Here is a 54,956-nt window from a genome sequence, read left to right on the forward strand (position 1 = left end):
TCTTGACTCCATTGGAGAGAGCCTCGGCGGTGGCCCGGCGGTTATTGTCGAAGACGGCCTGCTCGTCGTCTGCCTGAGGGTTGACCCAGACGGCGCAAATGATGGCGAACTCGTCGACGGTTTCTGACGGGATATCACCGGCGGCGACAGCATCCGCTACGCCTCCGGCGACACCGGCTTGCGCGGCGCCCCAAATGAGGTTTCCGTGCAGGTCGCTTGCAGCGGCAGCCTTGGTGACGAAAAGCGTCATGGGCTTGACCGGAAGCGACGGTTGAAGAACGACAACGAAGGGGACGTGTCCCTGAGAAGGAGTGGCAAGGGCCGAAGCCCAGGCCACCCCCGCTGGCCCATCACGGTGGCCGTACACAGTGTTGATATGTGCAGCATTGACACCCGAACCAATGAATGATTCGCCAATGTGAAAGGTCATCTCAGTTTTCCTTACGTCGTTTGTTGGTGCGGTTAGTGCTGGTACTGCGGGTCGTGCAGTTAGCCCTTTATCAAGCCCTGCTCGACGAGGAAGGTCCGGGCGATATCGGCAGGGTCGTCTCCGTCGACATCAGCCTTGGCGTTCAGTGTTTGCATGACCTGATCGGTCAGCAAAACCGTCAACTTGTTGAGGATGCCCGCAGTTGCCGGGTACTTATCAAGAGTTGCCTGCATGAGAGTGAAAGCACCTTGGTACACGGGGAAATACGCCTTGTCGTCAGCCATGACGGTGAGATCAAGAGCCTTGATGCGGCCATCTGTTGCGAAGACTTCACCGAAGTTGCAGTCCTTGCCATCAGCGGTCACCGAGTAGATTGCACCGGTGTCGAGCGTGATGGTTGTTGCGCCAGGCATGCCGTAGGTGGTTTTTACTCCAGCCCAACCATCAGGGCGCGCAGCAAATTCGCTTTCGACACAGAAGGTCTGGTCGGCAACAGGCAGCTTGGCAACGTCGGAGAGAGTCTTGACACCGAGCGCTTTTGCTTTGTCGCTTTTAATGGCAAAGGCATACGTGTTGTTGAAGGGTGCTCCGTCAAGCCAAGCGACACCTTGAGTGGCATCGATTTCTTTCACGGCGTCATACTGTGCTTTAACACCGACTACGGGAGCATCCTTTTTGTTGTATGCCAGCCACGATGTTCCTGTGTATTCCCAATATCCGATGAATTCACCGGACGTCAAAGCAGTACGCACGTTGGCAGAACCCACGATGGTCTTGTAGTCAGTTTTGGCACCATTGTCGTTGAGAAGAATGCTGACCATGTTTCCCAGGATGTACTGCTCTGAGAAATCCTTTGCGCCTACGGTTCCTGTCAATCCGGTGAGGGGGGCATCTTTGCCCGCGTTCTGATCGGTTCCTGTCGCAGGGGCGCACCCTGCAAGTGCGAGGCTACCGACGAGAATCGTCGAAGCCACAACGGTCTTCATGCTGCGTTTCATTAGAGCTCCTTAGTTGATGTAATTACCGTTCTTGCTTGCTGAATCTCAAAAACCCCGGATTCAGACACCTTTTGGTCGGAGGTGATCCTCCGCCAGTCCTGCGAGCCAGTCCATTAAGAGCGCGATGCACGAGACCACGATTGCGCCTGTAACGAGGACGGCTGGTCGGCTTAGCTTGAGCCCGACAATGATGACTTCGCCAAGCCCGCCAGCGTTGATGAAGGTCGCAATGGTGGCGACGCCGACGCTGAAAACAAGGGCCGTTCGAAATCCGGCCAGAATGACGGGAACTGCGAGGGGTAGCTCCACCCGACGCAGAATCTGCATCGTTGTCATGCCCATTCCGCGTGCTGACTCAATGACCGACGCATCAATTTGGGATATTCCCACCATGGTATTTCGCAGAACGGGTAAGAGCGCGTAGATCACGAGGGCCGCAATCGCGGTCGGAATCCCAATACCGAAGATCAACGCGAACAAAATAATGACGCCCACCGCGGGGGTCGCTTGGCCCATGTTTGCAATGCCCAGAACAAAGCCTCGCACCCAGCGGTTGTGGGTGTGGCTCAAGATGATCCCGGCGGGAATGGCAATGATTGCGACTAAGAGGGTCGCTGAGACGGCCAAGACGGTGTGCTCCCAGACCCGGGCCAACATGTAGGGCCAGTTGAGGGCGAAAGCTTCAATTTTGTCAGGCTCCCCGCGTGCGGCCAGGAAAATCAGGAGGCCGCCGAGTGCCACGACGATAAGGAGAGGCGTCAGGAAACGCTTCGCAGTGAAGAAACGCTTCTGAGACGGCGCGGTTTGGACGCTCAAGAGTTGGGTCTGGGTTTGCGCCAGATTCGTCACGGAGAATCACACAGCCTTTTCTGGGCTCAAATTCCGAACATCCGCTCCGAGGGCGTCAGAAATTTCTTCAATTCCAATGGCGCCAACAACACGCTCTGCCTCGTCGAGCACCGCAACGGGATGTCCTCCCGCCAAAACAACGCGATCCAGCGCGGTTCGCAAGTTGTCAAAAGTTGCCACGGAGTGGGGCGAAGATGTTGCTGCGGAAGCCGGAAGCAATTTCGCCTGAGCGACATCAATCAGGGCCAGGCTCTTGAGCGCTGCGCCTTGCCCTATGAAAGAGGAGACATACTCGTTTGCAGGATTGGACAAGATGTTGGCGGGCGTATCAAATTGCACAATCTGAGAACCGGCGCTGAGGACGGCGATGCGATCCCCCAACTTCAAAGCTTCATCGAAGTCGTGCGTGACGAAAACGATTGTCTTGTGCATGGACTCCTGCAAGCGCAGGAACTCCAACTGAAGCTTCTCGCGGGTGATGGGGTCCGTAGCACCGAAGGGCTCATCCATCAGCATGACGGGAGGATCTGCGGCAAGGGCGCGGGCAACACCGACGCGCTGTTGCTGGCCACCGGAGAGTTCTTTAGGGTACCGGCGCGCAAAACTTCCGCCGTCGAGCTCAACGAGCGCCAACAATTCTTCGACGCGGTCTGCTGTCTTGTCTTTCGACCATCCCAAGAGATTGGGGACAACCGAGATGTTCTCGGCAATGGTCATGTGGGGAAATAGGCCAATTTGCTGGATGACATACCCGATGTTGCGCCGCAAGAAGCTCGGGTTAAGCGAGAGCACGTCTTGACCGTCGATGATGATTTTGCCCGAGGTGGGCTCGATGATGCGATTGATCATTTTCATGGTGGTTGTTTTTCCGCAACCGGAAGGACCGACCAGCATGATGAACTCACCAGGATTGATGTTCATCGAAAAATTATCCACGGCTGCAGGAGCGCTGGAGTTATAGGACTTTGAAACGTTCTCCAGCGTTATACCGACGCCACTGGTGGAAGTTGTCTTAATCACGGAGGCCCCTTGAGGTTGTTATGCGGGTGATGAGAATAAAGAATGCGTCCAGGACAAGCGCAATGAGAATGACGCAAATGGTGCCGGTAAGAGCAAAGTTGAGCGCGTTCTTGGCGCCCAGCATCGAGAGTCCCTTAAAGATGTAGGTTCCCATTCCAGGACCGGCGACGTAGGCGGCAATCGCGGCAATGCCCACGGCCAGCTGGGTAGCGACACGAAGTCCGGTAAGAATGACGGGCCACGCGATGGGGATTTGCACCGCGAACATTACTTTGAGGGGAGTCATTCCCATGGCGGCCGCAGATTCGAGAACAGCTGGCGAAACTTCTCTCAGCCCCACGATGGTGTTTCGCACAATCGGCAACAGAGAGTACAAACTCAGCGCCACAACCGTGGGGACCCACCCCAACCCCAGAGAGGGAATCATGAGGGCCAGCATTGCCATGGACGGAATCGTCAAAATCACGCCGGCCACAGCAATCACGAAGCCGCGTCCGGTGGGTTTGTTCCACACCAGGATGCCCGCTCCGACGCCCATCACAGCCGCTATGAGAACAGAAATGATCACGACGACGATATGTTGCCCCGTCAGCTCAAGAATTTCCTCGGATTTATTGGCGAGAAACGCCCAAATAAGGCCAAGGTCGTAGCCTTTGCCGCTCATGTATTCCTCTGTCTTCTCGTCTTTGAGAGCCTTTCGGCAAAAAGTGGGGTGTTTCTTCCAGCTGGCTAAACATAAGCCAAGGTTGCTCAGGTCACAACGAGAGTTGCTAATATGTCAACAAGAATTGGTAACGATTGGGTACAAGGAGAAGTTTCATGGTGCAAACGCCGTCACGCACACCGCGCCTCAACACGTCGGGGTTGCGTCGTGATTTGGAATTGCTCGAGGTTCTTGCCACTCCGGAAGCCCTGCGATTAGGAGGTCTCGGTGTTTCGCGAGTCGCTGAAATTACTGGGCGTGACAAGGGACAGATTTCTCGAACTTTGGCAACGCTAGCTGAGACGGGCTTCGTTAGCCGAGATCCGGAGAACGCGAAATATGTTTTGGGCTTCCAGCTCTACGCGCTCGCTGCTCGCACCAGGGAGGCTCGTCTCGTCGAACAAGCCGGTCAGTTCCTTCGCAGGGTTGCGAACCGAACCCATGAGACCGCGCACCTTTGCGTACTGCGCGGCGGTAACGTTCTGACACTCAAAAGCGAGATGTCCAACCAAGCATTTCGCGGAATTGGGTGGGAAGGCGTGAGCGTTCCTGCTTTGCGCACATCCAGTGGCCGAGCACTGATCAGCGACTGGACCAAGGAGGAGCTCCGCGATTGGTACAACGAGCACAGTGCAGATGCCCTTGTCACAAAGAGGGAGCTTCTCAATGGAATCCAGGGAGAGAACGAAGCACTCGGAGCTCTGCCAGATGCCAAACGCTCGAAGATCAACACTTTCGACGACCTCCTCCAAGAAATCACAAATATACGTCGCCAGGGTTATGCCGTTGTTGATGAAGAGTTTGAGATGGGCCTCGTAGGGGCTTCAGCCCCCATCAGAGATTCGTCGAATCGCATTGTGGGTGTCATTAATCTGAGCGCGCCGAAGACAAGGATTGCACCGGTATTGGATCAAGTTGGGATTGTCGTCAGGGAAGTCAGCGAAGAATTTTCGCGGCACTTGGGCGCGACAGCTTCGCTAAAAGCCGCATCGAGCCCTGCTGGGCAATCGCGGAGCCCACAACAATGAGCAGAGCTCCTATGGGGAGGTTCCACGTGAAGGGCTCACCGAGAACGAGCCATCCGATGACCAATGAGACGATGAGTGTGGGATACGTCACCGAGCTTGCGACGGCGCTGCCGGCGCGCTGAACAACGTTGAAATTCCAGACATAGGCAAAGCCGGATGCGACGATTCCCAACAAAGCAAAGCCGATAACGGCACCCAAGGACGGAAGCGCTGTCATCAGGTTGCCCGACGCAAGATAGATAGGCAGGAGGGTGACGGCGGCGAGGATGAGCTGCCAAGTTGCCAGTTTCGAGGCATTGTGGCCCCGCGTGAGGGCGTGCTTGCGGGCGTAGGGGAACGCGAAGGCGTAACACGTGATCGCCCCGAATATGGCGATGACTCCGAGGGGGTCGTTCTGGCCAAAACCGCCCTCACCGACGCCCAATGCCACAAGAGCGCCCCCCAATCCAATGAAAACACCCAGTACTTGACGGTGGGTGGCCCGTTCGCCGCGGAACAACGCGACCATCACCACAAGCGTCATTATCGGGGTCGCAGTATTAACAATGCTGGCAACGACGGTACTGACGCGTTCCTGCGCAAAAGCAAAAAGTAGGCCCGGCACAACGTTGAGCAGTAGCGCCACTACCCACAGGTGCAGAAGTGTTCCTCGATCGATTCGAAAGCTCGTGCGGCCCATGAGCAGTAGTCCAGACAGCGTCAGGGCACCAAGAAGGGAGCGCCAGAAAGTCACCCCGGAGGGGTTCAGAAAAGTGAGCCCCGCGTCAATGAGGAAGAAAGAACTTCCCCAGATCAGCCCCAGAAGAAGGTATTGACCCTTCCAACCATGTTCGTGGGCGGGAGTATCCCCGGGGGTTGTCGTCATGCGCACAGACTACACAGAGCACGATGAAATCAAGTTCGCTGTCGCCACTATTTGATCTGAAGGGGCTCATTCTCACCTCAGTAGCCTGAGACTAAATTTGCCTACTGAAGAGAACGAGACGTTAACATAGCCGACCCAGAACCGTGCCCTCATTGCAGCCGAGCGCGTCGACGGTTTCTGCACGCGCTCGCCGGGTTGCACGCAGGAACCCAATCTGCGAGAATTACTATCCGAACGTCCGGTCATTTATTCGGATGAATTGGGACACGTTCCAGAGACATCGTTGTCGGGAGAAAACATGGCTGAAGCCTACCTCGTTGGAGGAACACGCACCGCTGTCGGGCGTTACGCCGGGGCACTGGCCATGGTTCGGCCTGATGATTTGGCGGCCATCGTTGTTCGGGAAGCCGTGCGCCGTGCCGGGATTGACCCGCAACTCATCGAAGAAGTCATCCTTGGCGCCGCCAATCAGGCCGGTGAAGACAACCGCAACGTTGCACGTATGGCCGTGCTCTTGGCGGGTCTCCCCGACACCGTTCCCGGAATCACTGTCAACCGGTTGTGCGCCTCGGGAATGTCAGCCATCACCATGGCCGCCCAGGCCATTCGCGCGGGCGACGCCGACCTGATCGTTGCTGGCGGTGTTGAATCAATGACCCGGGCCCCCTGGGTTCAGTCCAAGCCGGAACGTGCGTTTGCGAAGCCGGGTGCTCAATTCGATACCTCGATCGGGTGGCGCTTCGCGAACCCCGTTTTGGTGGCCCGCGACAAAGCCACCTTCTCGATGCCCGAGACAGCAGAGGAAGTCGCCCGCCATGAGGGCATCAGCCGCGAGGCGGCAGATGATTTCGCCTATGCTAGCCATCAGCGTGCGATCGCGGCCATCGACGCCGGACACTTTGTCGACGAGATCGTGGCCGTGCCCACCGCTAAGGGTGACGTTCTGGTGGACGAAGGTCCCCGCAGGGAAACCACACGCGACGGCTTGGCCGCCCTCCGAACGGTTGTCCCTGGCGGCAACGTGGTGACGGCTGGCAACTCCAGTTCCTTGAATGACGGCGCCTCGGCGATTCTCGTGGCCAGCGGCGAGGCCGTGGAGCGGTACGGTTTGACCCCCCGCGCGCGCATCGTCACCGGTGCAAGTGTGGGACTCGCCCCCGAGATCATGGGTCTTGGGCCAGTAGGTGCCACGCAGAGGGCTCTCACCCGGAGCGGCCTGTCTATCGAGGACCTCGGGGCCGTGGAGATCAACGAAGCTTTTGCGACTCAGTCGCTGGCCAGCATCCGTCTTCTGGGTCTCGATCCTGAAAAAGTTAACCGTCTGGGCGGGGCAATTGCGTTGGGTCACCCGCTCGGCTCCAGTGGATCACGCCTTATCGTGACGTTGCTTGGTCGCCTCGAACGCGAAAATGAGCGCTACGGCCTCGCCACCATGTGCGTGGGGGTTGGCCAAGGTTCCGCCCTCATTATTGAGCGCGTCTAGTGGGTGCTCTGCAACTGGAGTGGCGTGAGGATCGTGTCATCGCCACGCTTAATCGCCCGGAGACTCGAAACGCCATCGACCAGTCTCTCGTCGATGAGCTGCATGCGCTGTGTGGCGAACTCGAAGACGCCCCCAAGATCCTGATCATCACGGGTTCCGGTGGCGTTTTTGCCTCCGGTGCGGACATCGCCCAGTTGCGGGAACGGCGTGCGGCGGATGCCCTACAAGGCATCAACTCCACCATCTTCGTGCGCATTGCCGCATTGAAGATGCCGGTTATTGCCGCACTGGACGGCTACACCCTCGGCGGTGGTGCCGAGCTTGCGTACGCTGCCGACTTTCGTGTGGGCACGCCCACGCTCAAAATTGGCAACCCCGAAACGGGGCTCGGAATTCTGGCTGCCGCCGGAGCATCCTGGCGTTTGAACGAACTCGTGGGCGAACCGCTCGCAAAAGAAATCTTGATGGCCGGGCGAATCCTCAACGCCGACGAAGCTCTCGCCGTTCGCTTGATAACGGAGATCCATCCGCCAGAGACCCTTCTCGCCGGCGCCCACGCTCTGGCCGACCGCATTGCGAGTCAGGATGCGCTGGCCGTGCAAATCACCAAGGAAGTCTTTCACCTTCCCCGCGAACGACATCCGCAAGCCGACAACGAGGCTCAAGCCGTGTTGTTCGAGTCTCCGGAAAAGTTTCGTCGAATGACTGCTTTCCTCGAGAGGAAAAAACGATGACCGAAAACGTGAGTAACGCGAAAGTCCCGAACCGGGTCGGAGTTCTCGGCGGGGGACGGATGGGTGCGGGCATCGCCCACGCATTTTTGCTGGCGGGAGCCCGCGTCACCGTTGTGGAGCGCAACAATGAAGAGGCGCAAGCGGCCAAGGGGCGGGTTGTTCGGGCTATCGAGGCGAGCATCACTCGCGGGGTCACCGTTGAAACCTTGGAGGCGCTGACGGAGCGTCTCGCCGTCGGTCACGATGTTGCGCTGTTTGCGGGTAGCGATCTCGTCGTAGAGGCCGTGCCAGAAGTATGGAACCTCAAGATCGACGCTCTGACCGGAATCGAAGCCCAGCTCGCCGCCACCGCCGCACTTGCGTCGAACACTTCGTCCATTTCGATCAATGACCTCGCCGCTCAGCTGAAGCGCCCGGAACGATTTCTTGGACTCCACTTCTTTAACCCGGTTCCCGCCTCCGACCTCGTGGAAATCGTGGTCGGCTCAGTAACTCCCGCGGAGCTGACCGCTGAGGCCCAATGCTGGGTTCGCGCACTGGGTAAGACTCCCATCACGGTGAATGATGCTCCAGGATTCGCTTCGTCTCGCCTCGGCGTCGCGATCGGCTTGGAAGCCATACGCATGCTCGAGGAGGGCGTTGCTTCCGCCGAGGATATTGATGCTGCGATGACGCTTGGGTACAAGCATCCGGTTGGCCCATTGAAACTCACCGACATGGTGGGTCTCGACGTGCGCCTCGGCATTGCCGAATACCTGCATGAACGTTTGGGCGCTCGATTCGAGCCGCCAGCGCTCCTGCGCACCCTCGTCGCCGAAGGAAAGCTTGGGCGCAAAACCGGCCAAGGCTTTTACTCGTGGGACAAAGACTGACCTAGCGCCGCCACATCACCCCTCTGCGTCGCCCGAACCCCCTTCAAAGGAGAATCTCCCATGAACAACATTTTGCCTAGTTACGTCAATGATGCGTGGTGGACCCCAGCCGACACGAGCACGGCTGTGGCTGTTCGTGATGCGTCCACCGGTGCCATCGTCGCGAACGTCAGCACCGCCGGTCTCGATCTAGCAGGCGCTCTGGATTACGCCCGCACCGTTGGCCAAGCTTCACTCGGTGAGCTGACTTTTCACCAGCGCGCATTGTTGCTCAAGGAGATGGCGCTCGTTCTCACCGAGCGCAAGAGGGAGCTTTACGCTCTTTCGAGCTGCACCGGGGCAACCAAGATCGACTCCATGGTCGACATCGACGGCGGTATCGGGGTGCTCTTCACGTATTCGTCGAAGGGTCGCCGCGAACTTCCCAACGCTCAGATCTATGCGGACGGCGCTGTCGAGCCGCTGTCGAAGGATGGCTCGTTCCTCGGCCGCCACATCTTCACGAGACTGCCCGGAGTCGCCGTGCAGATTAACGCTTTTAACTTCCCCGTCTGGGGTTCGCTGGAGAAATTTGCGCCAGCCTTCCTCGCCGGTATGCCCACCGTAGTGAAACCCGCCACCCCAACTGGGTATGTCGCGGAGGCTTTCGTGCGCATCCTCGTTGAGTCTGGTCTTCTCCCGGCTGGCTCGCTTCAGTTGGTCTCTGGCAGTGTTCACGACCTGTTTGACCACCTCAAGCTCGGCGACCTCGTTGCCTTTACGGGTTCGGCTTCTACGGCTGAGAAGTTGCGCTCGCACGCCAACGTGCAGGTTGGTGGTGTTCGTTTCACGAGCGAAACCGACTCGATTAATGCCTCCATCTTGGGCACGGATGCCACCCCAGACACCCCGGAGTTCGGGGCCTTCATCAAGCAGGTTGTCACGGAAATCACGGTCAAGGCCGGCCAGAAATGTACCGCTATTCGTCGCGTTATCGTGCCAAATGCGCTCGTGGATTCCGTGGTAGCAGCGGTTACCGAACGCATCGCGGAGCGCATTGTGCTCGGCGATCCTCGCGCTGAGAGTGTCACCATGGGGCCTTTGGCTTCACTGGAGCAGCGCGATGAGGTGCTGCGTCAGGTGCAAAACTTGCGGGCCGCCGGCGGCGAAATCGTGATGGGTTCCACCGATATTCCTGTGGTGCGCGGTCTGGACGGTTCCGTGTTGAATGCGGCTGCCGGTGCCTTCCTCGAACCGATGCTCTTGCGCTTCACCGATGCCCAGGCTGATGCCGTGCACGAGATTGAAGCCTTTGGTCCGGTAGCCAGCGTCATTGGGTACGACACCGTGGCTCAAGCCGTCGACTTGGTTCGCCGCGGCGGTGGATCGCTGGTCACCAGTGTGGCCACCCACGACCCCAAACTGGCCATGGCCTTCATGGAGGGGATTGCCGCCTTCAACGGCCGCGTGCTTTTACTCGACCGCGATGACGCCCGCAGCTCCACCGGTCACGGGTCTCCCGTGCCGCAGCTTGTTCATGGCGGGCCCGGCCGTGCCGGGGGCGGCGAAGAATTGGGGGGCATCCGTGCGGTATTCCACCACATGCAGCGCACGGCAATTCAGGGTTCCCCCGACATGCTCACCGCCATCACCGGTATTTGGCACGCGGGGGCTGCAGTGCAGCATGGTGACCGCCATCCGTTCCGCAAGACCGTGGCTGAACTCTGTCTTGGAGACCAGATTGATTCGGCGGCACGCACCATTACGCTGGCCGACATTGAAGCGTTCGCACACACCACCGGTGACACGTTCTATGCCCACATGGACGAGAAAGCTGCCGCCGCGAATCCCTTCTTCCCGGGGCGCGTGGCGCACGGTTACCTGCTGATCGCGTGGGCCGCCGGCCTTTTTGTTGACCCTGCACCGGGCCCGGTTCTGGCTAACTATGGCTTGGAAAACTTGCGCTTTATCACGCCAGTTTCCCCCGGCGACAGCATTCGGGTGACCCTCACGGCCAAGCAAATCACGCCCCGCGAGACCGATGAGTACGGTGAGGTTCGCTGGGATGCCGTGCTGACCAACCAAAAAGAAGAGATTGTCGCGAACTACGACGTGCTGACCCTGGTGGAGAAAGACTAGGGCAGCTCAGCGCGATTGCAATCCGTTCAAAGCAACGTTGAGCACGTCGTCAGCAAGCTGCAGGGCATCTTCATGCCCAGTGGGCCGGTACCACTCGGCAAGGGAGTTCACCATGCCGAACAGCAGGCGGGTGACAACGCCGGGGTCGATATCGTCGCGCAGAGAACCTTCGTCGCGAGCCGCTGTGACCAGCGCCGTGACGGCGCGGTCAAAGTTACGGCGACGCTCCAGGGCGGCCCGTTCGATGAGCGAGTTGCCGCGAACCCGCAAGAGCAATGTGACATACGGGAGGCGGTCGGTGAGCACGAAGACGGCTCCGCGAAGCACGTGAGAGAGGCGATCAATGGCGCGCCCTTGGAGGGCGCCGTCTTCGAGCAAAACACCTTCGAGGCCGTCGAGGGCTTCGTCCAAAGCCAACTGCAGCAGTTCCTCCTTGGAGGAAACATGGTGATAGATCGCGGCCTTTGACAAGTTAAGCCGGGCCGCCAACACTCCCATGGAGGTCGCGTCATAGCCGAAGTCGTTGAACGCGGCCACCGCCCCTTCGAGGACGGCACGTTGGTCGTAACCGGGGCGGCCGCGCTTGGGCGAAGGACTCTCAGACATCGTGCCTATTATCCCACGCAGGGGACCTACTGTGGCGGCCATGTTCTAGCGCAAGTCGTAGACCCGGCGAAGTTTGCCTTCGCTGCGTGCAAGTTCTCCGGGTTCCAAAATGGTCACCGCGATGCTTGAGCCAATGAGGTCCTTTACCTTCTTGACGAGTACGGTGCAGGCGAGCGTCGAATCCGCCGAACTGGAGCTTTCGTGACGTTCGATGCGCACCGTGAGTTGGTCCATGCGTTCTGGACGGGTGAGCTCAATGACGAAGTGGGGGGAAAGATGGGTGATTCCCAAAACGATCTCTTCAATTTGAGTCGGAAAAAGGTTCACTCCGCGCAGGATGATCATGTCGTCGTTGCGTCCGGTAATTTTTTCCATGCGACGCATTCCGGGCCGACCACTGCCTGGCAGAAGTCGCGTGAGGTCACGGGTGCGGTAGCGAATGACGGGGAAAGCCTGCTTGGTGAGGGAGGTGAAGACAAGTTCGCCAGTCTCGCCATCATTGAGGGGCGCGAGGGTTGCCGAGTCGAGGACCTCAGGAAGGAAGTGGTCTTCCCACAAGTGCGGCCCGTCCTTGGATTCGATGCATTCGCTTCCCACACCGGGCCCCATGACTTCACTGAGGCCGTAAATGTCGAGGGCATCAAAGTCGAGACGATTCTCCAGCTCAAGGCGCATCTGATTGGTCCAGGGTTCGGCACCGAGGACGCCCACCTTGAGGCTGGAGCGACGGGGGTCCATGCCAACTTTCGCCATGGCATCCGAAATGGTAAGCAGGTAGCTGGGGGTGCTCATGATGACGTCGGGTTCGAAATCCCGAATCATTTGCACCTGCTTCGAGGTTTGCCCACCCGACATGGGGATGGCCGTTGCGCCGAGGGCTTCGATGCCAGCGTGGGCACCGAGTCCGCCAGTGAAGAGCCCGTAACCGTAGGCATTGTGCACCTTCATGCCGGGGCGAACGCCAGCGGCACGCAAGCTGCGGGCGACGAGGCCAGCCCACATGCGCAGGTCTTCCTTGGTGTAGCCGACGACGGTGGGGAGACCGGTCGTTCCCGATGAGGTGTGGATGCGGGCGACCTGATCCATGGGGACGGCAAACATCCCGAAGGGGTACGAAACGCGCAGGTCATCCTTGGTGGTGAAGGGTAACTTCGTGACGTCATCAAGCGTCCGGATGTCGTCGGGGTGCACGCCAGCCTCGTCAAACTTGCGCGTATATAGAGGAACGTTAGCGTAGGCGTGGCGTACGGTTTGTTGCAGGCGGGTCAGCTGAAGGGAGCAAATCTCATCGCGCGACATGCGCTCTTCGGGATCGAGCTCGGCAAGGGCCGGTGCGTGAAGTCGAGTCTTGGTCAACGATGACATGTTTGTCCTAACGGTACGGGGGCTTTATTTACCGGCTGAACCGGGAAGAGGAAGGGTGGTTTTGCGGCTGCGCCCGCGGAATTCGGCGATCACGAGGTTGTCTTGGTTCGTGACGGAGACGTCATAGATACCGGAGCGGCCGGCCTGGGTTCTCAGAGCGGCGGTGGCCCGGAGGGTGTCGCCTACGAAGGTCGGCTTGAGAAAAGCAATGTCTGCGCCAGCGGCAAGAGTGATCTGGTCGTCATCGTTGCAGGCATAAGCGAAGGCCGTATCGGCCAGCGAGAAAATAACGCCACCGTGCGTGACGTCAAAACCGTTCAGCATGTCATCGCGAACCGCCATGGAGATAACGGTCAGTCCGGGTTCGTCTCGAGTGACCACGAAACCCAAGTGGTCCGCTACACGATCGCGACGCATCAGCACCCTATTGTCGGGCGGGCGGACATCCGTCATTGTGGTTCTCCTCATTGAGCGAACGGCGTCTCACGTCTCGCACGGGAAAATGTTGCCGACCCGTAAGAGACACTATATACTAACTGGACGTTCGGTTGGTAATAAGTGTGAAAGACAGAGGAGTCGATGATGACAAGCCCCCGGGTTCCCCACCCTATCCGCAGTGCGCTCGGTGCAGGAAATAACGCGAGCCCCACTCCCGAGGAAGAGCAATTCAACGCCTTGATAGAAGCTGACTCTCGCATTGAGCCCCGTGACTGGATGCCGGATGGGTACCGCAAGACACTGATTCGCCAGATTTCGCAGCATGCCAATTCCGAAATCATCGGGATGCAGCCTGAGTCCAACTGGATTACCCGCGCCCCCAGCCTCAAGCGCAAAGCAGTACTCATCGCCAAGGTTCAAGATGAAGCCGGCCACGGTCTCTACCTTTACTCTGCTGCCCAGACTTTGGGAATCTCGCGCGAAGAAATGACGGACCAGCTCATCGCCGGCAAGGCCCGTTACTCGTCGATCTTTAACTATGAAACCCCTACCTGGGCCGATATGGGTTCCGTTGGCTGGCTCGTTGATGGCGCGGCAATCTGCAACCAGGTGCCGTTGTGCCGAGCATCCTATGGCCCGTATGGACGCGCCATGGTGCGCATATGTAAAGAAGAGTCCTTTCACCAGCGTCAAGGATTCGAAATTCTCCTCGAACTCATGAACGGCACCCCCGCTCAACGCGCGATGGCCCAAGAATCTGTGAATCGTTGGTACTGGCCCGCCCTCATGATGTTTGGCCCCCCCGACGACGATTCGCCCAACTCGGCGCAATCCACTGCTTGGAAGATCAAGCGTTTCTCCAACGACGAACTGCGCCAGCGCTTTGTCAACATGCTCGTTCCTCAAGCCGCGGTCCTCGGGCTCACCCTTCCGGACCCTGACCTCAAGTGGAACGACGAGACCGGAATGTACGATCTGGGAGAAATTGATTGGACCGAGTTTCACGAGATTCTCGCTGGCCGCGGTCCCGCAAACGGTCGTCGCCTTCAGCGTCGTCGCGAAGCTCACGAAGACGGACGCTGGGTGCGCGATGCAGCGGCAGCCTATTCCCGTAAGCAAACTCAGGAAATGGCGGTTGCTTCATGACTTCTCCCGGCAACGACGAAAAAGAAATCTGGCCCCTCTGGGAGGTTTTCGTGCGCGCGAGCCGCGGAATCAGCCACACCCACGTGGGGTCCCTGCACGCACCCGACTCGATCTTGGCCGTGCGCAACGCTCGCGACCTTTACACCCGTCGTAACGAGGGAATTTCGGTGTGGGTCGTTCCGGCCGATGCCATCACCACCAGCGATCCGGATGCGAAGGGTGCCTTCTTCGAATCTCCCGCGGGCAAAAACTATCGCCACGCCAGTTATTACACCAAGAGCGAAGGCGTGAAGCACCTGTGAGTGCCAGTAATCTTGGACACGAAGCAGGCATCGACGAACACGGTCTAGACCAACATGGTCACGTAGCCGTGGATGACGTCGTGTTGTCGGCCGAACTGATCGTGGGCGCCTCGGTAGCCACCGCGGACATCGCCGAATACGCGCTCTGGTTGGGGGATGATTCCCTCATGCTGTCCCAGTCTCTGGGCTGGTGGGTTTCACGGGCTCCCGAGCTCGAAGAAGACGTTGCACTCGGCAACATCGCCCTTGACCTGATCGGGCACGCGCGTTCACTCCTGCACTTCGCTGGTTCGGCATCCGGCCGGAGTGAAGACGACTTGGCCTATTGGCGTAACGAACCCGAGTTTTTCTCGGCGCACCTGTTTGAGCAACCCAACGGTGATTTCGCCCACACCATCGTGCGCCAATTCATTGCCTCGCACTACCACTTTGAGCTCTACCGCCGGTTGCAGTCTTCGGGGGATTCCACGCTGGCGGCTATCACGGCCAAGGCTTTCAAAGAGGTCGACTATCACCGCGAACACGCCGACCTATGGATGCTGCGCCTCGCGCTCGGCACCGAGGAATCTCGTGAGCGGCTCATTATCGCGCTGACCGATATCTGGCCGTATGTCGATGAGATCTTCACCGATGAGCCCCTCATCGACCGGTTGGACGGCATTGCCGTTCGTCCGTCGACACTGCGCGACGTCGTCGAAGCAGGCATGCTCACCGTTCTCGCGGAGTGCGAGCTCAAGGAACCCCGCGGCTTCATTTCCTCCGGTGGGGGACGTCGCGGAAAGCACTCCGAGAACCTCGGTTTCATGTTGGCAGAGATGCAGGTACTCGCCCGGGCTCACCCGGGAGCGACATGGTAAACTTCGCCACAATCGCGCGGCCGTTTCCCCACGATGCGGCATCCCGCGAAGCGTGGAACGTTGCCGCGCTTGTCACCGATCCAGAGATTCCCGTTCTCACCATTGAGGATCTCGGGGTCTTGCGGTCGGTTCAGGTGACGGCTGCGGGAACATCCGTGACTCTCACGCCCACCTATAGCGGCTGCCCCGCCATGGATGCCATGAAAACGGATGTGCACACGGCCCTCACGTCAGCCGGTTACAAGAATGTTGCGGTCACGATTGTGCTGAGCCCCGCGTGGACCACCGACTGGATCAGTGACGACGGCAAGGCGAAGCTGGAAACCTATGGGATTGCTGCCCCCAACGGTCACGCAACGGCCCGCCAGCCCGGCGTTGTGCGGTTGCAGATGGCTGTTAAATGCCCGCAGTGCTCGTCGCTGAACACCACGGAGTTGTCCCGGTTTGGGTCTACCTCCTGCAAGGCCCTCTACGAATGCCGCGATTGCCTCGAACCATTCGATTACTTCAAGGTGCTGTAAAACATGGTCATAGAAACACAGGTCACAAAAACACTGATCGCTCCCAAAAACCGGGCGCGGTTCAACTCCCTCATGGTCGAGAGTGTTCGCCCACTTACCGCCGACAGCGTGGAAGTGACGTTCGCGGTGCCCGAGGCGCTTCACGGGCAATACAACTACGCGCCGGGGCAATACCTCGCGTTGCGCTCGACCCTGAACGGTCGTGAATTGCGCCGAAGCTACTCCATTTGCCGGCCCCCCACGGTGGGCTCGGTGAGTGTCGCCATCAAGCGGGATCTTGGGGGCGTTTTCTCCACGTGGGCCAACAGTGAGTTGCTCGCGGGGATGGCCATGGACGTCATGACGCCTCAGGGAACGTTCACGACAGGCCTTGACGATCTCGACAACCGCCGAATCGTAGGCATCGCGGCAGGCTCGGGAATCACTCCATTGATGTCGTTGGCGCGCACGGTGCTGGAGAAATCATCCACGTCACATTTCGTCTTGGTGTACACAAACCGCACCGCGCTGGATGTCATGTTCCTCGACGAACTGGCAGACCTTAAAGATAAGTTCCCCGCCCGTTTTGAGCTGTATCACGTGCTCTCGCGCCAGCAGCGATCGTCTCCTCTTCTCTCGGGACGCATCGACGAAGAGAAGCTGCGTCTCATGTTTGCCACCATCATTCGGCCGAGCACGGTGGACGAATGGTTCCTGTGCGGACCATTCGAGTTGGTGCAGCTATGCCGCGACACGTTGGCCGACGTGCACGTTCCCGCCTCGGACATTCGCTTTGAGCTCTTCTCGACCGGTGAACCCTACAAGCCCGAGGATGGCAACCAGCGCCCCGTGGTCGTTTTGAGTGGCGACAAGACCTTTGAGATTAACTTCACGCTGGATGGCGAGAGTGCCACCGTCACCACACCGGTCAATGCCAACGAGAGTATTCTCACCGCGGCCTTGCGCGTGCGGCCCGACGTGCCCTTTGCGTGTGCCGGTGGCGTGTGCGGTACGTGTCGCGCTCGCGTTGTCAGCGGTGACGTCAAAATGACCGAGAACTACGCACTGGAACCCGACGAACTAGCGCGTGGTTACGTACTGACCTGTCAGTCGCATCCCGTGAGCGACACCGTCGTCGTCGACTACGACGTCTAAAGGAGACTGCCCGCATGATTGATCTCACCATTGAGGACAACATCGCTCGCGTTGTGCTCAACGCTCCTCACAAGATGAACGCGCTCGACGAAGCGGGCATTTCTGAGTTGAGCAAGGCCTACGAGGACGCGGCGGCGGCCGGCGTTCGTGCTCTCATCTTGAGTGGTGAAGGCCGGGCGTTCTGTGCCGGGCGTGACATTTCTGCCGTCAATCCAGCAACGGATGATGTGCTCGCCTACCTCGGGGATCTCGTCACCCCTTTACTGCAGAAGATGAGTGCCTTTCCGGCACCGACCTTTGCGGCCGCCCACGGCGCATGTCTTGGAGTTGGCCTCGGACTGTTGATTGCCACCGACGTCGTGTACGTCGCCGACACCGCCAAAATCGGCTCCCCTTTTGCCAACCTCGGCGCCACGCTGGACTCGGGTGGCCACGCCCTCTTCGTGGAACGGCTCGGGGCGCACCGCACGCTTGACCTCATCTACTCGGGGGGTCTTATGACGGGCGTAGAGGCTGTCACGGCAGGACTGTTCAGCCAAGTTTTCCCTGCCGATGACCTGCAAAATGCCACGATGAAGGCTGCCACACATGCCGCTCAAGGCGCCACTCAAGCGTTCTTGGCCAGCAAAGAGTTGGTGCATTCTCTGCGCGACGACCGCCTTGGTCTCTGGCAGAGCATGGCGAATGAGAATGTGGCTCAGGCTGCCCTGTGTGCTACGGATGACTATCTCGAGGGCTTCGCAGCTTTCCAGGAGAAGCGCCCCGCCGTCTTTATTGGCTAGTTTTACCGCGACGTACTATACGAAAAGTCGGCACCAACCCTCACAGGTTAGTGCCGACTTTTCTGTGGCGCAGAGTCAGTGCTCCGAAACTCCGAGCGGGATGCCCTTGGTCTCTTTCACAAGACTGACCGCAATGAACGAGATGACGGCGAGACCCATGATGTACAGACCAATGGAGGGTGCCCATCCGGTCTGATCAAGCAACAACTGGGCAATCAGCGGCGCGAAAGCGCCACCAAGGATTGCTCCTAGGGCGTAGCCAATCGATACACCGGAGTACCGGACTTCGGCCGGGAACATCTCTGCATAGAGTGCAGCCTGTGGCCCGTAAGAGAAGCCTAAAGCGCTCGCCAAGATAACGAGCGCGAGAGCAAACAAGACAATGTTTCCGGTCCCGATGAGCAGGAACATGGGGATTGCCCAGACGAAGAGCAAAAGGTAGCCCAGCTGGAACGTGCGAATACGACCAATCTTGTCTGACAGGATTCCGCCAGCCATCGTGGAGGCCAACCAGAATACGGCGGCAATTGTACTCGCCAGAAGGACTGGTGAGCGCTCCATGCCAAGGCCGCCGGCTGCAACCGGCTTGGTGGCGAAGGAGGAGAAGAAGGCAATCAAAAGGTAACCGGCAGCGTTGTTCGCAATGAAGATGAGTGCGGTCAGTACTACCTGACGCCAGTGCTTCGTGAAGAGCTGCTTCAGGGGAGCAGCAGACTCCTTCTTGCGAGCTCGCATCTCAGTGAAAACGGGGCTTTCATCGACCGAGCGACGGATGATGAATCCGACGATGATAAGGATCACGGAGACGAGGAACGGAATTCGCCAGCCCCAGGCAAGGAAACTTGCGGAGCTCATGGAGGTGGTCACTAACAGCATGACGCCAGCAGCAAGGATGAGTCCTGCGGGAACGCCGATTTGTGGGTAGGCCCCGAAGAATCCCCGTTTGTTCGTGGGTGCGTGCTCCACGCTGAGCAATGCAGCACCGCCCCATTCCCCACCGGCAGAGAATCCCTGAAGGATTCGCAACACGATCAACAGGACTGGTGCCAAGACGCCGATTTGGTCAAAGGTCGGCAGCAAACCAATCAGTGCGGTTGCGGCACCCATGACGACGAGCGTGAAAACAAGCATTGCTTTGCGGCCGATTCGGTCACCGAGGTGGCCGGCCACGATAGCGCCGAGTGGACGGAACAGGAAGCTAATACCCAGAGAAGCCCAAGCAATGAGCTGTGCCAACGGAGCGTTGTTGCTTGCGAGGGGGGCGAAGTAAAGCCCAGCCAGAACAAGCCCAGCGGCTTGAGCATAAATAAAGAAGTCGTACCACTCGATGGTTGTCCCCACCATGGTGCCGACCAAGACTCGACGTTGTTCGCGACGGGTGACGCTCGTCGGCGGGGCGGCTTCAATTGTTGCTGTCATGGAATACTCCTTTGTATTTCAATATGGTTGCTTCCGTGCGCGCACAAAAGCGCGAACAATTCCCTATCTCAGTATAAGTAACCGAACAGTCGGTCACTTAATAGGAACGCTTTATGTTAGCCGCGAGGGGGCGCTCGCGCAACACGCCCGAGTCGAGTCGTGCAATACAAGGCGAAGCGGGGGTGCTCGCCCGTACTAACTAGGGAACGCGGGTGAGCCACTCCTGTGTACCGAACTTCTCAGTCACCAAAACCTCCGCCTGCGCGTACTCGTCTTCGGTGATCTCACCGGGTACGGCTCCATAAAGGCCGGCGAAGGTGGCCTTCATCCGTTCGATAATTTCGGCACGGGAGAGACCGGTCTGGCTGCGCAAAGGGTCGACACGCTTGGCGGCACTCTTGGTGCCCTTGTCGCTCATCTTTTCGCGGCCGATGCGCAGCACCTGCACCATCTTCTCGCCGTCCATGTCGTAACTCATGGTGACGTGGTGAAGTACGGCGCCGTTGCCAAGACGCTTTTGGGCGGCCCCGCCAATCTTGCCGGTGGGGCTCGTGATGTCGTTCAGCGGCATGTAGGTGGCGTCGATACCGAGGGACTTCAGGGCAGTGATGACCCACTCATCTAAGAAGGCGTAGGAGTCAGCAAAGCTCATGCCCTGCACGAGATCACCGGGAACATAGATGGAATAGGTGACGACCGAGCCGGCCTCCATGAACATGGCGCCGCCACCCGAGACGCGGCGCACGACCTCAAAACCGTGGGCCGCAGCCTGTTCGGGGTCGACCTCGTTTTTGAGGCTCTGAAAGCTGCCAATAACGACGGCGGGTTGATTCCATTCCCAAATGCGCAGGGTGGGCTGGCGGCGACCGGCGCCGACCTCGTTGGCCAGCACCTCATCCAGCGCCATGTGCATAACGGGCGAGACTGCCTTCGAATGGATGATCGCCCACTCGTAATCCCGCCACGCCGTTGCTTTGGCTAGGGAGCGTCGGACCGCAATGGCCACCGCCTCCGGCGTGAACCCGAGCAGGGTCGCGCCCTCGGGGAGTGCGGCACGAACGGCGGCCGCGATGGTGGTCGCGTCGCTTGTCTCAGGCAAGCCGTTGACCGCGGCATTGATCAGCGGCAAGGCTTCGTCGGGCTCCAAGAAGAAGTCTCCGGCAAGGCGGAAGTCTGTAATGCGGCCATCGGTCGTGTCGAGATCGACAACCACGAGTTTGCCGCCGGGAACCTTATATTCACCGTGCATGGGGGATGCTCCTTAGGGGAGTTTCGGCAAGAGGTTCGAGAACGCGAACCGCAACGCCGCGTGCTCCAGCCTACGCCCGGCGGGAGTCCCGTTCACGGCCGGCTCAAGGCTTACTCATAGCTCATGGTCTTATCGTGGAGGCATGCCTACTCGTCGCACCCGCAAGCGCGCCATTCTCGGCGGCGTTTCTGTGTTTGCCCTCGTCGTTTTAGCAGCGGGCGTCGCCGCGTGGGCTGACGGGCATCTTGCGGGCACGAATTCGACATTCGAGGCGGCCCAGGTTGCCGCATCACCTGCAGCTACGGTCAACCCTTCCGCCACAGTTGATCTCACTCCGTTGGATGACCCCGCTCCTATCGTGGATCCGGCCAGCAGCTCGGCGCTGAACGTGGTGGCCATCGGGGACTCGATCATGGCGGGTAGTGGGCTTAATGACGATGAATCGTGGCTCGCCATTGTTGCTGAGTCTCACGGATGGAAACTCACCAACCTTGCCAGCGACGGATCGGGATTTGTGACGGTCGGAGACGACGGCGATACCTTCTCTGATCAAACAATTGTGGCGCTTAGCCTGCATCCGGATGTCATCATTTTGAGTGGCAGTAGCAACGATCTTGGGGTGAGCCAGGCTGTTTTAGCCAATGCAACGACAGCCCTCATCGAACGGATTCACCTCGTGCTTCCTCAAACAATCATTCTGACGGTGGATGCCATCTGGGGCGACACCGATTTTCCTGGCCAATTGAGCGAAATGGATGCTTCGGTCAAGCTAGCCTCGGCCAGAGCCAGCGGTGCCTACCTCGATATCGGGCAGCCCCTCTCGGGCATACCAAACCTGATGCAAGCGGATGGCGTTCACCCCAACGTTGCGGGCCAAGCTGCGTTGGCTCAGGCCTTCGACGCAGCTCTTGAGGCGAGTGGCCTCAACCTGTAAAAGCTCGCGCGCACTCTAGACTCGGGCCATATCCCCCTTGACTTCTTCGCCCTTGATTCCCGGCACGTCCTACCGCGGACTGATCGCGGCCGTTACGCTGCTGGTGGCATCCGTCATTGTGGTCGCCACAGGAATCCTGCCGTGGAACGAATTCGTGACGTTGAAAGACCGGGTTATTCCTGTCCTCGGATTCGTTGTGGCAATAACGGTCGTCACCGAACTCGCGGCGGCCGCCGGGGTCTTCGCAGCACTCGTTGAACGGCTCGCTCAGTGGGGCTTCGCGAAACGCTGGATCCTGTGGCTGTTCGTATTGGGGTTGGCCACCGTAAGTACCATCTTCTTGTCGCTGGACACAACCGCGGTCCTCGTCACCCCCGTTGTGGTGCTGCTCGCAATTCACGTCGGCATGCCTCCGATGCCCTTTGCCCTCGCCACAATCTGGCTTGCAAACACGGCTTCCCTACTGTTACCGGTCTCAAATCTCACGAACCTCCTCGCTGAAACGAAGATGGCAATGGATGGGCCTGTCGGCTTCGCGGCGCTCGTCTGGGCCCCGGCACTCGTCGGGATCCTTGTTCCCGTGGCTGTGTTGAGCGTAATGTTTCGTCGCTCCCTTCGGGGTGCCTATGTCGTTCCACCGCGATCCCCCGTCAATGACAGGCACCTTCTTCTCGTTAGCGCCGCCGTTCTCATTGTGCTGTTGCCCTTTCTCGTGTCCGGCCTGCCGGTCTGGATGCCAGCGACAGTCGCCGCCATTGTGCTAGTCATAGTTTTTGCAGTTCGGCAACCAGCTTCCGTCTCTGGGCTTGCGGGTCTGTGGCTTGTGCCGTGGCGCCCGGTGGCAATTGCGTTCGGCCTTTTTGTGCTCGTGGATGCTGCCCAGGTCAATGGATTAGCCGCCATTGTGGGCACCGTTGCCGGCTCCGGAACAGACTTCTTCAGTCTTCTCCAGCTGTCGGCGCTGGGCACTTTGGTCGCCAATGGCATCAACAATCTGCCGGCGTATCTGGTCTTGGAGCCTGTTGGTACGTCTTCCGTTCGGCTCGCAGCCCTGTTAATTGGCGTCAACCTCGGACCGCTCATTACCCCATGGGCTTCCCTGGCAACCCTGCTCTGGTATCAAAAAGTTAGTGCGCTCGGAGTGAGGGTGTCATGGGGTAAATTCGCGCTCGCCGGCCTCGTTGTGGTGGCCGTGACGATCCCCCTTGGGACACTCGCATTGTTGGCCGTTGCCCAATAACGTTCAGATAACGTTCAGTAAACACTCAGCAAAAAGCACCCCACTTGGGCTGCCGGCGTACTAGTTTCGTTCAAGGGGAACTCTTCTCCAGTGTTTGAACGCCTCGAAGGTCTTCATTGCCTTGAGGCCCGTAACCCAAGGAGCCACACGCACATGAACAGCACATTCATCAAAATCACGACCATCACGGCCATTTCTGCCGCCGCAATCTTCGGCCTTGCAGCATGTTCGTCCGGTACCGACGCCAACAAAGATTCCGACGTGGATAACTCCAGCACGAGCCAGCTCGTTGGCCCCATCGTCGTTGATGTCGCCACACTCGAGGGCACGGATGTCACCGTCAACCAGGGTCAGATGATTGACATCACGACGGGCAACCTGGACCCCGCTACCTTCACGGCAAAGATTGCCGACACCAAAATCGCAACGTTCACCGCGGGTGGCAAAAATGGATCAGCCACCTTCAACCCCGGGATTACCGGCGTTGCATCTGGCATGACGAAGGTTGCTCTGACCGACTCCGCGACCGGTAAGGTCTACAACTTCACGGTAACCGTCAACTAATTTCACCAAGCGGTGCTGGCCTCATCCTGAGAGGGATGGGGCCATTAGTGTTGTAACCGATGTCACCTCAACGCCACACCTCGCCTCTCCCCGTTTGGCTTGCGCTGATTTTTGCTGCGCTGGCGGGCTCTCTTATGACGGTTCAGGCGCGCGTTAATAGTGAATTGGCGACGCGCATCGATAACGGATTCGTGGCCGCCACAATTTCCTTCGGGAGCGGGCTCTTGATTTTGTGCGTGGTCATGCTGGCGTCGAGGCGAAGCCGGGAAGGTCTTCGCCTCGTGAAAGCGCACATCAAAGATGGCTCGTTCCCTTGGGCTTTCACCCTGGCTGGTGGCATTGGCGCGGGCTATGTGCTTTCGCAGGGCCTCGTCATTGGAATCACGGGTGTGGCTCTTTTTACGGTTGCTTTCATCGCTGGGCTCACGGTTGGCGGGTTGCTCTTGGACATGTGGGGTATCGGTCCTGCCGGTCATCGACCCCTGACAATTCCTCGAGTGGCCGGTGCCCTTCTGGCGATTAGTGCGGTCATCATCGCTCTTGTGGGCCAACCAACCACGGTGATCTCTTACTTCCCTCTCGTGTTACCGGCATTCTTCGGGGTGCTTGTTGCCTGGCAACAAGCGGCGAACGGCCGCCTTGCGATGGTGGCACAGACACCATGGGCGGCAACATTTTTGAACTTCTTAGTCGGAACCGGGGTTCTGATCGTGGCGGTCGCCATTCACTCGGTCTCTGTAGGGCCGGCCACGGCATTTCCTGCGGTCCTTCCGAGCGATCTGTGGCTTTACCTCGGCGGCGCGGCCGGTGTTATCTTCATCGCGACGACGGCTCTTGTTGTGAGAATCATCGGAGTTTTGTTGCTGAGCTTAGGCTCCGTCGCGGGGCAACTCATAACCGCCTTGACGTTAGACGTTATTTTTCCTTCGGCGCATCATCTCGCCGTCGCCACCATCGTGGGGACTGGATTAACACTCGCCGCCGCCGTGATTGCCACCATCCCGCGGCGACACGCAGGCGGCCACAAAGCGCCACCCACCACGTAAAACTTTTCTCTGTTACGTCGTGTGACAAACAGTTTCGCTTTTAGTTTGGCGCCTGCCTAACGTAGAGACACCCGAGAAAGTCGGGCCCCTACTTTTTCAAGGAGTCAGCATGAGCGCAACACTCGAGACCAGCATTGTCCCGACTATTACTGACGAGGACCGCGCGACGCGGCTCACGGAAGCCGGAACGTTCTGGGGCGGCCACATCGCCACGGGTGTTAACAACGCCAAGCTGACATACCTGGTCAAGGGCTACGGCGAAGGCTCTGTTGCCACGCGCATCACCGCTGGCAAGCACGAGTTCTTTATCGACGAGCCTGCCGGGCTTGCCGGCGATGACATCGCGGCTAGCCCGGTCGAGGTTGCTCTCGGCGCTCTTATTGCCTGCCAGATTGTGGTGTACCGCTTATTCGCTCAGAACCTCGGCATCACGATTGATACGATTGACGCCAAGGCAGAGGGTGACCTTGATGTTCAGGGTCTCTTCGGCATAGATGAGACCGTGCGCCCGGGCTTCTCTGCCATCCGTCTCGTTATTCACGTGACCGGACCCGAAACACAAGCACGTTACGACGAACTGCACGCCTTCGTTGATGCCCACTGCCCCGTACTTGATCTGTTCTCCAATGCAACGCCTGTTGCTGTGGAGCTCGTCGCTAACTAACCGCCGAGCAACAACCCGCGCAGGCGATCCGTGGAGTAAACGGTGGCCATGGCACCCTTGGCTTCGGCAGGGGAGCCGTAGCCCCACTCCACAATGATCGAGGGAACATCAAAGGCAGCAGCGCCCTCCACATCGTAGATGCGGTCCCCGACCATAACGGTGAGCGAAGTGTCATGGCCCAAGGCGGCGAGCTCAGCGAGGGCATGACCGACAATGGCGGTTTTCGTGGCGCGGGTCTCGTCTTCCGTGGCCCCAGCAACAACCGTGAAAAAATGGCGCAAGTCGAAGTGATCGAGAATGCGGGACGCCTGTGCTTCGGGCTTGCTGGTGACAATCGCCATCGGCACGTCGGCTTCGGCCAGGGACTCTAAAAGGCCGACAATTCCGGGAAAAACCGCCGAGTCAAAGGCGCCATCTTTGCGAAAGTCCTGGCGATAGACCCGGAGGGCGTTTTGAGCTGCTTCTTCGCTGAGACCGGCGCGATTGCGAAATGAGTCCAGAAGAGGCGGCCCCACGTAGTGCATCAGTTCGTCGTGCGGAGGAACTGGCAAACCGAGGTACGCGAAGGTGTCGACGAGGGACTGAACAATTCCGGGGGCAGAATCAAGAATGGTGCCATCGAGATCGAACAGCACGCTGGTCCAATTGCGTGTGAGCGTTGTAGTCATAACTGAGTAAGCCTAGAACAATCTCAGGTGCGCGTCATCCATCCCGCGCATTGCTTCATAATCGAGTACCAAACATGTAATACCGCGGTCTTCTGCGAGGGTTCGGGCCTGGGGCTTGATTTCTTGGGCGGCAAAGACGCCGGCGACAGGCGCGAGGTGCGGGTCGCGGTTCATGAGCGTGAGATATCGCGTGAGTTGTTCCACCCCGTCGATATCACCCCGGCGCTTTATCTCGATGGCCACGGCGGCACCCTTGGCATCCCGGGCCAAGATATCTACCGGCCCAATCGCCGTCATGTGCTCGCGCCGCACGAGCGTGAACCCCTCGCCGAGAAGCTCGATTTGCTCGGCCAATAACTTCTGCAGGTCAGCTTCGACACCGTTCTTGATCAGGCCGGGTTCTTCGCCCAACTCATGAATAACCTCGCTGAATATTTCATGGATGCTCACCACCAGCATGTCGGCCGTCTTCGAGTGCGTGACGCGCCAAACTTGCGTCACCCCAAACTCGGCTTGCTCTTCTTCGGGCTCGTGCACGGTGAGAAGGCAGGGCGGACTCATCCAGTTCAAAGGCTTGTAGGAGCCCCCATCGGAATGAATGAGCAGACTGCCGTCTTGCTTGAGCACCAGCAGGCGCGTCGCCAGCGGGAGGTGCGCACTGAGGCGGCCGGCGTAGTCCACGGAGCACTGGGCTATAACTAAACGCACGGGACCACGCTACAGGGTGAGCTCTGCCGACTGGATAGGGCGTGTGCGAAACGGGTTGCCGCAACCTTCAACGTAGGGGCGGTCGCGGAATGACTAAGCCGGTAGTTGCTGCGTAACCTCACGCTGATGAGAGACGAGACGTTCGAGATCCAAGAATTCCTCGAGGCGCGAACGTGACCGAACCCATTCGCCGCCGCGCGAACCCAACTTGGAAAGAGACTTGACGCGCAAGCCGGGGGAGAACAGGGCGTACTCGTCTCCAACTCGTTGTTGAGATGAGGCGGTGTGCTTGATCGCAAACTCCGCACAGCGGAGTCCGCGGTAGAGAACTTCTGGCACCCGCGGGTCGTGGTCGTAGCTCAGCAACCACGATCGGGGGCCGTCGCGAAGGTACTTCGCCAGCTCCATGTGATCGGCCCATTTGAGGCTGTTCATGTAAAGTCCAGGGCCATGCTTGATATAGGGCGGGTCGAGATAGGTGAAAGTGCTTTCGCGATCCAGCCCCGCTAAGAAGTCCAGCGCCTCCAATTGTGAGACGGAGATGCGATCGGCGAGGCGACCGACTTCGACGAGCTTCTCGACGATGCGCGGCACCGAGAATCGTGCGTCGATCTTCCAATTTCCGTCCTGATTCAGTCCACCGATCGGTCGAGCGTTGAGGATTCCAGAACGATTCGTACGGTTGAGGAAAAGGACCGCGTAAGCGAGGTCGAGGGAGCCCTCGGCGGATGGATCGAGGTAGATGGCTCGTTGCGCGTGCCAGGTGTCGATCGAGACGGGCGTGGACAAGGTTTTTGCGATCAAGTCCGCGGTTGAGGCAACGGCGTGACTCCAGAATGTCGCGACACGCGGGTCCAGGTCGTTGATGAAGATCTGCTCGACCACTCCACGCCGGAGCAGCGACAGCGCAGCGCCGGCGCCTCCTGCGTATGGTTCGGCGTAGGCGGTGAGCCTCGGCATTGATTGCGCGCTGATCAGCTCCGCCAAAAAGGGTGTGAGAGCGGTCTTTCCGCCCGGGTACCGCAGCGGGCTAGGCGTTTCCATCACGCCCCGCGTTCTTGATCATGCCGTCTAGTTCCCGGAGGTAGCTTACGAAAGTAGCCGACAGGTTGGAAACGGCCTCAGCGCTTGTGGGGAATGCGGACGTGCTGTGAACGTAGTCGTGCAGCGATCGAAAATCGGGGCCTGAGACGAACCGGTTTACGGGACCCGTCACGGTCTTGTGAACGCCAGAGGCTGTGAGCGCCGCGAGCGCTTTCTCGATCTTGGCGCCGAGCCGTGCGTCGATGGTTGTACCTGGCACAACGCCAGCCGCGACGGCGTCGTCTGTCGCCAACTCCACCACGACTCTTATGAGAATCGCGCCGGTGTTCAGCGCTTTACTCAGCTCGAGTTTTTGTGCCTCCCAAAGCAGCGCCTGAACCCGCGTGCTGACGTGATGCAGCGACAGCCCGGAAAACAAGGTGTGTTTGGGCTTTGGCTGTGCAAGTGTAGTAGTGACTCCGGCCGGGGTAGGCCGTTCTTGTGCAGGTGCTGGGTCGTTCTCAGTGCTGACGGTGGTCTCTTGAGACCCTGATTCGGCAGTCGGGTCAGACGTCTCGTCTCCAGTTAGACCTTCGGGCGTTGGGGCTGGGGGCTGGGTTTCTGCCGCGGTGCCACTCTCGGTGGAGGCGCTATCGGGCTCCGTGGTCTCCGGCGCAGCGGTCGGTGATTCGTCTTCGGCCGGCGTTCGAAAGCTCGCCGCCCGCTGCACGAACGCCGTTCTCTGGTCGCGCGTGTGGATGGTCGATACGGTCAGGTCACCAAGAGCGTTGAGAACCGCGATCCAAAATGCGAGGTCCTCCTCTATCTGATTCGCAGACTCCACTTTCCCTCCGCGAACACGTATCCCGAACTCAGCTTGAAATGGCAGAAACTGAAGGATTCGACCAAGATTCGTGGACTTCTTCCGGGCCTTGTTGACGGCCGCTATGAGTTCGGGGCTGTCGGGGTGGCGTTCCAAAAGAAAGGAGGTGATGGCTATGGCGATCGCAGTCTGGCCCGTCGTGCCGCCTGAGAAACGAGACTTCTGTTCCGGCCCCCATTGCTTTGTGCCCGCGCCCCCGGCAGGACCGGCGTGCTTGCGTTCGATCCAGTGTCGACCTGCTTCACGGCTCGGTGCAATGGTGCAGGCTATGGCCTTGGGCGCGCTCGACGGCTTCACGGCCGAAAGCGTCTTGGCAAGAGCTGGGAAGTCCTCGGGTGCGGCGATCTGGCGGGCTATGAGTTTGACCGCGGCTATGCGCCGGTTGCCTTCGAGGACGACGAACTTGTCTTCCTCCTCGAACACCATTACTAGATCGATGGGGCTCAACCCATTGTTCGTAATGTCGTCGATGAGGTTGATCATCTCGATTTCGCCGCGGTCTGCTTCCAACAGCGCGTAGACAAGATCGTCTTCAGTCATGCCTTCGCCCTCAAGGCGCGGGTTCCCCGAATCCAATTCGAGTTTGGATACGGGAATCGATTGACGGCGCATAGAGACAGTGTGGCGGACAAAACGCATTCACCGGGAAGCTACACGCCCTTTCTTCAGATAGCCGAGTCCTGGCTATCTGAAGGTCAAGCGGATTGACAGCCGAGAAATTCGCGTCCCCAGTCGAACTGCCCGGCATAGGCGAGGCGGCTGTGGTCGTCGATAACGACGCGGACGCAATCGAACCCGATCCCACGACCCCAGACCGATTCGGACCTGCCATGAGCGCGCCATCCGCCACCGTCGGGGATCCAGCCCGGTTTCTTCAATATCCGGCCGTGTAATCATGACCGCATGACTCTTTCTACCATCGCGCAGACCGACGTCCCGGACGGTCTGCGCGATGTGGTCGCCATTGACGCTGGCGGCGAGTCCAGCTTTGCGCTTCGGCGAGACGGGTCAGCCGTGCACTGGGGTATGTACGCCTCGGGCGGTGTTCGGACGATGCACGTTCCTGGGTTCTCCATCCTCAGTATTGGGGTCGGTGATACGCACCTCTCTGCTGTGTTCAACGACGTTGAAGTAGGCGGAAGCTCCATCGATCTTGCCGCGGTGTGCAAGCCTGTTCCGCCGCCGCGCCCGATTCCGTTCCTTACGGCAGCGTGCCAGTTGGTGCACTCAGACGGCGCGAGATGAAATACACACCTAAGCGCCGCTCAACCAGTTCAAAGGCTTATAGCTGAGGGAGTCGCTATGGACGAGGACCGAACCGTCTGCTTTCAGCAACAGAAGCCTTGTTGCTAAAGGCAAGTGGGCGCTAAGGCGTCCGGCGTAGTCCACCGAGCAGCGGGCGATGACAAGTCTCACTTACCCAGAGTACGGGGTCGGGTGAACCCCGAGCGTAGGGGGCGGGCTCAACCTTCGTCGGCATTAAGATGCCGGTGGGGATGTCCTTCGGGTGTGGAAAACGGTGTGGGGACGCTCGACGGGTAGCAGCCGCCGTAACTTGTCGCGATACGGCTCGATGTCGAACGGCATTAACGGGTCAGCGTCCTTGACGTACAGAGGGTGGTGCGGGTGGCCGTCCTTGCTGATTGGGCCATGTGAGAACCACCTGGCGTTCGTCAGCTCCGGCAGCTCGAGCAACTCAATCAAGGTCGGCACGAGGGACAGGCGCTTCGTGATCAGGGCTCCCCACGCAGCCCACACGTCAGGGTCGCAGTCGTTTAGGACCTTCCTGATCTGGCGTGCATTGGCCTCAACTAGCTCTGAGTCGAGTTCCACTGGGAGCCCCGCAGGGTCCGTACTCCTGAGCGGGTACACGTTGAGCATCAGGAAACTGTCATACCCGTGGAATGCGGCAACAGCTTGGACCCGCGTTAGCGTGGCGTCCAATCGGGTGGGAGTTGCAGTGCTCGGGTTGAGACCGATGCAGACCAGTGGCCTTTCGCCGACGGCGCCTAGCGCAAAGCGTGCGCTGTTGTCCTCAGTGCGCTCGTAGAGCCACTCCATTCAAGCTCCCTACGCGAGTTTGTCCTGGTTCCGAGCGTACCGAACATGCCTGACACTGATCGAGCGTAGTGATGGGGTCGGACAGTCCTCAGCGCCCCTTCGCGCCTGCCCTCAGATGCGGCGGCCACCTCTTGCGGACCCACATCGACAACATCACGGTCGGGGAGGCGCTCGACTTACGAGCTACGCCATACAAAAGGCGACGTTAGGGTTTCCAGCTCGGGGAGTATGAGCGCACGAGAACGCTGCCGTCGGCCTTGAGCTGCAGAAGCCAAAGTGCGGGAGGAATGTGGGCGGTGAGCCTCCGCGCGCAGTCCACGGAGCGCCTAGCTATGCCGAGTCGCAGTCTTCCGCGGCAGTGGGGCTATGGTGCCGTGCGTCGGCAGGCCTATCGATCCGACTTGCCGAGATTACAGCGGTCGCAGAGCACTCGAAGGTTCTCTGGGAGAGTTTCCCCGCCCTTGCTGTAGGGGACTTCATGGTCAATGTGGAGCACTACCCCGACTTCGGTGGCAGGTGAACGCCCGCAACTGACACAGGTGAACCCATCCCGTTGGAGAACCTCCCACCGCAAACGGAGGCTAGGGCTTCTCCCGGTGGTGTGGCCCTTTACGACTTCGGTGGTCGGGGGAACAACGACGGCGTCATCAGCGGAGTCCGCCCACCCTTGAAACTTGAGGAGTGCCTTCCCCCAAGACCCGAAGCGCTTCGCATAGCCCTCGGGAGTATGGCGGGTACCTCTCATGTCGCCGTAGGAAGGCTGTCTACCGAGAGTCGTCCATACCTCGAAGATGTTCGTCATCCACTCGGTGTCATCGTGTCCGAGGTCAGGGCGACCACTCTTCAGCCCGGCGCGTCCAATTGCCTCAGTCCAACCGCCGAGCCGTCGGTGAATGGTCGTCGGGTGGTACTGCCCGAAGCGCTCGTACTCTTCGCGAGTGAGCGACCCGTGCCCCAGTTCTTCGGCCACGCGGAGAAGGTCGTGGGCGACGTCGTCATCGGTGGCGTAGCGCGCCGAAAGACGAACCCGCATGCCTTTCGATGACGATTCACTCATAGGTCAAGTCTGCCCGACGGGAAATACACACCTAAGCACGGCTCATCCAGTTCAGCGGCTTGTACGAACCACCATCGGAGTGAACGAGCAGGCTCCCGTCTTGCTTGAGGAGCAGCAACCGGGTTGCCAGCGGGAGGTGCGCACTGAGGTGCCCCGCGTAGTCCACCGAGCAACGGGCGATAACAAGTCTCACTTAACCAGAGTACGGGGTCGGCTCAACCCTAAGCGCAGGGGGCGGGCTCAACCCTAGCTGGGCTCCGGGACGTGAACACGACGAGCGATCTTCGCTTCGTCGGAACCACGCCAGACACAATCGGTGTGGGAACGAATTTGAACGTCACCGCCGAGGTCCTCAACTACGAAGCCAGCTCGTGCTTGCTCCTGCTGGACCCCGTATCGACCGCGGTCCGGTAGACGCGTAAAAGGCACGTCAGACGAGCCGTGTCGTGCTCCAGGTGCTCGTGGGTAATGCTGCCCGCGGTCATGAAGGGGAATTCTTGTACGGCAGGCCAACGACGTTCGTTGATTAGTCAAGCAGGCCCAGGTACCGCGGACGACACTTCATCGCGTGAATTACCTCTTCAGTACCGTCGTCCCAGACGAGCACTACAGTTTCGAGCAGTCGCGCCTGCGTATCGAACCCAATCCGCAGTTGACGCTGGGGGTTCTCATCGTCGAGAGGTCCGGAAACCGAAGGGTTACCTGCCGTGGCAAGGGTATCTTCGTCGCTCACGCCGTGCTTCCGAGCAGACGGGCGAACGATCACGCGACGTGGGTCCACGCGTCTATCGCCGCGCGAATTGCCTCGGAACGATTCAGCCCTTCTCGTTCCGCCCGAGCCATGACTGCGGCGAGTTCGTCGGTCGTCAGGCGCACCGGAATGACCTGTGCAGGCGCGGTGCCACGTGGAGTGCGACCCCAGCGGGCACGGAGCTGGTCGACGTCGTAACCCGTCTCAGCCTGGGCAACCCACTGGTCGACCTGCGATTCGCCGACCTCACGGCCTTGGATGATGCGCTTCATAACTTCATCGTAATACGAAAGAGAAAGTTTCGCTAGGTGAAATACACACCTAAGCGCGGCTCATCCAGTTCAACGGCTCGTACGAGCCACCATCGGAATGCACGACCAGGCGCATCTATTTAGCCCAGCACAAACGCGAGAAGTTCATCGATCGTGTCGACTCCGGCCAGCGCAGCGAGTTCTTCGCCGGGCGCGGCATAGCCCCAGCGCACGAGAACCGTGGGCACGTTGTGCTCGGCGGCCCCCTCGATGTCGAAGCTGCGGTCGCCGATCATCAACGGCGTCGGAGAGTGCGCGATGGCCTGCAACTGTGCCAACGTTTCGCCCACGACGTCCGACTTGGTGGGACGTTTCGAGCTACTGCCCACAAGGGCGGTGAAGTACTGGGCGATGCCAAAGTGCTCGGCCGTGTGCACGGCTTCGCGTTGAGGTTTACTGGTGGAGACCCCGAGCGGAATACCGGCTTCGACGAGGGTGGCGAGCAGACGATCGACCTCGGGAAAGAGCTCCTGGTGAATGAGGCCGTCACGCTTGGAGAGCGCCTTATAGAAAGCGTTGGCCTCGGAGATGCGCTCGGGACCAACGAAGGTGAGCAACGAGGATCCGGTCGGCGGGCCAATCAACAGGCGAATGCCGGCCTCATTGGGCGGGGTGACCCCAAAGTGTTCGAGGGTCTCGCGCAGGCGCGCAGAGATGGCGGGAGCCGAGTCGACGAGAGTGCCATCCATGTCAAAAAGTATCGGAGTCCAGGGTGTCATGAGCGTTGCGTCCGTTCTTCGCCCACGCTGTTGCCACCGTCAACGACGATGACCTGGCCCGTGATGTAGGAGGCGCCGGGACTGGCGAGCCACGCGACGGCCGAGGCAATTTCGACGGCGGTACCGCTTCTTCCGGCGGGAACCAGGGTTCCTTCAATCGCCTCGGAGGGAAGCTGCGATCCCGTTTCGATCCAGCCGGGGGCCACCGCATTGACGGTAATGCCAAGCGGCGCTTCGTCTACCGCGAGTGCGCGGGTCATGCCGACCATGCCGGCTTTTGCAGCGGCATAACCGATGTCCCCGCGGGCGCCCATGACCGGCCCCGTCACACTCGTGATGTTGATGATCCGGCCCCAGCGGGCGGTCCGCATAAACGCAATAACGGCACGCGTTGCGTGAAAGGCCGTGGTCAGGTTGATGGCGAGCGCTTTTTCCCAATCGGAGGTCGACATCTCGATGCCACCCTGCGCGATTTCGGCATCATCCACGGTGACCATGCCGGCATTATTGACCAGGATGCTCGGCACGTCCCAAACGCCGGCCGCCACATCCGCCAGCCCCTTCGAAAGGGCGTCAGCACCGTCCGCGGTGTCTAGCCGCACGACAAGGCCAACGGTGTCGATGCCCAAAGCCTCGAGCTCAGTGACCCGATCGTGAATGCGCGCAGTCGTTCCGGTGACGATAACCCTGGCACCCATTTCGCCCAAGAGACGGGCACTCGCAAAGCCGATACCCGTCGCACTCCCAGCTCCCGTCACGAGCGCCGTTTTGCCGGTGAGATCCGTCAGGGCTGAAATCTGCGATGCAGCCTGTGAGGCCGGGGGGAAGGAAGACATGCCTTCAGCTTAAACGAGTGCGAGGCGGGCCCTCGTAGTGCTCGCTCTCAGCGGACATCTTCTAGGCTGGAGGCATGAGTGAGAGTGCACGTGGCGCCGTGAGCGCAACATCCGGAATCGACATCAATGAACTGGATGCCACCGTGCACCCGCAAGACGATTTGTACCGTCACGTCAATGGCAAGTGGGAGATGCGCACCCCGATTCCCGCCGACAAGGCTCGGTACGGTTCGTTCCACATTTTGGCCGAGCACGCCGAAGAGGCTGTTCGCGACATCATCATCGAAGGCCAGGAAGCCGAGCCCGGTTCCGAGCAGCGCACCGTGGGCGATTTGTATGCCTCCTTCATGGACACCGACCTCATCGACACCTTGGGCGTAGCCCCCATCGAGAGCCAGCTCGCCTTCGCCGGAAACGTGACGACCATCTCCTCGCTTCTTGACACCGTTGCGCGCCTCGAACGCCACGGCGTGGGCGGCTTCCTTGACCTGTTTGTCGATAACGACCCCGGCAACCCAGAGCGCTACCTTGTGTTCGCCGAACAGGGTGGCCTGGGCCTCCCCGACGAGAGCTATTACCGCGACGAGAAGTTTGCCTCCGCGCGCGAGGCCTACGTCAATCACATTCAACGGATGTTCGAACTCACCGCCGAAGAACTCCCCACCACGGAGGGTCTCGATGATGCCGCGGCTCGGGCCGGCCGTGTGTTCGAGCTCGAGACTTCGCTCGCCGCAATCCATTGGGACAACGTGCGCACGCGCGACAGTGTCGCCACCTACAACCCGCTCGCGTGGGCCTCGGTGCACGAGCTTGTGGCCGAGGGTGCTCGCGCTGCCCTGGAAGATGACGCCGCTTCCGGCCTGAATGTCAGCGATCACGTTGCCGACTTCGACATTTGGGCGACCGCCATGGAGGCTCCCGCGGGAGCCCTCGACACCGTCGTTGTTCGCGAACCTAGCTTTCTTTCGGGCCTCGGTTCGCTGCTAACACCCGCCCACCTCGAATCATGGAAAGACTGGTTGGCCTGGAACATCATCCACTCGGCCGCCGCCTTCCTGCCCGGCGCGTTCGTCACTGAGAACTTCGACTTCTACGGCCGCACCCTCACCGGAACCCCCGAGCAGCGCGCCCGGTGGAAGCGCGGTGTCTCCCTCGTTGAGGGTGCCATGGGCGAATCCGTAGGAAAAATTTATGTCAGCCGTCACTTTCCCGAGGCCGCCAAAGCCGACATGGATGTCTTGGTCGACAACCTCATTGAGGCCTACCGCGAATCCATCACCAACCTCGAATGGATGAGCAAAGAAACGCGCGGCCGGGCTCTGGAGAAGCTCGACAAGTTCACCCCCAAGGTGGGCTACCCCGTCAAGTGGCGTGACTACTCGGCACTCGTGATTAGTGCCACGGACCTCATGGGGAACGTGCGGCGCATCGCCGAGTTCGAGTCGGCTCGGGAGTTTGGCAAAATCGGCAAGCCCATTGACCGCGACGAGTGGTTCATGACCCCGCAGACCGTCAACGCGTATTACAACCCGGGCTTCAACGAGATTGTCTTTCCAGCAGCCATACTCCAGCCTCCGTTCTTTGACCCTGCGTGGGATGACGCCGCCAACTATGGTTCCATCGGCGCCGTTATTGGCCACGAAATCGGTCACGGCTTCGACGATCAGGGCTCACGCTTTGACGGCGACGGCAAGCTCACCGACTGGTGGACGGCAGAGGACCGCGAGGCGTTCGAGAAACGCACCGCCTCTCTCGTTGAGCAGTTCAACGCGCTCGCTCCCAAGCAGGTTCCGGGTCACTTCGTCAACGGTGAACTCACCATCGGTGAGAACATCGGTGACCTCGGCGGCCTCGCCATCGCGTGGCGGGCGTACAAGATTTCTTTGAAGGGCGCTGAGTCGCCCGTCATCGACGGACTCACTGGCGCGCAGCGATTCTTCCTGAGCTGGGCGCAGTCTTGGCAGCAAAAGGGCCGCGACGAAGAGGTAATTCGCCTCCTGGCAATCGACCCTCACTCGCCCAACGAGTTCCGCTGCAACCAGATCGTGCGCAACATCGACGCGTTCTACGATGCCTTTGCCGTGACCGAAAAAGATGCCGCCTGGTTGGAGCCCGCCAAGCGTGTCACCATCTGGTAGCGAGTCGCCTAACCCGCGAGGTTGCGCAACATGGACAGCGCCTTGCGGGCCGAGACATCGGGCAGGTACGCGCGGCCAACGGCGATGGCAATCGCCGGCAGGGCCACCGGGTCGGGGTAGGCCATGTACAGCGTCTCATAGTGAGGGTTGAACTTGGCCTTAAAGAACATGAGCGAGGAGAATCCGTAGGCGGGTTCTAGGCGCTGAGCCAAGAAGTCCAGCAGCCGCGTCAGAGTTGTCGATGCCGGTGTTGCCGACGGAGGAATCTCCCCCTCGCCGACGTCGGAGCTCTTGGGCGATTGTGGCTTGCGTGCCAGAGGCACCCCCGACAAACTCATCACGGCGTTGCCGGCCTCCTTCATATGGAGCGCGGCCGAACCGATGAGAAATTCCATGACGCCGTTGACGCTATTTTCACCGCGGCGCATGAAGTCCAGGGTCCAGCCAATAACAACGCCATCCCGGTAATTGGGAAGCCAACTCGTGATGCCATGGATGCGACCGTCACCGTCGATGGCCAGCATGAGACGCACATCCGGATCCTCAAGTTCTGCTGCGGTGCCAAGCGTAAAGCCCATCTCGGGAATATCGCGTGCCGAGACCCAGCCCTCAGAAATCCCCCGAATCTGAGAGACCTGGTCGGGGGTCAAATCGGGCCAACGCGTCCACGACGTGGTGACATTTTCGCGGGCGGCGCGGTTGAGAGCGTGACGCACTTTCTGCCACGCCTTACTGGCAATATCTAAGGACGCGAGGTCGATGAGCGTTTCCTCGCCGACGGCCACTTTTTGCCAGCCGAGTGTTTCGAAAGCCGGCAGAAGATGTTCGTGAACACTGTAGAAAACTGGGGTCCAGTGATGACGATCACAAAATGACGAAAATTCGTGGATGCGCTGCAAGTCGTTGCCCGCTGCACCTATCGGATCAGAGACCGTCAGGGCGACTCCGTTGATGACCCGGTAGGCAATGGCAACTTTCCCGTCAGGGCTGAACCAATAGTTATTGCCCGGCCAGGTGGCCATGAAGCCCAGCGAGCCGCCACCGGTTTTCAGAATCTCGCGCACCCGACGCTGATCACGCACGAGCGTCTCGGACTTGGCGTTCGCCAACACGTAGATGCAACCGATGACGAAGATGACCCAGAAGAGCGGTCCGGCCCAGTGGAAGATCAACAGGCCAATGGCGAAAGCCGGTTGGTGGGCAACGTGAACCCAGCCAAAGAGGTGGAGAGGAACGAACGGTTTCAGGCTGGTCCAGATCAGTGCCCACGAGGACTCGCCGCGGTTGGTCGAGGCCGCCCCGATGACGAGCGTGACGAGTGTGACGGTAAAGAGAACAGCGAAGCTCAGAGAAATGACGACAGCAAAGCGCCGAATCTGGTGCCCCGAACTACGAATCGGGAAGTAGCTTCTATTGAGAAACAGCACAACGGCCACCGCTAGGGGAAGCGCAACGGCGAGGAGCGTGCTTCCGACGAGTTCAACCACGCTTAGTGTGGACCAACCCGGTTCGGGGAGGTCTGAAAATAGGGACAAAATGTTAAAGGCTATGAAGGAAAGGATTGCGAGGGCAACGTTGACGACAATCGCCAGCGAAAGACCAAATCGCCTCCCCCTGCCGAGTCCCCAAGCCGCGACCAGCAACACGGCAATTGGCACAAACGCCATCGCGACGCCTCCCGTGCCATGTCCGCTCGCAAGGAGAAGGCTCTTGGTGCAGGCGGAGTGAACCAGCTGTCCACACTGTTCCAAGACCGTGGAGGCGCTCACGACATTGCCCGAAATAATTCCCGACACGAGCGAGAATGGGGCAAGCCCGCTGGGTTGGGTCAAAGCAATGACCGGTCCCACCGCAGTGACGGCTGTCATCGTGGCCAGGAGACGGCGACGAACGAGCCGCGGGGAATGTTCCAGACTGCGACGTGTCTTGCCGCGAGCTAGGAGCCAGCCCAGCGGGATTCCGATGCCGGCCGCAATTAGCCGATAGATGTCGGAGGGAGCACCACTGTACAAAACAAAGACCAGCAAGGCGGCGATGGCGACGACACGAACCCGCCGCCGCCACAGTGTTGACATGTACGCCGTCGCCGTGAGCAGAACCCCCACGACGGGGGTCAACGGATCGAGCGTCTCTAGGGTGCGCGTCCCGGTCGCCCACCACTCGCCAGCGGCGGTGCCGAGAACCTGCAGCGTGATCCCGAGGCCGACTCCCAAGAGCCCGGTAATCAGAAAAGCGAGCGCTGTTCGTAAAGGTTTCAAGAGCCGTTCGGCGACACCGAGCAGCACAATCGACGCGATCAGGTCGATGATGAATTGGGTGAGGTCGTGAGCCACAAAAAGATCCGTCAAAATGGTCCACCAGCGCTGGTCCTGGAGGGTCGACGTAATCCCTGCCCCCAAGTCGAGCGACGACAGGTGCGCAGCACCCTGGGTGAGGTTTCCGGTAACGATGGCTGTCATGATCAATAAAATCGTGACGGATACGGTGACCGGGTAAGTGCGGAGCACTACCGAAGCGCGGCTTATGAATTTCATTTTGTCACCGGAGCCGAAAGCCCAAAGCGGGGAAACAGTACATCGAAACCCACCGGCAACCCCAGGATGAGCGACGTGTTGTTGTGGGTCACCCCGGGCAGTCGCTTAAACGTGACGGTCATCCCCGCGGCGGCGGCGGCCTTGGATACTGCCTCCTGACCCGGTCCATAATGTGAGTCAAGTTCGCCGGTCGTGAAGATGGCCACGGTATCGGCGTAGGTTTGCCCCGCCATGATGTTGATGGGTTTGATCGCGTCGTAGGCTTTTTGATCGCCGCCGAACTCTTCTTTCAAAACGGCCCTTTCCTCTGTTAGACCGGCAAATTCGATGCCGGAGACATCCAATATATTGCCCCATGTTTCAGGATATTTTGCCCCAAAGTACGCGGCGCAACCGCCACCGTTGGAGAATCCCGCAAAAGTCCAGTCTTTGCGGTCCAGTGAAACGTTCAGGTTCGCCGAAATCCAGGGGACAACATCCCGGGCGACGTAGGTGTCGACGTTACCGCGCGGGCCGTCGAGGCATAGAGGATCAAACGTGGGTTTTGAGAGTTGATCGACGACGACCACAATCGGAGCGAGCCCCTTATTTTTAGCGGCGAAAGTTTCTAGCGTGCGAGCAATGATGGTCGGATCGGGATCGCCGGGTTCCCCCATCATTAACACGACCACCGGGAGTTTGGGAGGGTTTGCCACAAGAGCGGCCGGCGGAAGATAAATCTGGGCCGGTCGAGCGGGGAAATGCGAAACCTCGTTGGGGATCCCGCCGGCAATGATGCCCGTCAGACCACGGCGCGGCATGTCGGCGGGGGGATTCCAGGTGACATAGAGCGGGGATGTTTGTGGCGCCGCACTCGATACCGTCACTGCCGGGAGCACCACAATCTTGCTCGTCGAAATATGCAAAAAGGAAGCCAGCGTCGGCGTCAGCCCATATGCCGCATTAACCCCCAGGGTCGCGGAAACCAGAAAAAGCACGGCTCCGAGAGCGGGAATGATCTTGCCCCAGCCTCTAAAACTAAGGAGCGCGCGAAGAGCCACGCAAAGACCGGCGAAGCCCGCATAAATCCAGCCGTAGGCTCCGGGGTCGAGCGGGCCACCGAAGGTATTGAGCGTGTCAACCGTAATCCAGAGTGTTAGCCACGCGGCGAAGAGACCGGCGACAGCCGCGATCATCAGCCAGACAACGTCCCGGCGCCCGCGAAGAAGAGAGTGCAGGATGAGCAACCCCATGATGACCAGGCTCACGACGTACACCGCCACGGGGAACGCACCAAAAGAGATGTTGAGATCGAGCACGAGGGCCTCCACTGGCCTGTTGACATTGGTGAAAAGTGGTTACGGATCTCAGGGAAAAAAGCCACTCGTAGAACCCTGAGTTCAGCAGGTCGGTATGGGAGTTTCCTGAAAGTTTACTGGCAGGACTCTATGGATGCGAATGTGGGGCACTGGGACCCCGCCGGTAGGATTGACAACTGGCACGTTAACCAAGGTTGACGCGCATCTTTACCTTATTTATTGCCCCACACACTAGGAGCATCCTGTGGCCCCGACCTCGCGTCTTGATTCTGTTATTGCCCTCGCGCAACACCGCGGTTTTGTCTTTCAAGCCGGTGAAATCTATGGCGGATCGCGTTCGGCGTGGGACTACGGACCCCTGGGTGTTGCCCTCAAAGAGAACATTAAGAAGCAGTGGTGGAACTTCATGGTTCAGCGCCGCGACGACGTCGTGGGTCTGGACTCTTCCGTCATTTTGCCTCGCAAGGTCTGGGAAGCATCCGGTCACGTCGAGGTTTTTAGTGATCCCCTGATTGAGTGCACCAGCTGCCACAAGCGTTTTCGTGAGGACCACCTGCTCGAGGAATTCGAGGAACGAAAGGGTCGTGCGCCCGAGGGCGGAATGGCTGGCTTGCCCTGCCCCAACTGTGGAACCCGTGGTGCCTGGACCGAGCCCAAAGCATTCTCCGGTCTCTTGAAGACCAACCTGGGCCCCGTCGATGATGAGTCGGGCATGCACTACCTCCGCCCCGAAACGGCTCAAGGTATTTTCGTGAACTTCGCCAACGTGCTTCAGGCCTCCCGCATGAAGCCTCCGTTCGGTATTGGCCAGATCGGTAAGAGCTTCCGCAACGAGATCACGCCGGGAAACTTCATCTTTCGCACACGCGAGTTCGAGCAGATGGAGATGGAATTCTTCGTCGAGCCCGGCACCGATGAAGATTGGCACCAGTACTGGATCGACCAGCGCCTGGCGTGGTACGTCGGTCTCGGCATCGACGCCGACAACCTGCGCCTCTTTGAGCACGCGGCCGAAAAGCTCTCGCACTACTCCAAGCGCACCGTAGACATCGAGTATCGCTTCGGGTTCGTCGGTGGCGAGTTCGGTGAGCTTGAGGGCATTGCCAACCGTACCGACTTCGACCTCAAGACACACTCCGAGGCCAGCGGCAAAGACCTTTCATACTTCGATCAGACGAAGAACGAGCGATGGTTCCCCTACGTTATTGAGCCGGCCGCCGGACTCACACGATCGCTGATGGCGTTCCTCGTCGACGCGTACGTGGAAGAAGAAGTTCCTAATGCCAAGGGTGGAACGGACAAGCGCACCGTGCTCAAGCTCGATCCTCGCCTGGCTCCGGTGAAAGCAGCGATCCTTCCGCTGTCGCGCAACGAGCAACTGTCGCCCATAGCCCGCGAGCTCGCGGCGGAACTTCGGGAGTCCTGGAACATCGACTTCGACGACGCTGGTGCCATTGGCCGTCGCTACCGCCGTCAAGACGAAATAGGAACACCGTTCTGTGTCACGGTCGATTTCGACAGCCTCGATGATAAGGCAGTCACGGTTCGCGATCGCGACACGATGTTGCAGCAGCGCGTGCCTATCGCTGACCTGCACGCCTACCTCGCTTTGGCGCTGAAAGGCGCCTAAGTTCGCGGGCGTTCATTGGATGCCCTGAAAACTGAGGCAACAGCCATGACCGAATCCTCTTCGCCCACCTCCTATGACGTTCTCGTTGTGGGCAGTGACGTTGCCGCGCTGATGGCGGCCTTGGATTGCGCACGGATCGGACTGAGGGTTGTCCTTCTGGCAACCCCGCCAGCGGAGCACCGCCCAGCAGTTTTCAGCCATCGCGCCGGCATCGTTGCGAGCCTGCTCACGGAGCTGAACATTCCCTTTTCCATTCGTGAGCGAGTCACCGTGAAGGGTCACGAGTCCCGCTCCACGGCGGGGGCGGCCACCGGCAGCATCGTGGGGATTCCGGCGAACCCATTTGCTCTAAACGTTCGCGAGGTTCTGGGGTGGCGCGGGGCGTGGAGGGTCTACCTCGATCGCCTGATCCCGCTGCTCACCATCGGAACCGAAACCAATCTTGGGCATATCGTGCGGCGGCGCCTCGGCAAGCGCGCTGAGCGCCTGCTCGTTGACCCCGTCCTCCAGGCGCTGTACGGTCTTTCCGCTGAGGAGATTCCGGTTGCCACCGTGGTGCCCGGACTCAACCAGGCGATGACCCGTGCGGGATGTCTCACTACCGGGATCATTGATCTGATTGTCGCTGATCCTCGGGTCGCTCAGGTCGTTGAGGTTGCCGGCGGGGTGGGGCACATTGAGACCGTTCTTCGCGAGCGTCTGGCGTTCTTCTCCGCCCGCATCATCGATGTCGCGGATGTTCACCTCACCCTGATTGAGGATGGCGAAAATCGGCCAACGGCCTTCGGTGCCTCGGCATTCGCTCCTTCGGGACCCATCACTGTTGTCACGCAGGCCGCGCTGCTACCGGCGGGCGAGGCGCTGGCCGCCCAGAGTCCTGCCAACGAGCGCGTCGCTGTCGTGGGAATCTCCGAGCAATTCCCCGGTTTGGAATCTGCGGTCCCGGAATCTCGGAGCGCATCCGCCTCAATTCGTCGTGTGTTGTTAAGTGATCCCACGAGGCTTCCCTTGGGTCCTTTAGGTCACGAGGGTTAGGCTAGACGTGTCGCATATGCGATTCGTGACATATTTTTTTCGACCACGCACTTTTTCTAAAACGAACTGAACGGAGTAACGATGAGAGGCAAGTTTCTGTTCTTTCTTGGCCTAGCCATTGGATACGTTTTTGGTACCCGCGCTGGTCGCCGTCGATACGAACAAATTAAGGCTGCAGCGCAAAACATTTGGGAGTCCGAACCCATTCAGTGGTCGGTCCACCAGGCACAGGACGCCGTGGGCGACGTGGCGGAGGACGTCCTCACTGCCGCGAAGCGCGTCATTCATCAGGTGACGGGGGACAAACCCGTCGCCACGTCTGCGCCCAAGCGCGCTTCTCGAAAGCCGGCAGCAAAATCAGCCACCACGCGGGCGAGCACCAAAACGGCCCCAAGGGAAACCGCCAGACCCACGGCGGAGCCGGCTGCCCGGAAACCGGCAGCAAAGTCGACACTGGAGGCTTAAATGGCAACCGCACCACAGGGAAAACCCACTCCTTCGGAGGCAACTTCTACCGAGGAACGTTCGTTGTTCTCTCTCTTGCGCGACCTTCCGGGCTTGCTCCTTGAGCTTGTGCGCGTTGAAGTTGAGCAGCTCAAGCGTGAGATGGCGCGCAAGCTCAAAAATCTTGGCGTCGGTGCGGCCCTCGTTGTCATCGCACTCTCGCTGACCACGTTCTTCTTTGGCACCCTCATTGCTGCCGCAGTTTTGGGTTTTGCGGAGATCATGCCCCCGTGGGCTGCCGCCCTGACCGTAGCGGGAATTCTCTTGGTCATCATCGTGGTTCTCCTAGGTCTTGCTGTGACGAGGTTCAAGAAGGGGTCTCCCCCGTTGCCGACCGAAACCTTTGACAGCATTGTCGCTGACGCCAACGCACTCAAGGGGGAGGGCCACTATGACAAGCGCTAACCCAGCATCCGTATCTGGATTCACTCAAGAAGAACTCATTGCCCACCTCAAGCGAACGCGAGCTCAGCTCGGCGCCACCCTCGATGCCGTTGAGGAGAAGGTCAATGTTCCCAAACGGTTAGACAAGGCGGCCACGCGCCTGAAAGGGAAACTTCGCATCATGCGTCAAGAGAACCCTGTGGCGTTGGCGGCAATAGTCGCAGGGGCGATTGCGGTCGTGGGTCTCATCACCTATGCCGGATATCGCTCAATAACACGCCGATAGTGCACTTTGCTCAAAAGTTGTCACCTATTCGTGACCTTGCGGAGCGCTTTCAATTTGGATGAACGGCTCGACCGTCTCACAATGGGAAGTGATGTCTTTAACTTCACCGATTGAGACGCGCCCGTTATTCGGTCGCAAGGTTCTGGTTCCCCGAGGCGGCCCTTGGGGTGATTCCGTTGCCTCAGCGCTTCGCTCTAAAGGGGCGACACCTGTTATTGCCCCCATGATTAATTTTGAAACCACGGATGACGTCGAGGCGCTGCAAACAGCTTTTGCTGACCTGGCGGCGGGCAAGTTCGACTGGGTCACGATGACGAGTGCCACCACCGTAGACGTTTTGGCCGCGTATGGTGCTGTCATCCCGCCCTCGACGCGTGTTGCCGCCGTAGGGGAGACAACGGCTTCCGCATTGCGGGCGGCTGGGTACAAGGCCGACCTCGTTCCCAGCGAAGAGAACACCGCCCATGGCCTTCTTGAGTCCTGGGCACAGGCAACGATGGGTGTCGTCCCGCTCCGCATCCTTACCTTGCGTTCTCAGATTGCCATTCCGGTGCTTACGGAAGGCTTGAAGCGCATTGGTCACAATGTGCGCTCGGTTGTGGCTTATCGCACAGTTGGCATTCCCGTAGAGGATGCCATTATTCGTGAGGTTCGCGAGGGGGGCTTTACCGCCGTGCTGGTGACCTCCGGCAGTGTCGGTGAGCAGGTTGCCCTTCAAATGGGCGATATCCCGAGCGGAACATTTGTTGCCGCCATTGGCCCGCGCACGGCGAAGGATGCCCGGGCGTTCGGCCTGCGGATCGACGCGGTCGCCGCTGAGCAAGACGTTGACTCTCTCATCCGCCTTCTCGTTGCCAATGCTCTAGTGTCGTCGACCTAGAACGAAATCCCGACGTGTTCGGTGCACGTCACGTGCTTCCCCGAGCAGCCATCGCAGACAACGAGCTGTTCGCGGCATGCGGGTTCGACGCAGTTCATCATGTGCTTGGTGGCGTTTCCACAGGCGACACAGGTACCCAGAATGGCAGCACCGGCGGCGAAGTCAATCGACATGCGCTGATCAAAAACGTAGAGAGAGCCGTCCCATAGTCCGTCATTGCCACGCGCTTCGCCGTAGCGAACGATTCCGCCGTCGAGTTGGTACACCTCGGAAAACCCGCGGGCCTTCATCAGTGGTGTGAGAACCTCGCAACGAATTCCACCGGTGCAATAGGTCACAACGGGCTTGTCTTTCAGATGGTCGTACTTGCCACTTTCAAGCTCGGCAATGAAGTCGTGGGTGGTGCGAACATCCGGCACAATGGCTCCACGAAACCGGCCGATTTCGGCCTCAAACGCGTTGCGCCCATCGAAGAACACGACGTCATCTCCGCGCTCGGCAACGAGGGCATCGAGGGAGTCTGCGGTGAGCATGGCGCCACCGCCGATGACCCCGGATTCATTGACCGTAATCTCATCGGGAACGCCAAAGCTCACAATTTCATCGCGTACTTTGACGCTGAGACGCGGAAAATCAGTGCTGAAACCTTCGGTGTCGATGGAGGTACCTTCGCTCCACTTGGCATCCATCTCTTTGAAACCAGCGAATTCTCGCGTCTTGCGCAGATACTTCTTCATGTTGGTGAGGTCACCACCCACGGTGCCATTGATACCGTGGCGTGAAATCAAAATACGCCCGCGCAGGTTCAGCGACTCACAGAGGTCGCGCTGCCACAGGCGAATCGCTTCGGGGTCAGCCAAGGGTGTGAACGCGTAGTAGAGAAGAATCTTGGGAACAGCCACGATGCAATTTTACGCCCCCGACGCGGGCGGGCGCCCCGAGCTGTCATCGTTACTCATATTGACAATCATTATCAATAAGCCTAGGTTAGAGAAATGACGTCACATAAAAAGGCCATTTCCATCACAACAGCCCTGATCGCCGCCGGTACCGTGCTTGCCTTCAGCGGATGCGCCCCAGCGACCTCCACTACCGCCGCGACCGATTCGCTCGCCGTTGTCGCGACGACTACGCAGGTTGCTGATTTCTCCCGTGAGGTCGCCGGAACCGCGGGCACCGTGACGGGACTCGTCCAAGCCAATCAGAGCGTGCACGGCTTCGACCCTTCCGCCAAGAATCTGCTCGACTTGGGCGCCGCGGATGTTCTGGTCACCAGCGGTGTCGACTTAGAATCCTGGCTCGATGACGCGATTGCCGCATCCGGATTTGCTGGAACCGTTATTGACGCATCCACCGGTGTGACCCTTTTGCCGTCGCTCGAAGCTTCGGGAGCCATGGACCCTCACGTCTGGACAAACCCGGCCAACGCCGTCCAGATGGTGCAGAACATCGCGGCAGGATTTGTCGCCGCAGACCCAGCTCAGGCCATCGCATTCGAGGCCAACTCTGCAGCCTACGTCGAGAAATTGACCGCTCTCAATGCGTGGGCAACGGCCAGCATCGACCAGGTTCCGCTCGCGGAGCGTTTGCTCGTGACCAATCACGATGCGTTCACCTATTTCTATAATGCCTACGGCATCACGTTCGTCGGGTCGATCATCCCGAGCTTGGATGACAATGCTGAGCCCAGTGCCGCCGAACTCGACACATTGATTGCGGCGATCCAAGCATCTGGAGCGAAGGCTGTCTTCTCGGAGGCGTCACTGTCACCCAAGCTCGCGGAGACCATCGCACAGGAAGCCGGTGTGCAGGTGTATTCCGTTGAGAACGCGCTCTACTCTGATTCGCTGGGGGCAGCCGGATCACCGGGAGCAACGTATCTTTCGGCGACCATCCATAACGTCACGGTCCTGATGGATTCATGGGGCTACGCTGTGACACCACTTCCTGCCACACTGGCCGTATGAACTTTGTGAACACCCCGGCAACGCCTGTGGCTCTTGAGCTCATAGGCGCTGCCTTCTCCTACGGACACGACGTCGCCCTTGATGAGGTGACACTCTCCGTGCATGAGGGTGAAGCTCTGGCGTTGATTGGTCCGAATGGGTCAGGAAAGTCGACCTTTCTCAAGGGGGTCTTGGGGTTGTTGCCCGTAACTGCGGGAACCATGGAGATCTTCGGCGCTGTTCGTGGCCCGGACACAGCGCGATCGCTGGGTTATCTTCCCCAGAGTGACGAGGTTGACCCGGAGTTCCCGGTGTCTCTGGAACAAGTTGTCATGATGGGGCGTTACCGCCGCATGGGCTGGTGGCGTTTGCCCGCTCGCGCCGACCGTGCCGCGGTGGCTGAAGCGTTGCGCCTGACGGGTCTCACGACTCTCGCCAAGAAACGATTCGGGCTTCTCTCCGGCGGTCAGCAACAGCGGGGTCTCCTGGCCCGAGCGCTTGCCGCCAACCCCCGCATGCTCCTCTTAGATGAACCTTTCAACGGTCTCGACCAGCCCAACCGGGAGGCTTTGGTGGAGACCATCCGGGTGTTGAAGGGCGAAGGCGTTACGGTGTTGCTGACCACCCACGACCTCGCTTTAGCCCGCGAAGTGTGTGACAAGGTGCTGTTGGTGAACGGAACCCAAATTGCCTTTGGCTCGCTCGCCGACGTGCTCACGCTCCAAAATCTACAGGCAGCTTTTAGCGGCTTTCAGGTTGAGGTCGATGAGCACTCTGTCGTTCTTCCCGGTCACGACGGTCACTAAGCATGGTGTTCCTCGACTCCCTCACGACCGCCTTCGCCCTGCCCTTCATGGGCCGCGCGCTGATTGTGTTGCTCGTGTTGAGCCTCGCTGCCGGTGTGATTGGTGTTTTCATCAACCTGCGTGGCCTCGAATTCCTATCGGACGGTCTCACGCACGCGGTGTTCCCGGGTATTGCGGCGGGGTTCGTTCTCGGCGGCCGCGACGGTCTCTACGTGGGGGCTTTGATTGCCGCCATTGCCGCCGCGGTTGTTCTCACGTTGCTGTCGAATAAGCGTGTCAGCTCGGATGCGACGATTGCCATTGTGCTCACAGCCATGTTTAGTCTGGGTGTCATTTTTGTTTCTCGGTCCACCGATTACGCCGGGCAACTGGAATCATTGCTCTTTGGGCATCTCCTCACGGTCACCCACACCGAGGTTGTGGTCACCTCGGTTGTGGCCATTATCGCTTTGCTTCTTGTGGTGACTACTTTTCGGGGGCAGCTTTTCGTGGCGTTCGATCGATCGGCCACGCAGGCGGTCGGCTATCGTCCTCTGCTCCTCAACCTCACCCTCAATGTCGCCATCGCCCTCGTCGTTGTGGCAGCCTCCAGCGCGGTGGGAAACCTGCTCGTCCTGGCGGTGCTGATTGTTCCTGGAGCCGTCGCACGTTTGGCTACCAGACGACTCGCCCTCTTGTTTGTGGTTTCTGCGGGATTCGCCATGCTGGCTTCGTGGTTCGGCTTGGCCACGGCCTTCGGCCTGTCGGTCAGTGCCGATGTCGCCATTCCCGGCGGCGCCACCGTCGTACTTTTCTTCGTTCTGGGATACCTGCTCATGTTGGGGTGGCGGGGGATTCGTCGATGAGTTATCTCGATCGCGCCATGATTGTTCTCACCCTCGTTGGCGCCCTCAGCGGTCTCGTGGGAACCTTCGTTGTTTTGCGCCGCCGAGTCCTCTTCGCGCAGGCACTCACCCACGCCACCTTCCCGGGGGCGGTGTTAGCTGCCGTCGCTGGTGTCAACATCCAAATCGGTGCGGCCATCGCGAGCCTGGTGTTGGTGGGCGGGCTTGCGTTACTCGGTCGTGTGCGCGGGCAGGGGACGCAAGCGGCATCCGGTGTCATGCTCACGGCCGGTTTCGCCTTCGGTGTCTTGCTTCAGGCACTTAATCCCAACATTCCTATTCATGTCGATAGCTTTCTCTTTGGGTCGGTGCTGGCCTCGTCCTGGAACGATGCCCTCTTCGCTGGCATTGCGCTCGCCGTGACGGTCGTCGTGCTCCTGATTGCCGGCAAGCAGTTGATTTTTGCGGTCTTCGACCCGCGTGGCTATCGCGCTGCGGGTTTCAATGAGAGGGGCATGGATGTTGTCCTCCTGCTCCTCACGACTCTCACCGTGGTTGCAGCGCTGCCGGCGGTGGGCGCCATCCTCGCTATCTCACTGATTGCTGCGCCTCCCGCAGCCGCTCGCCTGCTGACCTCGAAAGCGACGACCATGTTGTTCGTTGCACCAGCATTGGGAGTCACTGCGGGGCTCCTCGGACTTACCATTTCACGCTTGTGGGCCGTTAGCGCTGGAGCAAGCGTTGCACTGGTCGCGGCGGGTATCTTCTTAGTAGCCCTCGGAATAAACCGGGTGCGGTCGGGAGCACGTTCATGAGCACGCCAGCCAAGCGCAATACGTGGCAGCGCGAAGCCGTGCGCGAGGCGCTCGGCCATAATGACGGATTTGTTAGCGCGCAGGCTTTGCACGCCGTGCTTCGCGAAGGCGGTTCGCCCATCGGGCTGGCCACGGTCTATCGAGCACTCGCCGACTTGGCAACCGCCGACGAGGCCGACAGTCTGCAGTCGCCCGACGGCGAGAACCTCTTTCGGGCCTGCACGAGTAGTGGTCACCACCACCACCTGATTTGCAGATCCTGTGGTCTTACTGTGGAAATCGAGGCGCACGCCGTAGAAGCATGGGCTCAAGATGTTGCGGCCGAACATGGTTTCACGGCTGCCCAGCACGTGGTCGACGTCTTTGGGCTGTGTGCCGCCTGCACGAAGCTCGCCGCGCACTGAATCCTGGAGCCCGCGTCTGGTTCGAGTGCTTAGTTCGAGCCGTTAGTCCCAGCTCATCGGACTAGACCCAGAAACCCATCTCCTCGAGGCCACTGGTTTGCCGACTCGGCGCAAATGGTGGGCTAAGCGGCTGTCGCGTTCATCGAGATGCCTCATGTGGCGACCTCCGTCGGCGTGTCGGCCACGATTTGCGACTTCTCGATGGGTCGTCGCCCGGAACTGGGGTGCGGAACTCGGGCGCGACACGAATTTGCGCGACATGCCTGCTCTGACATAGAGTCATTCTTTGGCTGGACGGAATTCCTCGTTCGGTAGCGCGCTTCACGCCGCAGTCGCAAGATTGTTGGGTTTGTTGCGTGTCGACAAGAGATCTTGGGTAAGGCACTCGCCTTACGGTATTAGGAGGATAGACATGGCTGCGACCTGTCAAGTTACCGGAGCCATTCCTGGCTTCGGTCACAACATTTCACACTCGCACCGACGCACTAAGCGTCGTTTCGACCCGAACATTCAGAAGAAGAAGTACTACGTACCCTCGCTTCGTCGCAACGTCACACTGACGCTGTCTGTTAAGGGCATCAAGATGATTGACGTTCGTGGCATTGAGTCCGTCGTCAAGGACCTCCTTGCTCGTGGGGAGAAAATCTAATGGCTAAGGCACATGACGTACGCCCGATCATCAAGATGAAGTCGACCGCAGGCACGGGTTACACCTATGTCACGCGTAAGAACCGTCGTAACAACCCAGACCGTCTCGTACTGAAAAAGTACGATCCCGTAGTGCGTAAGCACGTGGAATTCCGCGAGGAGCGCTAATGGCTAAGAAGAGCAAGATTGCCCGTAACGAGCAGCGCAAGGTTATTGTCGAGCGTTATGCCGCCAAGCGCCTTGAAATCAAGAAGGCACTCGTTGACATCAACGGTACCGACGCAACCCGTGAGGCTGCTCGCGTAGCCCTCCAGAAGCTTCCTCGCAACGCATCGCCGATTCGTGTTCGCAGCCGCGACGCCATCGACGGTCGGCCCCGTGGAGTTCTCACCAAGTTCGGCATTTCGCGTGTTCGTTTTCGCGATATGGCGCACCGAGGCGAATTACCGGGCATTACCAAGTCCAGCTGGTAAGTTTTCCCTTGTATATCCGTAGCTACTCCGGTAGCAACTACGTCCAGGAGGACAAAAATGGCTCTCAACAAGTCTGAGGTTGTCGCAGCAGTAGCCGCTCACACCAACCTTTCGCAGGCAGCAGTGAACGGCGTTCTTGACGCTTTGTTCGCAACCATCTCCGCTGAGATCGCTCAGGGCGGCAAGGTCACCATTCCTGGTTTCCTTTCCGTAGAGCGCACGTCACGTGCAGCACGCACGGGCCGTAACCCCCAGACTGGTGCCACCATCCAGATCGCCGCCGGTCACTCGGTCAAGATCTCCGCTGGTAGCAAGCTCAAGGCAGCAGTCAAGGCCTAGTCTCACCTCATACGTTTCAACGGGTGTTCACCTTCTGGTGGACGCCCGTTGTGCGTTTAACTCGACCCTTAACTGCTTAGGCTTGAAGTTGTGTCACGAATCCTGCGCCTGAGCACCCCCGCCCTTGTCTTGGCGGTCGCGTGCTGCGCGCTCATCGCGGCCCTCTTTTACGGCGGGGGCGCAGCACCACTCAGCATCGGTGACCCCGGTGCCACCGTGCGTTTCGGTCTGCCTATCGCCACGGTGATCGTCTATCTGTCGGCAGCCACCACCATTGGGGCACTGATGTTGGCCCTCTGGGCGTTCGCGACGACCGAAGCTGCGTACTTCAAGGCGATCGATGTGGCCGCCGCTTCGGCGATGGTACTCACCGTCGCATCCGCGCTCACTGGAATTCTGACCTTTTTGAACGTGAGTCAAACGGCGTTTTCCGCGGAACGATCTTTTGGAACTTCTCTCGGTTTTTTCTTCACTGAAATTAGCCTTGGTCAAGCGTGGCTGAGTACAACACTGATCGCCGCCCTTGTTGCCGTGCTCTGTTTTGCCGTCACCAACCAGACGGCATTATTTTTTGTTGGTCTGGGTGCTGTCGGCACACTGGTTCCCATGGCCCTCTCCGGACATTCCGCGGGAATCTCCGGACACGCGATGGCCATTACCTCGCTCGGGCTCCACATCGTGTCCGTTTCAGCCTGGCTAGGTGGGCTCCTCGTGCTGACTCTCCTCTGGGGCTCGATTGACCCGGTCCGCTTACCCGCCGTGATTCAGCGCTATTCCACGATCGCGCTCGTGTCCTTCATTGTCGTGGTCGTCTCCGGTGTCGCCAACGCTGTCGTGCGCCTCGGTACCTGGGAGGCCCTGTACACGACTCCTTACGGAATGTTGGTGCTCGTCAAGGTTGCCTTGCTTGTCTTGCTCGGAGTCTTCGGTCTGTGGCAACGCGGCTTCCTCATTGGGCGACTCGCCGCGACTTCCAAAGCCCGTTATTTTTGGATCTTCGCCACCGTCGAGCTCGCCGTCATGGGTGCCGCCTCGGGTGTTGCCGGGGCACTCGCCCGCACGGCGACTCCGGTGACGCAAAGCCTCAACCAGGCGCCCACCCCCGCGGAGATCCTCACAGGCGACATCCTGCCCCCCGAGTTCACGCTCGAAAAATACTTCACGGCCTGGAATTTCGACTTGATCTGGATGCTGGTCACCGCCTTCGCTATCTTTTTCTACCTCGTGGGCGTGTACCGTTTGCACCGCCGCGGCGATAAGTGGCCCTGGTATCGCACGGTGTCCTGGATCGGCGGCATGCTGTTGTTGTTCTACGTCACCAACGGCGGGATCAACTCCTACGAGGCGTACCTCTTTAGTGCCCACATGGCCGCTCACATGACCATCGGCATGATGGTGCCGATTCTGCTCGTTCCCGGTGCTCCTGTGACCCTGGCGATGCGGGCCATTCTCAAACGCACCGACGGATCTCGCGGTGGCCGCGAATGGATTCTCAAGGCAGTCCATTCAAAATATGCTGGCTTCATCTCACATCCCGCTTTCGCCACCATTAACTTCGTGGGCTCCCTCTGGCTGTTCTATTACTCCCCTCTCTTTAGGTGGGCGGCGGTGGACCACATCGGTCACGAGTGGATGATCGTGCACTTCTTGATCGCCGGGTATCTCTTCGTGCAGTCGCTCATCGGCATCGACCCGGTACCGGTTCGACTGTCCTACCCTTTCAGACTCCTCCAATTGCTCATTGCCATGACGATGCATGCGTTCTTCGGCCTGGCAATCATGAGCGGCAATGCCTTGCTGCTCGCCGATTGGTACGGAGCAATGGGTCGCACGTGGGGTGTCACCCCGCTGCAGGATCAGCAAAATGGTGGCGGTATCGCGTGGAGTGTGGGCGAGATCCCGAACGCCATCATGGCCATTATCATCGCGATTCAGTGGAACCGTAGCGATGTGAAACTGGCCAAGCGCGTAGACCGAAATGCGGATCGTACGGGCGATGCCGAGCTCAAGGCTTATAACGACATGCTGACACGCACTGCTCAGCGGGACGATTCGCTAACCCACCCGTAGGTTCCAGGCGGCCCGCAACCGATCGTCGCTAGATGATCGAGATCAGCAGACTGCGGTCGGGCTGAATGGTGATGTTCAGGTTGAAGTTTGCGTCAATGGGTTGGTCGAGCGGCGTGATGCTGCCGTCATAGAGGGACTGCAATTCGCCTGTCAGCTCCACGTGAGCGATGGCGTTGCGCACGACCCACCCGGTTTCGCCGGGAACAACGTTCACCGTGGGGTAAGCCACAACTGACCACGAGGGTTCCCCGACCAGTCGATTTCCGGTTTGGTAGCCGAACGGACATCCGGTGGGTTGAAGGACGACCTGCGTCACACAGGAGTCAAGAAAGGCGTTTACTTCTGCTTGAACATCGGCGTTGAATTTCGCGTTCGCCTGCACATCAACGGTTACATCTACCGCGGCGCGGGGGGCAGCAACCGTGACGGTTGACTTCTTGGCTGTCAGCAAGCTGGAGGTATGGTCAAACGTGTAAGCACCGGGGGCAAAGGCGGCGAACGTCTCGGTGTGGTCGAAGGAGGTGTCGGTGGTGTCCGGATGGGTGGTACGCAGGTCTATGAGGCCACTGGTTCCGACGGAGAAGACAGTGTCATGCATAACGTTCACGGTGATGGTGCCGAGCGGTGGGGACACGAAGGCCCAGTTTGGGAAGAAAAGAAAGCTGTTGTCCACGTGCGTGACCCGAAACATCCCTTGAGCGCTCTGGGAATTGAGGCTGTACGAAGCGGACACGATGTGCGAACCGTCGGGTTGGGCGGCCTCATCCAGAATCTGAATGTTGGACAGGTCACTCAAGGCACTGCTTCGGAGGAGGGCAAGGCTCACGCCTTCGGGCAGATCTGCGGCGCTCGGGGTGACTCCCGGCATCGACAGAGCGGAGACCGCGTCGTGCCGTTCGAGCGCGTGGAGATAAGAGGATACGAAACCCTTAGCGCTAAAGACCTCACGGTTTAACGATCCGACAGCGCAACAGGCGGCCAAGAGAAAGAGGATCCCGACGACACCCAACAGGATGGTGTCTCTTCGGGAAATTGTCACGCCTTCATCTTACAAACACAGATGGTGCACGACCGGCTCCCGCGAGGCTAACTCCCAGTAAACTGGGGGTATTCGGTCTTTGTTAGAGGATGTGTGCGTGATCTCGGTAGCTCTGTCCCCTCAGCAACAAGAGGTGTACGACCTCGTTGAGAGCACGCGCGAGCATGTTTTCATCACCGGGCGCGCGGGCACGGGCAAATCGACCCTTTTGAATCACCTGAGTCAGGTCACGGCAAAACAGATTGCGGTGTGCGCCCCCACTGGCGTGGCCGCGCTCAACGTCGGGGGTCAGACGATTCACTCGCTGTTTCGGCTTCCCATCGGGCTGATCGGCACCTCCGACCTCAATCACGGGCCCGACCAGCGCAAAATCTTGAAAGCCATCGACACCCTCGTTATTGACGAGATATCGATGGTGAATGCGGATGTGATGGATGCGATTGATCGCGCCCTGCGGGAGTCGCGTCAGCGCAAGAAGGAGCCGTTCGGCGGCGTACAGGTCATCATGTTTGGCGACCC

61 protein-coding genes and 3 pseudogenes (2 of these 64 cut by a window edge) are annotated in these 54,956 nt (G+C 59.4%); 36 read left to right on the plus strand and 28 right to left on the minus strand.

All coding sequences use genetic code 11. From position 1 onward, the window contains the following. The 5 genes in view from fae to FB555_RS07255 are tightly spaced (at most 60 nt apart) and all read right to left on the minus strand, a layout consistent with a single transcriptional unit that may run on beyond the window. Positions 1-430, minus strand: the 5' portion of a protein-coding gene (fae, locus tag FB555_RS07235) for a formaldehyde-activating enzyme (protein ID WP_182484811.1). It extends 74 nt beyond the left edge of the window; only the first 430 of its 504 coding nucleotides appear in the window; it begins with the start codon at positions 428-430; its stop codon lies off the left edge, out of view. 59 nt (positions 431-489) lie between these two features. Continuing rightward, entirely contained in the window at positions 490-1,428 is a 939-nt protein-coding gene (locus FB555_RS07240) for a glycine betaine ABC transporter substrate-binding protein (protein ID WP_182484812.1), read from the minus strand. A gap of 60 nt (positions 1,429-1,488) precedes the next feature. After that, on the minus strand, positions 1,489-2,277 hold the full coding sequence (locus FB555_RS07245) for an ABC transporter permease subunit (RefSeq protein ID WP_182484813.1): 789 nt from the start codon (positions 2,275-2,277) through the stop codon (positions 1,489-1,491). Positions 2,278-2,283: 6 nt separating this feature from the next. After that, positions 2,284-3,297 carry a betaine/proline/choline family ABC transporter ATP-binding protein gene (locus tag FB555_RS07250; protein WP_182484814.1) on the minus strand — a complete coding sequence of 338 codons (1,014 nt, stop codon included), beginning with the start codon at positions 3,295-3,297 and terminating at the stop codon, positions 2,284-2,286. After that, the gene (locus tag FB555_RS07255; protein WP_182484815.1) at positions 3,290-3,961 is read right to left on the minus strand and encodes an ABC transporter permease; all 672 of its coding nucleotides are present in this window, start codon (positions 3,959-3,961) and stop codon (positions 3,290-3,292) included. The genes FB555_RS07250 and FB555_RS07255 overlap by 8 nt, the downstream gene beginning before the upstream one ends. A gap of 155 nt (positions 3,962-4,116) precedes the next feature. Here FB555_RS07255 and FB555_RS07260 point away from each other — a divergent pair, with 155 nt between their 5' ends. After that, positions 4,117-5,028, plus strand: a complete 912-nt coding sequence (locus FB555_RS07260) for an IclR family transcriptional regulator (RefSeq protein WP_182484816.1) — start codon at positions 4,117-4,119, stop codon at positions 5,026-5,028. Here FB555_RS07260 and FB555_RS07265 read toward each other — a convergent pair. After that, positions 4,937-5,893 (minus strand): DMT family transporter, encoded by a 957-nt coding sequence (locus FB555_RS07265; protein WP_182484817.1) that lies wholly within the window; start codon positions 5,891-5,893, stop codon positions 4,937-4,939. The two genes, FB555_RS07260 and FB555_RS07265, sit on opposite strands and share 92 nt — an antisense overlap. 298 nt (positions 5,894-6,191) lie before the next feature. Between FB555_RS07265 and FB555_RS07270 the strand changes: the two genes are divergently transcribed. Genes FB555_RS07270 through paaZ form a run of 4 tightly spaced genes read left to right on the plus strand, consistent with a single transcriptional unit; the run spans position 6,192 to position 11,100 of the window. Further along, entirely contained in the window at positions 6,192-7,376 is a 1,185-nt protein-coding gene (locus tag FB555_RS07270; RefSeq protein WP_182484818.1) for a thiolase family protein, read from the plus strand. Then, complete coding sequence (locus FB555_RS07275) at positions 7,376-8,110, plus strand: enoyl-CoA hydratase-related protein (RefSeq protein WP_182484819.1); 735 nt, start codon at positions 7,376-7,378, stop codon at positions 8,108-8,110. Before FB555_RS07270 ends, FB555_RS07275 begins: the two co-directional genes overlap by 1 nt. Continuing rightward, positions 8,107-8,982, plus strand: a complete 876-nt coding sequence (locus FB555_RS07280; RefSeq protein WP_182484820.1) for a 3-hydroxyacyl-CoA dehydrogenase family protein — start codon at positions 8,107-8,109, stop codon at positions 8,980-8,982. Before FB555_RS07275 ends, FB555_RS07280 begins: the two co-directional genes overlap by 4 nt. A gap of 60 nt (positions 8,983-9,042) precedes the next feature. After that, on the plus strand, positions 9,043-11,100 hold the full coding sequence (paaZ, locus tag FB555_RS07285) for a phenylacetic acid degradation bifunctional protein PaaZ (protein ID WP_182484821.1): 2,058 nt from the start codon (positions 9,043-9,045) through the stop codon (positions 11,098-11,100). A gap of 6 nt (positions 11,101-11,106) precedes the next feature. Here the strand turns inward: paaZ and FB555_RS07290 are convergent, their stop codons facing one another. Genes FB555_RS07290 through paaI form a run of 3 tightly spaced genes read right to left on the minus strand, consistent with a single transcriptional unit; the run spans position 11,107 to position 13,524 of the window. Beyond that, positions 11,107-11,706: a TetR/AcrR family transcriptional regulator gene (locus tag FB555_RS07290; protein ID WP_182484822.1), complete on the minus strand. Its 600-nt coding sequence runs from the start codon at positions 11,704-11,706 to the stop codon at positions 11,107-11,109. A 45-nt stretch (positions 11,707-11,751) separates the two neighbouring features. After that, a complete protein-coding gene (gene paaK, locus FB555_RS07295; protein ID WP_182484823.1) occupies positions 11,752-13,071 on the minus strand; it encodes a phenylacetate--CoA ligase PaaK in 1,320 nt (439 codons plus the stop codon). Positions 13,072-13,095: 24 nt separating this feature from the next. Continuing rightward, the gene (gene paaI, locus FB555_RS07300; protein WP_182484824.1) at positions 13,096-13,524 is read right to left on the minus strand and encodes a hydroxyphenylacetyl-CoA thioesterase PaaI; all 429 of its coding nucleotides are present in this window, start codon (positions 13,522-13,524) and stop codon (positions 13,096-13,098) included. A gap of 126 nt (positions 13,525-13,650) precedes the next feature. Between paaI and paaA the strand changes: the two genes are divergently transcribed. Genes paaA through FB555_RS07330 form a run of 6 tightly spaced genes read left to right on the plus strand, consistent with a single transcriptional unit; the run spans position 13,651 to position 18,251 of the window. Next, a complete protein-coding gene (gene paaA, locus FB555_RS07305) occupies positions 13,651-14,655 on the plus strand; it encodes a 1,2-phenylacetyl-CoA epoxidase subunit PaaA (protein WP_425485605.1) in 1,005 nt (334 codons plus the stop codon). Further along, complete coding sequence (gene paaB / locus FB555_RS07310) at positions 14,652-14,957, plus strand: 1,2-phenylacetyl-CoA epoxidase subunit PaaB (RefSeq protein WP_182484825.1); 306 nt, start codon at positions 14,652-14,654, stop codon at positions 14,955-14,957. The genes paaA and paaB overlap by 4 nt, the downstream gene beginning before the upstream one ends. Further along, on the plus strand, positions 14,954-15,814 hold the full coding sequence (gene paaC / locus FB555_RS07315; protein ID WP_182484826.1) for a 1,2-phenylacetyl-CoA epoxidase subunit PaaC: 861 nt from the start codon (positions 14,954-14,956) through the stop codon (positions 15,812-15,814). The genes paaB and paaC overlap by 4 nt, the downstream gene beginning before the upstream one ends. Further along, the gene (paaD, locus tag FB555_RS07320; RefSeq protein ID WP_182484827.1) at positions 15,808-16,335 is read left to right on the plus strand and encodes a 1,2-phenylacetyl-CoA epoxidase subunit PaaD; all 528 of its coding nucleotides are present in this window, start codon (positions 15,808-15,810) and stop codon (positions 16,333-16,335) included. The genes paaC and paaD overlap by 7 nt, the downstream gene beginning before the upstream one ends. Positions 16,336-16,338: 3 nt before the next feature. Continuing rightward, positions 16,339-17,469: a 1,2-phenylacetyl-CoA epoxidase subunit PaaE gene (paaE, locus tag FB555_RS07325; RefSeq protein ID WP_182484828.1), complete on the plus strand. Its 1,131-nt coding sequence runs from the start codon at positions 16,339-16,341 to the stop codon at positions 17,467-17,469. Between the two features lie 14 nt (positions 17,470-17,483). Then, positions 17,484-18,251, plus strand: a complete 768-nt coding sequence (locus FB555_RS07330) for an enoyl-CoA hydratase/isomerase family protein (protein WP_182484829.1) — start codon at positions 17,484-17,486, stop codon at positions 18,249-18,251. 75 nt (positions 18,252-18,326) lie between these two features. Here FB555_RS07330 and FB555_RS07335 read toward each other — a convergent pair whose 3' ends face one another. Then, positions 18,327-19,670 carry an MFS transporter gene (locus FB555_RS07335; protein ID WP_182484830.1) on the minus strand — a complete coding sequence of 448 codons (1,344 nt, stop codon included), beginning with the start codon at positions 19,668-19,670 and terminating at the stop codon, positions 18,327-18,329. A gap of 199 nt (positions 19,671-19,869) precedes the next feature. Beyond that, positions 19,870-20,919 (minus strand): lipoate-protein ligase LplAB, encoded by a 1,050-nt coding sequence (gene lplAB, locus FB555_RS07340; protein ID WP_182484831.1) that lies wholly within the window; start codon positions 20,917-20,919, stop codon positions 19,870-19,872. A 142-nt stretch (positions 20,920-21,061) separates the two neighbouring features. Between lplAB and FB555_RS07345 the strand changes: the two genes are divergently transcribed. From FB555_RS07345 to FB555_RS07365, 5 genes are all read left to right on the plus strand, one after another. Beyond that, positions 21,062-21,853: an SGNH/GDSL hydrolase family protein gene (locus FB555_RS07345; protein ID WP_182484832.1), complete on the plus strand. Its 792-nt coding sequence runs from the start codon at positions 21,062-21,064 to the stop codon at positions 21,851-21,853. Positions 21,854-21,905: 52 nt separating this feature from the next. Further along, positions 21,906-23,093: an SLC13 family permease gene (locus FB555_RS07350; protein WP_246323648.1), complete on the plus strand. Its 1,188-nt coding sequence runs from the start codon at positions 21,906-21,908 to the stop codon at positions 23,091-23,093. A 153-nt stretch (positions 23,094-23,246) separates the two neighbouring features. Next, positions 23,247-23,657: a hypothetical protein gene (locus FB555_RS07355; protein WP_182484833.1), complete on the plus strand. Its 411-nt coding sequence runs from the start codon at positions 23,247-23,249 to the stop codon at positions 23,655-23,657. A gap of 59 nt (positions 23,658-23,716) precedes the next feature. Continuing rightward, on the plus strand, positions 23,717-24,703 hold the full coding sequence (locus tag FB555_RS07360; protein WP_182484834.1) for a DMT family transporter: 987 nt from the start codon (positions 23,717-23,719) through the stop codon (positions 24,701-24,703). A 109-nt stretch (positions 24,704-24,812) separates the two neighbouring features. Beyond that, positions 24,813-25,367 (plus strand): OsmC family protein, encoded by a 555-nt coding sequence (locus FB555_RS07365; protein ID WP_182484835.1) that lies wholly within the window; start codon positions 24,813-24,815, stop codon positions 25,365-25,367. On the opposite strand, the gene FB555_RS07370 is transcribed toward FB555_RS07365, so the two are convergent. The 5 genes and pseudogenes from FB555_RS07370 to FB555_RS07390 all read right to left on the minus strand — a co-directional run. Then, a complete protein-coding gene (locus FB555_RS07370; RefSeq protein ID WP_182484836.1) occupies positions 25,364-26,035 on the minus strand; it encodes an HAD hydrolase-like protein in 672 nt (223 codons plus the stop codon). The two genes, FB555_RS07365 and FB555_RS07370, sit on opposite strands and share 4 nt — an antisense overlap. Positions 26,036-26,047: 12 nt before the next feature. After that, entirely contained in the window at positions 26,048-26,743 is a 696-nt protein-coding gene (gene nucS, locus FB555_RS07375) for an endonuclease NucS (RefSeq protein ID WP_182484837.1), read from the minus strand. Positions 26,744-26,836: 93 nt separating this feature from the next. Continuing rightward, positions 26,837-27,787 (minus strand): DNA adenine methylase, encoded by a 951-nt coding sequence (locus FB555_RS07380; protein WP_246323655.1) that lies wholly within the window; start codon positions 27,785-27,787, stop codon positions 26,837-26,839. Then, positions 27,774-29,189, minus strand: coding sequence for a hypothetical protein (locus FB555_RS07385; protein WP_182484839.1), 1,416 nt, complete (start codon positions 29,187-29,189; stop codon positions 27,774-27,776). The genes FB555_RS07380 and FB555_RS07385 overlap by 14 nt, the downstream gene beginning before the upstream one ends. A 203-nt stretch (positions 29,190-29,392) precedes the next feature. Then, positions 29,393-29,527 (minus strand): annotated as a pseudogene (locus FB555_RS07390) (IS481 family transposase); the annotation flags it as partial. 25 nt (positions 29,528-29,552) lie between these two features. Here FB555_RS07390 and FB555_RS07395 point away from each other — a divergent pair. Further along, positions 29,553-29,894, plus strand: coding sequence for an RCC1 domain-containing protein (locus FB555_RS07395; RefSeq protein ID WP_182484840.1), 342 nt, complete (start codon positions 29,553-29,555; stop codon positions 29,892-29,894). 18 nt (positions 29,895-29,912) lie between these two features. Here the strand turns inward: FB555_RS07395 and FB555_RS07400 are convergent. The 4 genes and pseudogenes from FB555_RS07400 to FB555_RS07415 form a co-directional block, all read right to left on the minus strand. Then, positions 29,913-30,065, minus strand: a pseudogene (locus FB555_RS07400) (endonuclease NucS); the annotation flags it as partial. A 63-nt stretch (positions 30,066-30,128) separates the two neighbouring features. Further along, positions 30,129-30,710: a DUF1643 domain-containing protein gene (locus FB555_RS07405; RefSeq protein ID WP_182484841.1), complete on the minus strand. Its 582-nt coding sequence runs from the start codon at positions 30,708-30,710 to the stop codon at positions 30,129-30,131. A 388-nt stretch (positions 30,711-31,098) separates the two neighbouring features. Continuing rightward, positions 31,099-31,767, minus strand: a complete 669-nt coding sequence (locus tag FB555_RS07410; RefSeq protein WP_182484842.1) for a homing endonuclease associated repeat-containing protein — start codon at positions 31,765-31,767, stop codon at positions 31,099-31,101. A gap of 40 nt (positions 31,768-31,807) precedes the next feature. Beyond that, a pseudogene (locus FB555_RS07415) lies at positions 31,808-31,960 on the minus strand (endonuclease NucS); the annotation flags it as partial. Between the two features lie 71 nt (positions 31,961-32,031). Here FB555_RS07415 and FB555_RS10965 point away from each other — a divergent pair. Next, a complete protein-coding gene (locus FB555_RS10965) occupies positions 32,032-32,181 on the plus strand; it encodes a DUF4839 domain-containing protein (RefSeq protein WP_182484843.1) in 150 nt (49 codons plus the stop codon). 112 nt (positions 32,182-32,293) lie between these two features. Here FB555_RS10965 and FB555_RS10970 read toward each other — a convergent pair whose 3' ends face one another. The 4 genes from FB555_RS10970 to FB555_RS07440 all read right to left on the minus strand — a co-directional run bounded on the left by FB555_RS10970 (position 32,294) and on the right by FB555_RS07440 (position 34,384). Next, positions 32,294-32,500, minus strand: a complete 207-nt coding sequence (locus tag FB555_RS10970) for a hypothetical protein (protein WP_343046426.1) — start codon at positions 32,498-32,500, stop codon at positions 32,294-32,296. Positions 32,501-32,529: 29 nt separating this feature from the next. Further along, positions 32,530-32,790: a ribbon-helix-helix protein, CopG family gene (locus tag FB555_RS07430; RefSeq protein ID WP_182484844.1), complete on the minus strand. Its 261-nt coding sequence runs from the start codon at positions 32,788-32,790 to the stop codon at positions 32,530-32,532. 119 nt (positions 32,791-32,909) lie between these two features. Further along, complete coding sequence (locus FB555_RS07435; protein WP_182484845.1) at positions 32,910-33,548, minus strand: HAD hydrolase-like protein; 639 nt, start codon at positions 33,546-33,548, stop codon at positions 32,910-32,912. Further along, on the minus strand, positions 33,545-34,384 hold the full coding sequence (locus FB555_RS07440; RefSeq protein WP_182484846.1) for an SDR family oxidoreductase: 840 nt from the start codon (positions 34,382-34,384) through the stop codon (positions 33,545-33,547). Before FB555_RS07440 ends, FB555_RS07435 begins: the two co-directional genes overlap by 4 nt. Positions 34,385-34,458: 74 nt before the next feature. Between FB555_RS07440 and FB555_RS07445 the strand changes: the two genes are divergently transcribed. Further along, positions 34,459-36,522 carry a M13 family metallopeptidase gene (locus tag FB555_RS07445; RefSeq protein ID WP_182484847.1) on the plus strand — a complete coding sequence of 688 codons (2,064 nt, stop codon included), beginning with the start codon at positions 34,459-34,461 and terminating at the stop codon, positions 36,520-36,522. A gap of 8 nt (positions 36,523-36,530) precedes the next feature. On the opposite strand, the gene FB555_RS07450 is transcribed toward FB555_RS07445, so the two are convergent. Then, complete coding sequence (locus FB555_RS07450; protein ID WP_182484848.1) at positions 36,531-38,981, minus strand: bifunctional lysylphosphatidylglycerol flippase/synthetase MprF; 2,451 nt, start codon at positions 38,979-38,981, stop codon at positions 36,531-36,533. A gap of 71 nt (positions 38,982-39,052) precedes the next feature. Continuing rightward, on the minus strand, positions 39,053-40,354 hold the full coding sequence (locus tag FB555_RS11100; RefSeq protein WP_182484849.1) for an alpha/beta hydrolase-fold protein: 1,302 nt from the start codon (positions 40,352-40,354) through the stop codon (positions 39,053-39,055). A 244-nt stretch (positions 40,355-40,598) separates the two neighbouring features. Here FB555_RS11100 and FB555_RS07460 point away from each other — a divergent pair, with 244 nt between their 5' ends. From FB555_RS07460 to FB555_RS07485, 6 genes are all read left to right on the plus strand, one after another. After that, entirely contained in the window at positions 40,599-41,984 is a 1,386-nt protein-coding gene (locus FB555_RS07460; protein WP_182484850.1) for a glycine--tRNA ligase, read from the plus strand. Positions 41,985-42,029: 45 nt separating this feature from the next. Then, complete coding sequence (locus FB555_RS07465) at positions 42,030-43,019, plus strand: hypothetical protein (protein WP_182484851.1); 990 nt, start codon at positions 42,030-42,032, stop codon at positions 43,017-43,019. Between the two features lie 81 nt (positions 43,020-43,100). After that, positions 43,101-43,484 (plus strand): YtxH domain-containing protein, encoded by a 384-nt coding sequence (locus tag FB555_RS07470; RefSeq protein ID WP_182484852.1) that lies wholly within the window; start codon positions 43,101-43,103, stop codon positions 43,482-43,484. Further along, positions 43,485-43,928, plus strand: a complete 444-nt coding sequence (locus tag FB555_RS07475) for a phage holin family protein (RefSeq protein ID WP_182484853.1) — start codon at positions 43,485-43,487, stop codon at positions 43,926-43,928. Beyond that, positions 43,915-44,193, plus strand: coding sequence for a DUF3618 domain-containing protein (locus FB555_RS07480; protein ID WP_182484854.1), 279 nt, complete (start codon positions 43,915-43,917; stop codon positions 44,191-44,193). Before FB555_RS07475 ends, FB555_RS07480 begins: the two co-directional genes overlap by 14 nt. A 91-nt stretch (positions 44,194-44,284) precedes the next feature. Further along, positions 44,285-45,073, plus strand: a complete 789-nt coding sequence (locus FB555_RS07485) for a uroporphyrinogen-III synthase (RefSeq protein WP_182484855.1) — start codon at positions 44,285-44,287, stop codon at positions 45,071-45,073. Here the strand turns inward: FB555_RS07485 and trhO are convergent. Then, positions 45,070-45,975, minus strand: coding sequence for an oxygen-dependent tRNA uridine(34) hydroxylase TrhO (trhO, locus tag FB555_RS07490; RefSeq protein WP_182484856.1), 906 nt, complete (start codon positions 45,973-45,975; stop codon positions 45,070-45,072). The two genes, FB555_RS07485 and trhO, sit on opposite strands and share 4 nt — an antisense overlap. 93 nt (positions 45,976-46,068) lie before the next feature. Between trhO and FB555_RS07495 the strand changes: the two genes are divergently transcribed. The 10 genes from FB555_RS07495 to FB555_RS07540 all read left to right on the plus strand — a co-directional run bounded on the left by FB555_RS07495 (position 46,069) and on the right by FB555_RS07540 (position 53,398). Beyond that, positions 46,069-47,040 carry a metal ABC transporter substrate-binding protein gene (locus FB555_RS07495; RefSeq protein WP_182484857.1) on the plus strand — a complete coding sequence of 324 codons (972 nt, stop codon included), beginning with the start codon at positions 46,069-46,071 and terminating at the stop codon, positions 47,038-47,040. Continuing rightward, complete coding sequence (locus FB555_RS07500) at positions 47,037-47,825, plus strand: metal ABC transporter ATP-binding protein (protein WP_182484858.1); 789 nt, start codon at positions 47,037-47,039, stop codon at positions 47,823-47,825. Before FB555_RS07495 ends, FB555_RS07500 begins: the two co-directional genes overlap by 4 nt. Positions 47,826-47,827: 2 nt before the next feature. Then, positions 47,828-48,670 carry a metal ABC transporter permease gene (locus FB555_RS07505; RefSeq protein ID WP_182484859.1) on the plus strand — a complete coding sequence of 281 codons (843 nt, stop codon included), beginning with the start codon at positions 47,828-47,830 and terminating at the stop codon, positions 48,668-48,670. Beyond that, a complete protein-coding gene (locus tag FB555_RS07510; protein ID WP_182484860.1) occupies positions 48,667-49,464 on the plus strand; it encodes a metal ABC transporter permease in 798 nt (265 codons plus the stop codon). The genes FB555_RS07505 and FB555_RS07510 overlap by 4 nt, the downstream gene beginning before the upstream one ends. Continuing rightward, positions 49,461-49,868, plus strand: coding sequence for a Fur family transcriptional regulator (locus FB555_RS07515; RefSeq protein ID WP_182484861.1), 408 nt, complete (start codon positions 49,461-49,463; stop codon positions 49,866-49,868). The genes FB555_RS07510 and FB555_RS07515 overlap by 4 nt, the downstream gene beginning before the upstream one ends. 412 nt (positions 49,869-50,280) lie before the next feature. Beyond that, a complete protein-coding gene (rpmB, locus tag FB555_RS07520) occupies positions 50,281-50,517 on the plus strand; it encodes a 50S ribosomal protein L28 (protein ID WP_182484862.1) in 237 nt (78 codons plus the stop codon). Further along, positions 50,517-50,684: a 50S ribosomal protein L33 gene (gene rpmG / locus FB555_RS07525; protein ID WP_182484863.1), complete on the plus strand. Its 168-nt coding sequence runs from the start codon at positions 50,517-50,519 to the stop codon at positions 50,682-50,684. The genes rpmB and rpmG overlap by 1 nt, the downstream gene beginning before the upstream one ends. Continuing rightward, the gene (rpsN, locus tag FB555_RS07530; protein ID WP_182484864.1) at positions 50,684-50,989 is read left to right on the plus strand and encodes a 30S ribosomal protein S14; all 306 of its coding nucleotides are present in this window, start codon (positions 50,684-50,686) and stop codon (positions 50,987-50,989) included. The genes rpmG and rpsN overlap by 1 nt, the downstream gene beginning before the upstream one ends. A gap of 57 nt (positions 50,990-51,046) precedes the next feature. Continuing rightward, complete coding sequence (locus tag FB555_RS07535) at positions 51,047-51,328, plus strand: HU family DNA-binding protein (RefSeq protein ID WP_182484865.1); 282 nt, start codon at positions 51,047-51,049, stop codon at positions 51,326-51,328. Positions 51,329-51,418: 90 nt separating this feature from the next. Then, on the plus strand, positions 51,419-53,398 hold the full coding sequence (locus tag FB555_RS07540) for a bifunctional copper resistance protein CopD/cytochrome c oxidase assembly protein (RefSeq protein WP_343046427.1): 1,980 nt from the start codon (positions 51,419-51,421) through the stop codon (positions 53,396-53,398). A gap of 28 nt (positions 53,399-53,426) precedes the next feature. Here FB555_RS07540 and FB555_RS07545 read toward each other — a convergent pair whose 3' ends face one another. Beyond that, positions 53,427-54,437 carry a hypothetical protein gene (locus FB555_RS07545; RefSeq protein WP_182484866.1) on the minus strand — a complete coding sequence of 337 codons (1,011 nt, stop codon included), beginning with the start codon at positions 54,435-54,437 and terminating at the stop codon, positions 53,427-53,429. Between the two features lie 97 nt (positions 54,438-54,534). Between FB555_RS07545 and FB555_RS07550 the strand changes: the two genes are divergently transcribed. After that, on the plus strand, positions 54,535-54,956 hold the start of the coding sequence (locus FB555_RS07550; RefSeq protein ID WP_182484867.1) for an AAA family ATPase. Its footprint extends 913 nt past the window's final position; 422 of the gene's 1,335 nt are visible here — the first part of the coding sequence; its start codon is at positions 54,535-54,537; its stop codon lies beyond the right edge, outside the window.

Origin of the sequence: Alpinimonas psychrophila, from assembly GCF_014137865.1 — a bacterium.
GTDB classification, from domain to species: domain Bacteria; phylum Actinomycetota; class Actinomycetes; order Actinomycetales; family Microbacteriaceae; genus Alpinimonas; species Alpinimonas psychrophila.

What these genes read in the sequence shown, in the direction of transcription:
- FB555_RS07240 (WP_182484812.1), bottom strand. Translation starts at nt 1,428, where the DNA reads ATGAAACGCAGCATGAAGACCGTTGTGGCTTCGACGATTCTCGTCGGT.
- FB555_RS07255 (WP_182484815.1), bottom strand. Translation starts at nt 3,961, where the DNA reads ATGAGCGGCAAAGGCTACGACCTTGGCCTTATTTGGGCGTTTCTCGCC.
- FB555_RS07260 (WP_182484816.1), top strand. Translation starts at nt 4,117, where the DNA reads ATGGTGCAAACGCCGTCACGCACACCGCGCCTCAACACGTCGGGGTTG.
- FB555_RS07265 (WP_182484817.1), bottom strand. Translation starts at nt 5,893, where the DNA reads ATGACGACAACCCCCGGGGATACTCCCGCCCACGAACATGGTTGGAAG.
- FB555_RS07270 (WP_182484818.1), top strand. Translation starts at nt 6,192, where the DNA reads ATGGCTGAAGCCTACCTCGTTGGAGGAACACGCACCGCTGTCGGGCGT.
- FB555_RS07280 (WP_182484820.1), top strand. Translation starts at nt 8,107, where the DNA reads ATGACCGAAAACGTGAGTAACGCGAAAGTCCCGAACCGGGTCGGAGTT.
- paaZ (WP_182484821.1), top strand. Translation starts at nt 9,043, where the DNA reads ATGAACAACATTTTGCCTAGTTACGTCAATGATGCGTGGTGGACCCCA.
- FB555_RS07290 (WP_182484822.1), bottom strand. Translation starts at nt 11,706, where the DNA reads ATGTCTGAGAGTCCTTCGCCCAAGCGCGGCCGCCCCGGTTACGACCAA.
- paaK (WP_182484823.1), bottom strand. Translation starts at nt 13,071, where the DNA reads ATGTCATCGTTGACCAAGACTCGACTTCACGCACCGGCCCTTGCCGAG.
- paaI (WP_182484824.1), bottom strand. Translation starts at nt 13,524, where the DNA reads ATGACGGATGTCCGCCCGCCCGACAATAGGGTGCTGATGCGTCGCGAT.
- paaA (WP_425485605.1), top strand. Translation starts at nt 13,651, where the DNA reads ATGATGACAAGCCCCCGGGTTCCCCACCCTATCCGCAGTGCGCTCGGT.
- paaB (WP_182484825.1), top strand. Translation starts at nt 14,652, where the DNA reads ATGACTTCTCCCGGCAACGACGAAAAAGAAATCTGGCCCCTCTGGGAG.
- paaD (WP_182484827.1), top strand. Translation starts at nt 15,808, where the DNA reads ATGGTAAACTTCGCCACAATCGCGCGGCCGTTTCCCCACGATGCGGCA.
- paaE (WP_182484828.1), top strand. Translation starts at nt 16,339, where the DNA reads ATGGTCATAGAAACACAGGTCACAAAAACACTGATCGCTCCCAAAAAC.
- FB555_RS07330 (WP_182484829.1), top strand. Translation starts at nt 17,484, where the DNA reads ATGATTGATCTCACCATTGAGGACAACATCGCTCGCGTTGTGCTCAAC.
- FB555_RS07335 (WP_182484830.1), bottom strand. Translation starts at nt 19,670, where the DNA reads ATGACAGCAACAATTGAAGCCGCCCCGCCGACGAGCGTCACCCGTCGC.
- lplAB (WP_182484831.1), bottom strand. Translation starts at nt 20,919, where the DNA reads ATGCACGGTGAATATAAGGTTCCCGGCGGCAAACTCGTGGTTGTCGAT.
- FB555_RS07345 (WP_182484832.1), top strand. Translation starts at nt 21,062, where the DNA reads ATGCCTACTCGTCGCACCCGCAAGCGCGCCATTCTCGGCGGCGTTTCT.
- FB555_RS07355 (WP_182484833.1), top strand. Translation starts at nt 23,247, where the DNA reads ATGAACAGCACATTCATCAAAATCACGACCATCACGGCCATTTCTGCC.
- FB555_RS07360 (WP_182484834.1), top strand. Translation starts at nt 23,717, where the DNA reads ATGTCACCTCAACGCCACACCTCGCCTCTCCCCGTTTGGCTTGCGCTG.
- FB555_RS07365 (WP_182484835.1), top strand. Translation starts at nt 24,813, where the DNA reads ATGAGCGCAACACTCGAGACCAGCATTGTCCCGACTATTACTGACGAG.
- FB555_RS07370 (WP_182484836.1), bottom strand. Translation starts at nt 26,035, where the DNA reads ATGACTACAACGCTCACACGCAATTGGACCAGCGTGCTGTTCGATCTC.
- FB555_RS07380 (WP_246323655.1), bottom strand. Translation starts at nt 27,787, where the DNA reads ATGGAAACGCCTAGCCCGCTGCGGTACCCGGGCGGAAAGACCGCTCTC.
- FB555_RS07385 (WP_182484839.1), bottom strand. Translation starts at nt 29,189, where the DNA reads ATGACTGAAGACGATCTTGTCTACGCGCTGTTGGAAGCAGACCGCGGC.
- FB555_RS07395 (WP_182484840.1), top strand. Translation starts at nt 29,553, where the DNA reads ATGACTCTTTCTACCATCGCGCAGACCGACGTCCCGGACGGTCTGCGC.
- FB555_RS07405 (WP_182484841.1), bottom strand. Translation starts at nt 30,710, where the DNA reads ATGGAGTGGCTCTACGAGCGCACTGAGGACAACAGCGCACGCTTTGCG.
- FB555_RS07410 (WP_182484842.1), bottom strand. Translation starts at nt 31,767, where the DNA reads ATGAGTGAATCGTCATCGAAAGGCATGCGGGTTCGTCTTTCGGCGCGC.
- FB555_RS07430 (WP_182484844.1), bottom strand. Translation starts at nt 32,790, where the DNA reads ATGAAGCGCATCATCCAAGGCCGTGAGGTCGGCGAATCGCAGGTCGAC.
- FB555_RS07435 (WP_182484845.1), bottom strand. Translation starts at nt 33,548, where the DNA reads ATGACACCCTGGACTCCGATACTTTTTGACATGGATGGCACTCTCGTC.
- FB555_RS07440 (WP_182484846.1), bottom strand. Translation starts at nt 34,384, where the DNA reads ATGTCTTCCTTCCCCCCGGCCTCACAGGCTGCATCGCAGATTTCAGCC.
- FB555_RS07445 (WP_182484847.1), top strand. Translation starts at nt 34,459, where the DNA reads ATGAGTGAGAGTGCACGTGGCGCCGTGAGCGCAACATCCGGAATCGAC.
- FB555_RS07450 (WP_182484848.1), bottom strand. Translation starts at nt 38,981, where the DNA reads ATGACAGCCATCGTTACCGGAAACCTCACCCAGGGTGCTGCGCACCTG.
- FB555_RS07465 (WP_182484851.1), top strand. Translation starts at nt 42,030, where the DNA reads ATGACCGAATCCTCTTCGCCCACCTCCTATGACGTTCTCGTTGTGGGC.
- FB555_RS07470 (WP_182484852.1), top strand. Translation starts at nt 43,101, where the DNA reads ATGAGAGGCAAGTTTCTGTTCTTTCTTGGCCTAGCCATTGGATACGTT.
- FB555_RS07475 (WP_182484853.1), top strand. Translation starts at nt 43,485, where the DNA reads ATGGCAACCGCACCACAGGGAAAACCCACTCCTTCGGAGGCAACTTCT.
- FB555_RS07480 (WP_182484854.1), top strand. Translation starts at nt 43,915, where the DNA reads ATGACAAGCGCTAACCCAGCATCCGTATCTGGATTCACTCAAGAAGAA.
- FB555_RS07485 (WP_182484855.1), top strand. Translation starts at nt 44,285, where the DNA reads ATGTCTTTAACTTCACCGATTGAGACGCGCCCGTTATTCGGTCGCAAG.
- FB555_RS07495 (WP_182484857.1), top strand. Translation starts at nt 46,069, where the DNA reads ATGACGTCACATAAAAAGGCCATTTCCATCACAACAGCCCTGATCGCC.
- FB555_RS07500 (WP_182484858.1), top strand. Translation starts at nt 47,037, where the DNA reads ATGAACTTTGTGAACACCCCGGCAACGCCTGTGGCTCTTGAGCTCATA.
- FB555_RS07505 (WP_182484859.1), top strand. Translation starts at nt 47,828, where the DNA reads ATGGTGTTCCTCGACTCCCTCACGACCGCCTTCGCCCTGCCCTTCATG.
- FB555_RS07510 (WP_182484860.1), top strand. Translation starts at nt 48,667, where the DNA reads ATGAGTTATCTCGATCGCGCCATGATTGTTCTCACCCTCGTTGGCGCC.
- FB555_RS07515 (WP_182484861.1), top strand. Translation starts at nt 49,461, where the DNA reads ATGAGCACGCCAGCCAAGCGCAATACGTGGCAGCGCGAAGCCGTGCGC.
- rpmB (WP_182484862.1), top strand. Translation starts at nt 50,281, where the DNA reads ATGGCTGCGACCTGTCAAGTTACCGGAGCCATTCCTGGCTTCGGTCAC.
- rpmG (WP_182484863.1), top strand. Translation starts at nt 50,517, where the DNA reads ATGGCTAAGGCACATGACGTACGCCCGATCATCAAGATGAAGTCGACC.
- rpsN (WP_182484864.1), top strand. Translation starts at nt 50,684, where the DNA reads ATGGCTAAGAAGAGCAAGATTGCCCGTAACGAGCAGCGCAAGGTTATT.
- FB555_RS07535 (WP_182484865.1), top strand. Translation starts at nt 51,047, where the DNA reads ATGGCTCTCAACAAGTCTGAGGTTGTCGCAGCAGTAGCCGCTCACACC.